We start from the raw sequence: 54,800 nt of genomic DNA, 5'->3' as shown, positions 1-54,800 counted from the left end.
CTGGCGCAGCAGGGTGTGGAACACTTCCTCGGCGCCGGCGGCGGGGAGGTCGTTGAGCAGGTTGTGGATCGGCATCGGCGTGCTCCCGTGAGCGGCCCGGACGGCCAAGGGGCGGGCCGTCCCCTGACTGGATCATAGCCAAGCCGCCAGCGCTTGCCGGCACGGTCGCGGCGGCCGCTTCGGGCACGCGGCCGCGCTCGAGGTTGGCCGAAGCCCGCCGCGGCATCAGACGACGGCCAGCACCACCCGGTTGCGGCCCTGCTGCTTGGCCTGGTAGAGCGCGTCGTCGGCTTCCCGCAGCAGCGCCTCCGGCGCTTCGTCGGCGATGCCGGCGGCCACGCCGATCGACACCGTCAAGGGAGGCAGGCCGGGCACGCGGTACGCTTCCACGCAGGAACACAGGCGTTCGGCCACGCGCTCCGCACCGATGGCGTCGGCCCCCGGCAGCAGCATGACGAATTCCTCGCCCCCCATGCGGCACACCACGTCCCCCTCGCGCGCGCTGTCACGCATCAGCTGCGCCAGCGCGGTGAGCGCCTGGTCGCCAGTGTCGTGGCCGTAGCTGTCGTTGACCGACTTGAAGAAGTCGATGTCGATCATCAGCACCGCGAACGGCTGGCGGCTGTATTTCCAGTCGTCCAGCACGCTGTCCAGTTCGCGCCGGTTGCCAAGCCCGGTGAGGGCATCGGTATTCGATTCCTGGCGGAAACGGTTGAGCTGCTGCTGCATGGCGCGCATCCCCACCAGCAGCGCCTGTTTCAGCTGCTGCGCCTCGAAGTACCACGAGCGCACCGCCTCGATGCGCGGCGTGGCGCCGTGGCTGTCCATGGCGGCGGCCTCGCGCGCCAGTTGCCGCAGCGGCCGCGCGATCTGCAGCGACAGCCACCACACCACCACGACGATGATCAGCAGCAGCGGCGCGGCGTACTGGGCCATGGTCAGCATGAGCTGGTCGAGCTCGGCCAGCGCCTGCGCCCTGGGGCGCTGCGACACCACACCCCAGTGCGCGCTGGGCACGTAGGCATAACCGGCCAGCATCGCGACGCCCCGGGTATTGGTCACCGGCCGGGCACCGCTCTCGCCACGCATGGCCGCTGCCACCACCGGGTTGCTCGAGGCGTCCTGCATGATGCGTGCGGGGTCGTGGTGGAAGATCAGTCGTCCCTTGCCGTCCACCACGTACAGGTAGGAGCCGTCGCGGTAATAGTGCTCGCCCAGCAGGCCGTGCAGGATGTTCTTCTCGCGCAGCCGGATCGAGCCGCCGACGTAGCCCCGGTAGTGGCTGGCACGGTCGAACAGCGGTTGCGAGATCATCATCACCAGCTGCCCAGTGACGGCACGGTAGGGCTCGGAGATAAGCGCCCGCCGCTTGGCCAGGGCCTCGTGCGTGCCGGGACTCTCCAGGCGCCGGCCGATGAGCTGGGGCAGGGCGGTGGCGGCGCGCACCACGCCGCGTTCATCGAACACCACGAGGTTGTTGAAGTTGTCGGAGGAGCGTTGCAGCAGGTCGAGCTCGCGCTGCAGCGCGGCGGCGTCGTCCATGTGCTCGACGAGCCGCTCGGCGTTGACGCGCAGGTTCTGCTGGGTGGCGCGCAGAAAGACCTCGGTGTTGTAGGCCACCTTGGCGGCGTAGACCCGGTGCGCTTCGAGCGTATTGCGGATCAGGATGTCGCGCTGAACCTGATAACCGGAGTAAAAGCCGTTGATCACGGTGAGCAGCACCGCGGTCAGGGCCAATAGCAGGATCAGGCGGCGCAGGTCGAAACGGAGCATGACGGTTTCCCAGCGCGAGAACAGGGGGGTGAACGTGCCGACGCCGCCATGGTAGCGGTATCGTACCGCGAGGCTAGCCATCGCCGTGTCGGGGCATGCTACTAATGCTGAAAGGATAGGAAAAGTCTGCGCGGTTTGGCAGGAAAAAACAGGGGGCAAGGCGGCCGCGGCACGACGCCGGGACGGATGCCCGGCGCCTCCCGCGCAGGGGCCGCCTAGCGCCGCCCCCTGCGGAGAGGCCCGCTCAGCTTCCCTTCAGCAACTGCAGCAGCGCGTCGGCGTCGAGCTTGGCGCTGATCTCACCGCCTTCCAGCAGGCTGTCGGCCAGATCGCGCTTGGCGGCGTGCAGCGCCACGATCTGTTCCTCGATGGTGTGCTCGGCCACCAGCCTGTAGACAGTGACCGGGCGCTGCTGGCCCATGCGGTGGGCGCGGTCCGAGGCCTGGTCTTCCACCGCCGGGTTCCACCACGGGTCGAGGTGGATGACGTAGTCGGCGGCGGTGAGGTTGAGGCCGGTGCCGCCGGCCTTGAGGCTGATCAGGAATAGGTCGCCCTGGCCGGCCTGGAAGGCGTCGACGCGCACCTTGCGTTCCCGCGCCGGGGTGGAACCGTCGAGGTACTGGTAGGCGATGCCGCGCTCGTCGAGCCAGCCGCGCACGATGGCGAGGTGATCGACGAACTGGCTGAACACCAGCGCCTTGTGGCGGTTGTCGAGCAGTTCGCCGGCGATCTCGGCGAACGCCTTGAGCTTGCTGCCGGCGAGCTCGCTGTCCGGCAGCGCCAGGCGCGGGTGACAGCAGAAGCGGCGCAGCCGGGTGATTTCGGCCAGCACCTTGAGCGGCTTGTTGTCGTCCTCGCCCAGCGCGTCGAGCTTGTCCACCGCCTGCTGGCGCAGCGCTTCGTACAGATGCAGCTCGTCGCCGGACAGCGCCACCTTGAAGGTGATCTCGGTGCGCGGCGGCAGCTCGTCCAGCACCTGGCTCTTGGTGCGGCGCAGGATGAAGGGCTGGATCAGCGCCTTGAGCGCCTTGCGCGCGTTCTTGTCGCCGCGCTCGACCGGGACGGCGAAGCGCTGATTGAAGCGTTCCTGGCTGCCCAACAAGCCCGGGTTGAGGAAACGGAACAGGCTCCACAGCTCGCCCAGGTGGTTTTCCACCGGCGTGCCGCTGGCGGCGAGCTTGAAGCCGGCCTGCAAACCGAGCACCGCCTGGGCGCGCTTGGTGCCGGCGTTCTTGATCGCCTGCGCCTCGTCCAGCACCACGCTGGTCCACGGCACCGCGGCGAAGGCGTCGGCGTCCTGCTGCAGCAGGCCGTAGCTCGTCACCACCAGGTCGAACGGCGCCAGCGTGTCGAGCGCGCGCTGCTGCTGGTAGGGACGCACCTTCAGGGTCGGCGCGAAGCGTGCGGCTTCGGCCAGCCAGTTGAGCGCCACCGAGGTCGGCGCCACCACCAGCTGCGGCCCGGCCGGGGCGCGTTCCAGCAGCAGCGCCAGGGTCTGCACCGTCTTGCCGAGCCCCATGTCGTCGGCGAGGCAGGCGCCCACGCCCCAGCGCGCCAGCCGCGACAGCCAGGTATAGCCTTCCAGCTGGTAGTCGCGCAGCTCGGCCTGCAGCGTGGAAGGCGGCGTGGGCTGGTAGTCGCTCAGACTCGCCAGCGCGGCGAGCTGCTCGCGCCAGGCGGCGTCGGCCTCGAACTGGCCGGCTTCCCGTTCCAGTTCGGCCAACAGCGGCGCGGTCAGCGCGGAGAGGCGGATGCCGCCGTCCTTGCCGACGTGGTCGGCCAGCAGCGCCAGCTCGTCGAGGCGGCGGCGCATGGCGTCGGTGAGCGCCAGCCAGTCCTGCTCGCCCAGCTTGAGGAAGCGCCCGGGGTTGGCCTGCAGCAGTTCCAGCAGTTGGCGCAGCTGCAGCACGCGGCCGTCGTCGAGTTCGAGATCGCCGGACAGCACGAACCAGTCGCCCTGCTTTTGCAGGCCGAACGTCATCTGCGCCAGGCCGCGCCGCGCCTTGATGCGCATGCGCTCGCCCTCGGGCCAGACGCATTCCAGCGTGGCCGGGTCGACCGCCTGGAGTTCGGACAGCACTTCCAGCGCCGCCTGCGGCTCGGCGAGCTGCCATTCCTGGCCGTCGCCGTCGGCTTGGGCGAGCGTCGGGCAGGCGTCCAGCAGCGCTTGCATGGCCTGTTTTTCCTGCTCCAGATCGCGGCGCGTCTGTAGTGTCTTGCCGTCCACCTCGCCCACCAGGTTTTCCAGCCCCTGGCCGGGCTTGCACCAGGCGCCGCCCGGCAGCGGGCGCATCAGCAGCTGCAGGCGCAGGCCTTGCTCAAGCGGCAAGAGGTGGGCGTAGAGCCGGGCGTCGGCCGGCACGGTGTCGATGTGCGCTGCCAGCTCGGGCAGGTCGGAGTGGATCGGCACCAGCGGCGCGATGCTGGTGATGGCCTCCATCAGCTGCGCCTTGGCCGCCAGCGGCACGGTCAGTTCCTTGCCGACGATGGCGGCGATCTGGCGGATTTCCTTGCTCACCGGGTAGACCACCAGCCGCGTCGGCGTGTCCTTTTCCCACACCACCTCGCTGTCGGCGCCGACCCGCGCCGGCGTCAGCTTGAGCTGGATGTGGGCACCGCTTTCCTTGAGCTGCAGCGCCACCTGGCCGGCGGCGACGTCGATGCGCACGTCGGGGGCGTCGGCCCAGAACAGCGCCGGGTGGCCGACCAGCGCCGGCAGCGCCTTTTCGCCGTCGAGCTCGTAGCTGGAGCCGCCGTAGTAGCCGTCGTAGCTGCGCTGGATGTGGCGCATGACGTTGCGGTCCTGCTCCAGCAGGTAGTCGGCGCTGTCGGCCTCGTCCAGCAGGCGCTTGAGCGCCACGGCGCGGCCCTTGCTCCACTGTCCCTTGGCGCCGAGCTTCTGCTCGCGCGGTTCGAGCAGCACGCCGTGGCGGCCGGCGCTGACGAACCAGGCGAGCCGAGTCGGATTCGGCGCCGCCTGACGCGCCTCGGCGGCTTTGCCGGGGGCCAGCGAGGAGAGCGCGGAGAGCGCGTGCTGCCAGGCCTCGCGGCGCTGGTAGAGCTCGAGCAGCGGACGCGCGCCGTGCCGGCTGTGCCAAATCGGGTTGGCGCGCGGCTCGCCGAATTGCCGTTCCAGCAGCGCCTCCAGCTCTTCGACCACGCGCTGGTAGCCTTCCTGCTGCATGCGCTCGCAGAAGGCGTGCAGCGTGGCTTGCCACGCCGTGGAGGTTGCCTGCCTGGCGTCGAGCCAGTAGAGCGCCAGCGCCAGCATCAGGCCGTCCAGCCCGGCCAGGTGGATCTGCTCGGGCAGGCCGAGGTAGGCCGGCACCGCCACGCCTTCCTGCAGCGCCACCAGGTGCTGCAACAGGCCGTAGCTCTGGCCGAGGTTGTGCTTGATGCCGTGCTGGATCGCCTGCTTCAGCTCGGCCTGGCGCGCCGGATCGGCGGCACCAAGCAGGGCCAGGCAGTAGAGCGCGTGCAGCTCGGCCGGGAGGTCGAGCTTGCGTTGCCGGGTCTCGGCCTTGCGCTCGTCGCGCCAGGCGTCGAGATGCGCCAGCGCGGCGCCGTAGCTGCCCTGCAGCAACAGCGCGCTGAGGGCGCCGCCGAGGCTGTTGCCGAGGCGGCCGAACAACGCCACGCGCTCGCCGTCGCCGCGCCACAGCGCCTGGCGCAGCAGCCATTCGGCCAGTTCGTCCCACTCGCTGTAGCCGCTGTCCCAGCGCGACAGCGCGTAGTCGTAGCCGTGGCGGAAACCGTCGAAGCGCCAGCAGGCCTCCGGCAGGTAGTCGAGCAGCAGCGTCACCTGCACGTCGTCGGCCAGCCCGTCGAACAAGGCGCGCCCGGCGGCGTCGGCGAACAGCCGCTTGGCCGGCGCCGGCGGCGTCTGCCCGCTGCGTTGCTGCAGCTCGTGCAGCTGCGTCAGCCAGCGCTGCGCCGGCCTGGCCTGACCCGCGAGCACGGCGAGCCACAGCTGCAGCTGGCACTGCGCCGGGTCCGCGGCGCCCCAGTTCGCCTGGCGGCTGCCAAGGTGTTCCGGCAGCAGCTTGCTCCAGCGCGCCAGCTCGCACCGGTCCTGCAGCAAGGGCAGCAAGGCGGCGGTGCGCGCCGCCGGCACCAGGCGATAGGGCAGGCCGGGGTTGCGCACGATCCACTGCCGGTTCTCCAGCTCGGCCAGCAGCGTGCCGAGCCGCACGCTGTCGAGCGCCTTGCCGTGGGTGTCGTGGATGTCGGCACGGTGCAGCAGCGTCAGCAGGTTGGCCTTGGTCTCGCCGCCGGGCAGCAGCGCCAGCACGGCCAGCAGCGCCTGGTGGGCAGGGGTGAGGGCGGGCTCGATGTGGTGGGAAAACGAGTCGGTCATGGTCGGTGGGGCAGAACGGCGAAACGACAGGGTTGGCCGAAGACCCGGTGACGGGGGCGACGGCCAAGCTGTTCTAAAAGGAACGTATTGCAAAACGCATTAGGACCGAGAAAACGAAGCCTGGCAAGGCGCGTGTCTGCGAAGCCAAGGCGCAAGCCAGCCAGCGGGGCCGCAGTCCGTGCACAGAGTAGCAAGCGCTCGCCGAGCGAATCTCTGCGTGCCAATCTATCGCTGAACAAATCAACGATTTGCACGCAGTCATTGGCCGGCGAGAGATCCGCTCGCCGGCCGCGCAACGCCGCTGACAACGTTACCGGTTCTAAGGCGAAGTGGAACTACAGCCGCGCCAGGGCGCGGCGCGCGGCGGCAATGGTGTCGTCGATCAGCGCGTCGCTATGGGCGATCGACACGAAGCCGGCCTCGTAGGCGGACGGCGCCAGGTAGATGCCTTCGTCCAGCATGGCGTGGAAGAAGGCCTTGAAGCGGGCGATGTCGCAGCGCGTGGCCTCGGCGTAGCTGGTCGGCACGGTGTCGCTGAAGTAGAAACCGAACATGCCGCCGACGCTGTCGGTGCTCATCGCCACGCCGGCTTCGCGTGCGGCGTCGGCCAGGCCCGCGGCCAGCTTGGCGCTGCGCGCGGAGAGCGTGTCGTGGAAGCCCGGTTGCTGGATCAGCTTGAGCGTGGTCAGCCCGGCGGCCACCGCCAGCGGGTTGCCGGACAGCGTGCCGGCCTGGTAGACGTTACCCAGCGGCGCGATCTTGGCCATGATGTCGGCGCGGCCGCCGAACACCGCCAGCGGCATGCCGCCGCCCACCACCTTGCCCAGCGTGGTCAGGTCCGGCGTGATGCCGTGCAGGCCCTGGGCGCAGTTCAGCGCCACGCGGAAGCCGGTCATCACCTCGTCGTAGATCAGCAGCGCGCCGTGCTGCTCGGTGAGCGCGCGCAGCGCCTGGACGAACTCGGCCGACGGCTTGATCAGGTTCATGTTGCCGGCGATCGGTTCCAGGATCACGCAGGCGATCTGGTCGCCGACTTCCTTGAAGGTGTCGGCCAGCTGCTGCACGTCGTTGTACTGCAGCACCAGGGTGTGCTTGGTGCAATCGGCCGGCACGCCGCCCGAGGACGGGTTGCCGAAGGTCAACAGGCCGGAGCCGGCCTTCACCAGCAGGCTGTCGGAATGGCCGTGGTAGCAGCCCTCGAACTTGACGATCAGGTCGCGCCCGGTGAAGCCGCGCGCCAGGCGGATGGCGCTCATCGTGGCCTCGGTGCCGGAGCTCACTAGGCGCAGCTGCTCGACGGACGGCAGCAGCTTGCAGATTTCCTCGGCAATCTCGACCTCGCCCTCGGTCGGCGCACCGAACGACAGGCCGCCGACGGCGGCGTCCTGCACCGCCTTCACCACTTCCGGATGGGCGTGGCCGAGGATGGCCGGGCCCCATGAGCCGACGTAGTCGAGGTACTGCTTGTCGTCGGCGTCCCAGAAATAGGCGCCTTCGGCGCGCTTGACGAAACGCGGCGTGCCGCCGACCTGGCCAAAGGCGCGTACCGGCGAGTTGACGCCGCCGGGGATCACTTGCTTGCCACGTTCAAACAGTTCGAGATTGCGGGACATGATGGTTTCCTGATGAGAGCAATGTTCAGAGCTTGGCCGAAACGTCAGAGTCTAGTGCAGCGGACGGGCGAACCCAAGCCGCGCGCGGAAATAGACGCTCACGCCTTCGGCCAACGGGTGTACGGGTTCTTCGACAGGTGCGCGTTGGTATAGCGCCCGTCGTGGGTGACTTCCTCGCCCAGCCACGCCGGTTTGGCGAACGGTGTGTCTTCCGCCGGCAGCTCGATCTCGGCCATCACCAGGCCGGCGTTCTCGCCGAAGAACTCGTCCACTTCCCAGACGAAGCCGCCGTGTTCGATGCGGTAGCGCAGCTTGTCGACCACCATCGGGCACATGCTGTCGAGCATGGTCTGGGCGTCGGCGAGCGGGATGGCGTATTCGAACTCGTGGCGCGATACGTCGGTGACGTGGCCCTTGAGCGTGAGCCAGGCCTGCTCGCCCACCACGCGCACGCGCACCGTGCGTTCCTTCTCCACCGACAGGTAGCCCTGACGATAGCGCACGCCCTCGGCCAGTCCGCGCCAGCCGTCGTTGGCGACGCGAAAGCGCCGCTCGATTTCCATTGCCATCTCGTTTCCTTCGGTTTTTGGTATCCGCTCTGCGGATGCAGTGTTGAGTGCCGCTTCCGCGCGGCGGACGGGCAGGGGCCTGGCGCCAGGCCTCTTGCATCGCCAGCGTTCCCGAGTCTCGCGCAACCCCGCCAAGAAACCGGTTGCCAAGGATTTAAGTCACCGGTTGTTCGAGCGATTCGACACTAGCGAATGGCGAGTTCCGGCGGCGCCTTGGCAACCGGTTTCTTGGCGGCGCGAGCCTGACGGGATTTATCTACTGCCGACTTACCCAAATACAACACTTAGCTTGGACATCGTCTTTTTAAAAAGGCTTGACCACCACCAGTATCACCACCGCCAGCAACACCAGCACCGGCAGTTCGTTGAACACGCGGAACCAGGTGTGGCTGCGCGTGTTGCGGCGCGCCGCGAAAGCCTGGCAGAAGCGGCCGCAGACGCCGTGGTAGAGCACCAGCCCGGCTACCAGCGCCAGCTTGGCATGCAGCCAGCCGCCGCTGATGCCGTAGCCGAACATCAGCCACAGGCCCAGCGCCAGCGCCAGCACGCCGAGCGGGGTCATGAAGCGGTAGAGCTTGTGCATCATCAAGAGCAGCCGGTCGTACTCGGCCGGGTGCTCGGCCATCGCCAGGTTGACGAAGATGCGCGGCAGGTAGAACAGCCCGGCGAACCATGCCACCACGAAGAAGATGTGGAACGCCTTGAGGTAGAGGTAGGTCATTTACAGTCCATAAAAGGCGCGGCGCGCGCGCGGCAGCTTTTGCACCACCAGTTTCCACGATGTGGCCAGCCCTGCCTTGAGGTCGGTCATGGTCAGCGCGGAACAGTCGCTCACCGCGATCCAGCGCGCCCGCGCCAGGTAGGGGGCGGGGCGCACGCCGGGCAGGCCGCTCAGGGCGAGGAAGTCGTCCGGCGCCACCTTGTACGCCACCACCTCGCGGTGGAAGGTGGCGAACATCCTGCCGTCCACGCAGGCCACCCGCACGTCGCCCCATTTGACGTCGAGCGTGGCGCCGGGCAGGGCCAGGGCGCAGCGCTCCAGTTCGGCGAGGTCTGGTTTCACGTGAAACGTCGGCTTAGCGCCGGCGCGCGGCTTCATACAGCGGCATCACGCGCGGGATGCGCGCCGACAACTCCTGCAGGCGGCTGCTGTCCGACGGGTGGGTGGAGAGGAATTCCGGGCCGTTGCCGTTGCCCGTGGCCATCATCTTGCGCCACACGCTGAGCGCGGCATTGGGGTTGTAGCCGGCGCGCGCCATCAGCTCCAGGCCGATGACGTCGGCCTCGCTCTCCATGGTGCGGCTCTTGGGCTTGGTCAGCGCCAGGTCGCCGGCCAGCGAGGCCAGGTCCATCGCGCCCTGTCCCAGCCCGGCCAGAGCACCGACCACCGACAACCCCATCTGCTGGGCGTAGGCCTGGCTCATCTGCTCGCGCGAGTGCTCGCGCAGCGCGTGCGCCATCTCGTGGCCGATCACGGCGGCCAGTTCGTCGTCGGTGAGCGAGAGCTTGGTGATCAGGCCGGAATAGACCATGACCTTGCCGCCCGCCATGGCGTAGGCGTTGAGTTCGGGCGAGTCGGCGACGTTGACCTCCCAGCGCCAGGTACGCGCGTCGGGGCGGAACACCGGGGTCTGCGCGATCAGGCGGTTGGCGACGGTGCGCACGCGCGCGGTTAGCGCGGCGTTGTTATTGAGCTTGCCGGTGCTGCGCACCTTGCTCACTTCCTGCGCGTACGACTTGGCGGAGGCCTGCTCCACCTCCTGCGACGACAGCAGCATGGTCTGCTTGCGCTCGACGCCCACCGCCCCGGACTGGGTGGTGGAGACCTCGGCGCAGCCGGTCACAGCGACCAGCGTCGCCGCCATGAACGACAGTTTCCACGACATCACGATTTTCCTCAGCATTGGCGCGGCCGGGTTCAGAACTCGACCATTTCGAAATCTTCCTTGCGGGCGTCGCAGTCCGGGCAGGTCCAATTCACCGGCACGTCTTCCCAGCGGGTGCCCGGCGCGATGCCGTCTTCGGGACGGCCCGCCTCTTCCTCGTAAATGAAACCACAAATAAGACACATCCAGCTGCGCATCGCCTTTGGCCCCTGCTCGGTTAAAATACCAATTCTAAATCCTGACCGACAAAGAGGCTAAGCTTTGACCACTCCATCCCCTCTGCCCGCCGTATTGACGCTGGCCGGCTCCGACCCCTCCGGGGGCGCCGGCATCCAGGCCGACATTCTGACGCTGGCGAGCCTCGGTTGCCACCCCCTGTCGGTCATCACCGCCATCACCGTGCAGGACACCGCCGGGGTCAGCGACTTCCTGGTCATGGAAGCCGACTGGGTCAACGATCAGGCGCGCTGCCTGTTGGAGGACATCCCGGTGGCCGCGTTCAAGATCGGCATGATCGGCAGTGTCGAAAACGTGGCGGTGATCGCCCAGCTGATGGCCGACTACCCGGACATCCCGCTGGTGTACGACCCGGTGCTGGCCAGCGACGGCGGCGACGACCTCGCCGACGACGACCTGATCGCCGCGCTGCGCGACATGCTGCTGCCGCAGGTCAGCGTGCTCACCCCGAACAGCATCGAGGCGCGCCGGCTCGCCGCCAACGACCCGGACGAGGAAGACAGCCTGACGCTCGACGACTGCGCCAAGCGCCTCTTGGCGCTGGGCTGCGAGCACGTGCTGATCACCGGCACCCACGAGAACACGCGCGAGGTGATCAACGCCCACTACAACCAGGACCTCAAGGTGCGCCAGCACCACTGGGAGCGCCTGCCCGAGCGCTACCACGGCTCCGGCTGCACCCTGGCCTCGGCCATCGCCGGCATGCTGGCGGCCGGCTCGGCGGTGGAAGACGCCATCACCGACGCCCAGGAGTACACCTACCAGACCCTGCTCAACGCCTACCGCCCCGGCATGGGCCAGTACATTCCGGACCGGCTGTTCTGGGCGCGCGAAGTGGCCGAGGACGAAGGCGACGAGACGGAACAGGACGGCGAAGGAGACGACGTTGGCCACGCTTGAGGGACTGTACGCCATCACCCCGGACACCGACGACAGCGAGCGCCTGATCGAGCTGGTGAGCGACGTGCTGCCGCACGGCGTGCGCCTGCTGCAGTACCGCAACAAGAGTCAGGACCCGGTGCGGCGGCTGTGGCAGGCCAACCTGCTGGCGAGCCTGTGCCACAGCCACGGCGTCACCTTCATCGTCAACGACGACGTCGAGTTGGCCTTATCGGTCGGCGCCGACGGCGTGCACCTGGGCCGCGACGACGCCGCCATCGCCGCGGCGCGGGCGCGGCTGGGAGCGGACGCCATCATCGGCGCCTCGTGCTACGACGACCTCCGGCTGGCCGAGGCAGCGGTGGCGGCGGGCGCCAGCTACGTCGCCTTCGGCGCGGTGTTTCCATCCGGCACCAAGCCGAACGCAGTGCGCGCGCCGCTCGAGCTGTTCGGCCAAGCCAAGCGGCTCGGCGTGCCGAGTGCGGCGATCGGCGGCATCACCCCGGCCAATGCCGGAGAGGTGGTCACCGCCGGCGCCGACATGCTGGCGGTGATCGGCGCGCTGTTCGACGCCGCCGACCCGGCCCAAACCGCCGAACAGCTGGCAGCAGCGTTCCGGCGCTGAACCGGATCGCCGTCGCTGGTTTCACGTGAAACCAGAAGACCACAACGCCAAAAGGCGGGAGACCCTCTCCCGCCTTTTTTCATGGCGCGACACCGGGATGGCGATATCCCGATGCGAGCAACGCTAGTCGTGCCGTTGCATTCCCAGAACCGATAGAAATTCAGTTTGGATGTCAGGAAAAGAATAACAAGGAGGGAGGCGGCGCCGCTGCCAAACCCGAGGGAAGGGAAACTCAGCGGCGCTCCAGCCCGTGCGCGATCAGGTCGACGATGCGCTCGCTGGCGCCGCGATGAGCGGCGGTGAAACCCAGCGCCGCCTGGCGCATGGCCTGACGGCGGGCGGGGTCGCTCAGCAGCGCCAGCGCCTGCTGCACCAGCGCGGCGGCGTCGGCCACCTGCAGTGCGGCGCCGGCCGCTAGCGCCTTGGCGCTGGCGTCGGCGAAGTTGAACATCGACGGCCCGAACAGCACCGGCACGCCGACGCTGGCCGGCTCGATCAGGTTCTGCCCGCCCAAGGGGAGCAGGCTGCCACCGACAAAGGCGAGGTCGGCGGCGGCGTAATAGCCGAACAGCTCGCCCATGCTGTCGCCGATCCAGACCTGGGTGGTGTCGCGCAACGCGGCGTCGTCGCTGCGGCGCTGCACCGTGAAGCCCGCGACTTCGGCCAACTGCGCCACGCTGGCGAAGCGTTCCGGATGGCGCGGCACAATCACCAGCAGGGCATCCGCCACGGCGCGGCCGGCGGCGCGCCAGGCGTCCAGGATCAGCGCTTCCTCGCCGTCGCGCGTGCTGGCGCACACCAGCACCGGGCGCGTGCCGATGCGCTGGCGGAACGTCGAGCCCAGCGCCAGCGCCGCCTCGGGCGGGGTGAAATCGTACTTGGTGTTGCCGCATACGGCGACATCAACGGCGCCCAACTGCTGCAAACGGCCGGCATCGTCGGCTGTCTGGACGGCAATGGCGCGGAATCGGCGCAATGCCGGCGCCATCAGCCGGGCCACCTTGCGATAGCCTTTGAGCGATTTTTCTGACAAGCGTGCATTAGCCAGGAACAAGGGCACGTCCTGTTCGTGCGCGGCGTGGATCAGGTTGGGCCACAGCTCGGTTTCCATCAGCACGCCGAAGCGCGGGCGGTAGGCCTGGAAAAAGGCGCGCACGGCGCGCGGATAGTCGTAGGGCAGGTAACGTACTTCGGCGTCCGGGTAGAGCGCCTCGGCGGTGGCGCGGCCGGTCGGCGTCATCTGGGTGACGAGCAGCGGCGCGTCGGGCCAGCGCCGGCGCAAGGCCGCCACCAGCGGCAGCGCGGCACGCGTCTCGCCCACCGACACCGCGTGCACCCAGATCGCCCCGGTCGCAGCGGGGGCGACACGTTGGCCGAAGCGTTCGTCCCAGTGCTCAAGGTAGGCCGGCGCCTTCTTCGCACGCTTTCTCAGGTAACGGCGGATCAGCGGCGTGGCCAGCGTCCACAGCCCGCTGTACAGGGTGCGCCAGATCACGCCGCGCTCCGCACCCGCGCCAGCGCCGCCAGCACCTCGTCCACCGCCGGGCACTGCCCGGCGTTGCCCAGATTCACGGCGCGCGGGCCTTCCACCACGCCGGTCCTGGCCGGATCGGTATCGGTATAGATGGCCACCAGCGGCACGCTCAGCGCGTTGGCCATGTGGGTCAACCCGGTATCGACGCCGACCACTGCCGCGGCATGGCCGAGCAGGCCGGAGGCCTGTTTCAGCGTCAGCTTGGGCGCCACCACCGCGGCGTGCATCTTGCCGGCCAGCCGTTCGGCACGTTCCTTCTCCTTGGCCGAGCCCCACGGCAACACCGCCACCATGCCGTCCTGCCGCGCCAGCGTGTCGGCCAGCTGCACCCAGCGCTCCTCCTGCCATTCCTTGGAAGCCCGGCTGGTGGCGTGCAGCAACACGGCGTAGTCGCCGGGCAGCAGCCAGCCCGCCCGGGGGCCGGCGTGGACGCCGAAATCCGGCACGCCTTCCGGCTCATAGCCGAAGGCCAGGCCGAACAGCCGACGGTTGCGCTCGATCGCGGAAAGCTGGCGGCTGACACGGTGCTTCTTGTCGTAGAACAGACTGGCCAGTGGCTCGCGGATGCTCGACCAGCCGTAGCCGGCGAGCGGCGCGCGCGCCAGCTTGGCGGGCAGCGCGCTCTTGACCAGGCCCTGCGCATCCAGCACCAGATCCCAGTGACGCGCCCGCAACTGTTCGCGAAACACGCGCATTTCGGCCCAGGTGGAAGGGGACAGCAGGGATTTGCGCCAGCGCCGCCAGGCGATCGGAATCACCGCGCGTACCCCGGGGTGCAGCGCGGCGATGTCGGCGAAGTTTTCTTCGGCCAGCCAGGCCAGACGCAGGTTGGGGTAATGCGCGAGCAAGTCGGTCACGGCAGGCCAGGTGTGGATAAGGTCGCCCATCGACGAGGTGCGCACGATCAGCACATTCATCATGGGCGGCATTGTACGAGCGCCCCTGTGGTTAACCAAGTAAAATCCACCGGCACGAGCTGTGGATAACAGGCTGTGGACAAGTCCTGGCGGATTTATCCACAATCTGTCCGTGAGCTACCAGCGGAAACAATCCCATGCTCATCAACAGGGCAAGTAACTGAGTTAACACGTCGTTTTTCGGCTTATCCACAAACGGAAGGCCCCTTCATCTGTTGTTTCATTTTATATAAGGGCGTCAATGAAAAAACCGATGGCGCTCAGAACACGCTGTCCACCACACGGCACACACAAGCTGCCGACAAGCTGTGGGTAAACCGCTCGGGACAGGCCGCGCATTATTTATCCACAACTGATGAAGGCGCTGGCAAGGGGGTTGGCAACAGCCTTTCCGACAAAGCAACACACTGATTTATAAGCGGGAAAGGCACTTGTCCACAGAAGAAGGGCGACTTCTACCAGTTTCTTCGGTTTTTATATAAAAGGGCTAATAAGAAAACATGAGCTCAGCACTGAGCGTCGTATTGATCACCAAGAATGCGGCACGACAGATCGCAACTTGCCTGGAGAGCTGCCGTTTTGCCGACGAGATCGTGGTGGTGGATTCCGGCAGCAGTGACGACACCGTCACCATTGCCAAAAGCTATAACGCCAAAGTTATCCACCAGGATTGGCTGGGATTCGGTCCGCAGAAGCAGTTAGCGGTGCAGCAGGCACGCCACGACTGGGTGCTGTGCCTCGATGCCGACGAATGGCTTTCACCCGGTTTGGCCAGTGAAATCAAGGCATTGCCGGACAATCCACAAGCGTCGGCCTACCGTTTTCCACGTAGCAACAAATTCATGGGCCGTTTCCTGCGTCACGGCGAGGGCTACCCGGACCTGAGCCTGCGGCTGTTCGACCGGCGCCGGGCGCGCTGGTCCGATCACGCAGTGCACGAGTACGTCATCGCCGACGGGCCTGTGGAAAACCTCAAGGGCGACCTGATGCACGAATCGGGCGAGGACATCGCGCTCTACCTGACCAAGCAGAACCGTTACACCGATCTGCAGGCGCAAGCGCTGTTCGCACGCGGCAAGCGCGTGGGTTGGCCGAAGCTGGTGTTCAGCCCGCTGTTGCGCTTCTTCAAGTTCTACCTGCTGCGCCAGGGCTTTCGCGATGGCGTGCCGGGCCTGGTGCACATCAGCATCGGCTGCTTCAACAGCTACATCAAATACGCGAAGCTGATCGAGCTTCATCGTCTGGAGAGCAAGCAATGAAAGTATTGGTCACCGGCGCCGCCGGTTTCATCGGTCGCGCCGTGTGCGAAAAACTGCTGGACAAGGGCGGGGTCGACGTCGTGGCTGTGGATAACCTCAACGACTACTACGCCGTCGAGCTCAAGCACGCCCGGCTCGCCACGCTGCAGAGCCGGCCGGGTTTCGCCTTCCACCGGCTCGACATCGCCGACTGGGAGGCGCTGGAGGCGCTGTTCGCCGCCGAACGCGTCGACTACGTGATCCACCTCGCCGCCCAGGCCGGCGTGCGCTACAGCATCCAGAACCCGCACGCCTACGCCCAGAGCAACCTCACCGGCTTCACCAACATGCTGGAAGCCTGCCGCCGCCACCCGGTCAAGCACCTGGTGTATGCCAGCTCCAGCAGCGTCTACGGCCAGAACGCCAAGGTGCCGTTCTCGGAAGACGACCGCGTCGACGCCCCGGTGAGCTTCTACGCCGCCACCAAGAAGGCCAACGAGGTGATGGCGCACAGCTACGCCCACCTCTACGCCTTACCCGTCACCGGGCTGCGCTTCTTCACCGTGTACGGCCCGTGGGGTCGCCCCGACATGGCGCCGTGGCTGTTCACCGAGGCCATCCTCAAGGGCGAGACCATCAAGGTGTTCAACCACGGCAAGATGCAGCGCGACTTCACCTACATCGACGACATCGTCGAAGGCGTGCTGCGCGTGATGGAGCACGTGCCGCAGGGGGGGGACGGCCAGCCGCCGTACCAGCTGTTCAACATCGGCAACCACAACCCGGTCGAATTGATGGAGTTCATCCGCGCCACCGAAGCCGCCTGCGGGCGCGAGGCGGTGAAGGACTACTACCCGATGCAGGACGGCGACGTGCCGGTGACCTACGCCGACACCGCCAGGCTGCGCGCCGCGGTCGGCTTCTCGCCCGACACGCCGCTGGCCGACGGCATGCAGCGCTTCGTCGCCTGGTACCGCGGCTACCACGGCGTGTGAGCCAGACCACCGTGGCGGCGCCGTAGAGGCCCGCCACGGCGTTTTTGTCCTGTCGAGCTGCTCCGGCGTCCAAAAGCGGAAAAACCGCGCAGCGGCCGTTTATGGGCCGGAAATTCCCCTGTTTTTAAAGCTGTTCTTTTTGGATTTGTTAGCCATACTGCATGGTATGGACCGGGTGTTCATGCCGTATCGACCCCGTTGACCAGCTCCGCGATTGCTCCCTCGAACCCATTTGCGTGCGCGCCGCTTGCAGGGTTCCCCGCCCATTGCCGCTGTCTGGCGTCCTGGCTTCGGCCAACGTCGTACTGCCTGGCGACCTTGACCGACCCGCTAGCAATCAGGCAGTGGGAGGACATGTATGGATAACAAGGTGGTGCCCCGGTGGCTGCTGGCGGTTACGCTGGCGGCGCTGGGGCCGGCCGCTGGAGCCGCGCAATACCTGGTGATCGGCTCGGGCGCACCGGACGACGCGACGCCGTCGGAAGCGGTGGAAGCGGTGGAGCAAGAATTGTTGCCGACCTTCGACGCGCTGATGAAGCTGGAGGCCGCCAGGAAGATCGTCGGCGGCATGCCGGTGGGCGACCGAACGTTCGCCTTCATCCTCGATGCCGCATCCAACGACGAGGCCGATCGCCTGCTGCGCGACCTGCCGGCCTGGGGGCAGCTCAAGTGGGAAATCAAGCCGCTGCAGAGCTTCCAGGCGCGGGCCGAGAAGGAACGCAGCATCGCCGACGCGCTGATGAAGAAGGTCACGGACCCGGCTACGGAACCGGCTGCCGCGCCGGCCCAGCCAGCCGCACCCGCCGCCGCACCACCTGTACCACCCGCTCCGGCGGCGGCTCAGCCGTCCGGCACCCCGGCACAGCTGACTCCGGTTGCTCCGCCACCACCGGCCGCCCCGGCCCAGGTCCAGGCCGCCATCGCTCTGTAAGCACATAGCGAGCCGGTGCAGGGCAAGCGGTCTTGTACCGCTTCGCCATCCGCCCCATAGATTCCCTCGTGCGCCGGCCCTCCTTCCTAGATACTGATTCAGGAGTCAGTCATGAAGAACACGCTTTTTGCTTTTTCCCTGCTGATGGCCGGTACGGTCATCGCACCTGCTGTCCCTGCCGCCGAGACAGGCGGTGTCCTTATCGTCACACCGGACGACCTCAAGTGGGCGGATACCAACGCCCTGCCGGCCGGTGCCAAGGTGGCCGTCATCGAAGGAAAGATGGACAAGAAAGGCCCCATTACGGTGCGGATCAAGCTGCCGGCCGACTACAAGGTTCCCGCGCACTGGCACCCCGGGGGGGAACGGGTGACCGTGCTGTCCGGAACGTTCAACTTCGGCCTCGGCGACAAGCTGGATCCGCAGATGACCAAGGCCTTGGGGCCGGGCAGCGTCATCATCATGCCGCCCAAGACCAAGCATTTCGCCTGGACCAAGGAGGAAACGGTCATCCAGTTGAACGACATGGGGCCGTGGGGAATCACCTACGTCAACCCGGCCGATAATCCCGGCAAACCATGACCGGGAGTGGCGCGGGCGGCGCCACTCGCCGCCGGATGCGGGTGACGCCATCCAGTGGGGATGGGGCATGTCGTCTGGATGATTTCTGAGCTGCCTGGTCAAACATGGCATCAAGGCCGGTTCTGTTCACGACAAGGCTCGCCGTAATGACCGCGAGCCGTTACAGTAGCCGCCTGTTTGTCGTTGATTGCTCGTCCATGTTGCCCAAACTCCCCCTGCTCGGCGCCGTACTGGCGTCTTTTGCCCTCAACTGCGCGGCCACCCCGCTGACGCGTTGCCTCGGTTATCCCGACGACGCCAAGCTGGCGATCGTCAACGCCGACGACGTCGGCATGCACCCCGACCTCGACCGCGCGGCGTTCCGCCTGCTCGACGAGGGCAAGATCCAGGATCTGTCGCTGATGGTGCCTGCGCCGCATTTTGCCGCGGCCGCGGCGGAGGTGCGCCAGCGCCACAAGGCGGTCGGGCTGCACCTGACGCTGACCGACGAATGGCAGGAGGATTACGGCTGGGGCGCGGTGCTGCCGCGCGAGCAGGTGCCCTCGCTGTACAACCCGGAAGGCCGGCTGTGGGGCAGCATCGAAGAACTGGCGGCGCACGCCGATATCGACGACGTGCGGCGCGAACTGCTGGCGCAGATCCAGAAGGCGCGCGATGCCGGCCTCACCATCACCCACCTCGACACCCACATGGTGTTTTGGCGCATCCGCAACGACTTCATCAACCTCTACCTGTCGCTGCCCAAGCTCACCGGCATCCCGGTGGTGCTGCAGCTGCTGTGGCATCCGGTGGCGCAGCAACTGCCGCTGAGCCGTGGCGAGCAGCTGCGCGGCAACGTGGTGGCCGACAGCTACATCATGCAGTACAACCCGGAAATCCGGCCGCAGAACCTCGAAGTGCGTTACGACGGCTACGACTTCGCGGTGCGCGACCTGCCGCCCGGCTTGCACCAGTTCGCCATCCACCCGGCCGAGGACACCCCGGACGCGCGCCAGCGCATCGGCGACATCATGCTGCGCCTGAGCGATTTCCAGGTGTGGGAGGGGCCGGACATCCACCGCCTGATGAAGGAAAAGGGCATCCAGACCACCGATTACCAGCGCCTCCAGGCGCTGCAGGAAGCCATCAACCGGCAACCCCGCAACTGCCTCAACGAGACGCCGGCCGTTAGCCGTTGATAGGCCAACAATGAACGCCGATGGGCGCTGATCGATAGCCAATCGCCGGCGTGGCCGGCTCAGTCACGCCCAGCTGGCGCGCCGGCTACCATGAGCTGCAGCCAGCCCTTGGCACAGGCGGTGTCGACAAACGCCCGGGTGCCGCTCTCGATCTGTTCCGCGCTGTCGGGAAAGGCCGCCTGCAGCTCGGCGACGATATCGTCCACGCTGCGCTGGCCGTCGCAGCGTTTCAGGATTTCCCCGGCGGAGGCGTTGAGTTTGATCAGGCCTTCGGGGTAGAGCAGGATGTAGGCCTGCTGGCTCGCCTCCCAGCGAAACATGAAGTGCGGTGCCAGTCGGGGGTGCGCGTGGTCGAGCGGGCGGGATGGATTCATGGCGGTAGCTCCTGATCGGCGCAAGGGGGCGGCAGCGGCAGCGCTGCTGCCGCTGCCGCCCCGTGGCTCAGCGCACGTAGACGTAGGCGGTCACTTCGAAGCCAAGGCGGATTTCGCAGTAGGCGGGGGTTTCCCAGGTCATGACGGTCTCCTTCGGTTGCGGAACGGCCCCATGCCGCTCCAGTAACGATTATTCGACCCGGCCCCGGCGCCAGCCAGCGGCAGCGGGCCAAAAACGGCTCGTGAAAATCATGAGACGTCGTCGCACAGCATGGCGAGGCAAGCCGGGCCGTGCTCGGCGAACAGGCGATGCACCTGCACCCCGTGCGCCCCCGTCGCCAGCGCGGCACGCACGTCGGCGGCGTGGCGGATGCCGCCCACCGCGATCAGCGCCGGGCCGCCGTGCAGCTGGTGTGCCAGGCCGCGCAGCGTCATGCCGCCCGGCGGGGCGTCCGGCCGGACCAGGATCAGGGCGTCGAACCCCGCCGTGGCGGCGGCGACGGCGAGGCGAAGCGACGCCAGCGGCAGCTTGAGCGCGAGCGCCAGGCGGCGCCCGGAGGCCGCGGCGAGCCGATCGCGTTCCCGTACCATGGCCGTCAGCGCCTGCCGCAGCAGCGCGTCGTGCTCCGCTGCCAGCAGCGGACGGTAGGCCCGGGCGCTGAGATTGCAGCTCAGGTAATCCGCCACCGGCGCCGCCTGCTGCAGGCCGTATAGCCAGTCGTCGTGCAGCGCTGTTGGCGCGGCGCCGGGTGTCATGCCCAGGCCGATGCCGATGGTGCTGTCGCCACGCGCCCCGAGGCGCGCCAGCGTCGCGGCCAGCGCCGCCACGCCGGGTTGCTGCCCCGGCACCGGCTGCGGGGTGACGGTGCCGAACTCCACCGCGGCAAAGCCGGCCGCGAGCAGAGCCGCCGCCTGCGCGCCGCTCTTGTCGATGCCGCCCGCCAATCCCGGCCGGCGGCCCCAGTGAAACGGCGCCGTGTTCACCCCTGTCTCCGGGAAAAATCCGCCATGAACGCCACCAGGGCGTCCACGCCCGCCTGCGGCATGGCGTTGTAGAGGCTGGCGCGCAGCCCGCCGACGTGGCAGTGGCCGCGCAGATGCGTCAGCCCGGCTGCCTCGGCTTGCTGCAGGAAGGGCTCGGTGAGGCGCTCGTCCGCCAGCTGGAAACGCACGTTGCTCGGCGAGCGGTGGCCGTGCGCCACCGGCGCCTGGTAGAAGCCGCCGCTGGTGTCGATGGCGTGGTACAGCCGCTCGGCCTTGCGGCGGTTGGCCAGCGCCATCGCCGCCAGCCCGCCCGATTCCGCGATCCAGTCGAACACCAGCGCCGCCAGCTCGATGGCCCAGCCCACCGGGGTGTTCACGGTGTTGTTCTCGGCCAGCTGCTGGCGGTAGCAATAAGGAGCGGGGGCGTAGCGCGCTTCCCGTTCCAGCAGATCCTCGCGCACGATCACCACGGTCAGCCCGGCCGGGCCGATGTTCTTCTGGGCGCCGGCGTAGATCAGCCCGAAGCGCGACACGTCGAGCGGGCCGGCGAGGAAGCAGGAGGTGGCGTCGGCCACCAGCGGCACGGCGCCGGTGTCGGGCAGGGCGGGGTAGGCGATGCCTTCGCCGGTTTCGTTGGGGGTGATGTGGCAATAGGCGCAGTCGTCCGGCAGCGGCCAGTTCGCCAGCGGCGGCGCGGCGAGCGGTGTCGCGCCCTGGTAGCGCGCCACCACCGCCACCTCGGCGTAGCGGCGCGCCTCGCGGATGGCACGGCCGGCCCAGTAGCCGGAGTCGGCGTAGGCGGCGCAACGCGCGCGGCCGAGCAGGTTGAGCGGCACCATGGAAAACTGCTGCATCGCGCCGCCGGCGAGGAACAGCACGCGGTAGCCCGCGGGCAGGCCGAGCAGCGCCGCCAGGCGTTGCCGGGCGCGCTCCAGTGTGGCGCGGAACGCCGGACTGCTGAACGGGCGCTCCAGCGCGCAGGCGCCGTCGGCACCGCGTAGCAACAGGGTGTCGCGCGCCCGCTCCAGAACGGCGTCCGGCAGGCGCGCCGGACCGGAGGCGAAGTTGTAGACCGGGCTCATGACTTCAGCCGAACAGGAAGCCGCCGTGCGTGCCTGCCGCCATGAAGAACAGCAGCGGCAGCGACAGCATGGTGTTGGTGCGCGAGGAGAGATGGGTGATACGCGAGCAGCGCAGCCGCTCTTCCACGCTGGCCGGCACCAGTCCCAGCACCTTCTTCTGGTGCGGCCACAGCACAAACCAGACGTTGAGCATCATCAGCGTGCCGAGATACAGGCCGATGCCGATCGGCGCCTGCGCCCGGTGCAGGGACAGTGCCGAGGCCAGGATGCCGCGCTGCCACAGCATGAACAGGCCGGCACTCCAGGTCAGCACCGCCGCCCAGCGGAACGTGCCGTGCTCGCGGTTGAGCAGCGCCTGGAAGCGCGGGCTCTGGTCGTCGATCAGGTCTGCGGCGCTGAGCGGGCGCCAGTTTGGCCGCTGCACCACGCTGGAGTAGTTGTGGCCGACCCAGACGATGCCGGCGAGAAAATGCACCCAGCGCACCAGCAGATCGAGCGTCATTCCGTCCATGGTGTCTCCTCAGCCGGCCAGCAGGCGTGCCAGCAGGAACAGCAGCAGCGTGAGCAGGGCGCCCAGCAGCAGGGTGCCGCCGGCGCTGTCGTAGGGATGGCGCATTCACTCCTCCATGAAGGTGGTGCAGACGCCGCTGGCGGAACGCTTGATGAGCGGTTTGCGGAAGCGCTGCGGCGACACCGCCTGCGTCACCGCCGCCTGCACCAGGACGTGCTGTGGCGAGCGGCTGCAGGCCGGGTCGGTGTTGCCGGCGTCGCCAGTGAGCAGGAAGGCCTGACAGCGGCAGCCGCCGAAGTCCTTTTCCTTCTCGGCACAGGAGCGGCACGGCTCCGGCAGCCAGTCGAGCCCGCGGTATTTGCGGAACAGCGGCGAGTCGTGCCAGATCCAGGCCAAGGGGCGCTCGCGCACCGAATGGAATTCCAGCCCGGGAATCACCCGCGCCTCCTGGCACGGCATTGCCACGCCGTCGGGGGCGATGGTGAGGTGGATGGCGCCCCAGCCGTTCATGCACGCCTTGGGGCGGTCTTCGAAATAGTCGGGGATGACGAAATAGATCGTCATGGCGCCGTCGAGCCGTTCGCGCCAGCGCTGGATCACCGCTTCGGCGCGGCGGATCTGCTCGCGCGTCGGCATTAGCTCGTCGCGGTTGAGCAGCGCCCAGTTGTAGTACTGGATGTTGGCGAATTCGATGTACTCGACGCCGAGCTCGGCGGCCCACGCCACCATCTCGTCGATCAGGTCGATGTTGTGGCGGAACACCGGCATGTTGAGCACCATCGGGAAGCCGTGCGCCTTGATCAGCCGCGCCGCCTCCAGCTTGCGGGCGTGGGCGCGGGTGCCCACCAGCTGGTCGGTGAGTGCGGCGCGGGTCGCTTGCAGCGACAGCTGCACCTGCTTCAGGCCGGCCTGCTTGAGCGCCGCCATGCGCGCCTCGTTGAGCCCGACCCCCGAGGTGATCAGGTTGGTGTAGAAGCCCAGCTCGTCGGCGTAGGCCACCAGCTCTTCCAGGTCGGGACGCTGCAACGGTTCGCCGCCGGTGAAGCCCAGCTGCAGCGCGCCCAGCTCGCGTGCTTCGGCGAGCACGCGTTTCCATTCTTCGGTGCTGAGTTCGTGCTCGGTGTACTTGTCGAAATCCAGCGGGTTGTTGCACCACGAGCATTTCAGCGGGCAGCGGTAGGTCAGTTCCAGCGACAGCCACAGCGGTTTGCCCTGGCCATCCAGGCTGAGCCCGGTCGATTCTTTCGGCATGGTGCGCTCCTCTTTCCTCGCCAGGCCGGTGCGGGGCGCCCGGCTCCTGGAGACCGGCGGACGGCCGTACAGCGCCGCCCTGGTCTGGGCGTGCGACGGCTTGTGCACCGGTGTCTGGAATCATTGTCGGCACGGCCAGGCGCGCGCGCGTCGGCGATGCCGGGAGCGCGGCCTCACGGCATCCCGGCGCGGGGCCTCATGATTTTCGCTAGGGCGGAGGGGGCGGCTGGCGGCGGCAACGCCGCAACCGGGCGGGATCAGACGTCGATCAGGCCGCAACGCACCGCGATCAGCGCCAGTTCGGCGGCGTTCTGCGCGTTGAGCTTCTGCTTGATGTGGTAGAGGTGGGTGCCGACGGTGCTGGGGCTCAGGTGCAGCTCCTCCGCCACTTCGTTGACCGAGTGCCCTTGGGCGAGCTGCAGGAAGATAGCGAATTCCTTGTCGGTGAGCGCCTCGGAGGGGTCGGCGGCACCGCCCAGCTGGGCCAGCGCCACCTGCTGCGCCAGTTGCGGATCGAGATAGCGCTGGTTGTTGCCGATCTGGCGTACCGCCTTGACGAACTCCTGCGGGGCGCTGCGCTTGCACAGGTAGCCCAGGGCGCCGATGCGCAGCGCGCGTACCGGCATCGCTACCTCATGGTGCGCCGAGAGGATCAGCACGCGCGCCGCGGGATGGCGTGCGCGCAGCCGTTCCAGGGTGGCGAAGCCGCCCATGCCGGGCATGTAGAGGTCGAGGATCAGCACGTCGGGCCGGGTTTCATCGTACAGGCGCAGGGCCTCCTCGCCGTTGTCGGCTTCGCCCAGCACCTGGGCGCCGGCGCTTTCCAGCAGCGCGCGCAGGCCCATGCGTACCAGCGCGTGATCGTCGACGAGCAGGATGCTCAAGCCGGCCAGCGATTGCTTCATCGTGGACTCTCCCATAGGCGCTTGCCGAGGCGGGCGCGGCCTCGGCAACGTACCGTGCCGTGAGCGGGACGGTTTCCGTCACCCTGCATGGTAGGGAGCGGCGCGGCCAGGCACTATTCGCCGGATGGGGTGGCGTGCCGGGCGAGAGGCACTACGCGCCTAGCCTGAAAGGACTAGGCGCGGTCTTCGGCCAACCTTGGAACATGAAGAGGCGAGCTCAGCGGCCGCGGTACATGTAGTCGCGCGACCACGCCAGCGTGGCGGCGTCCTGGCCGGCCTTCTGGCACAGCACCTGGAAGATCGACACCTTGTCGGTGCGGAAGGCGTAGGCGCAGCCGGCGAGGTAGAGGCGCCAGATACGCCAGGTCTTTTCGTCCACTTCCTGGCGGATCGCCTCGCGGGCGGCTTCGAAGCGGCCGGCCCAGGCCGCCAGCGTGACGGCGTAGTGGCGGCGCAGGCTCTCCACGTCGATCGGCTCCAGCCCGCCTTCCTGCAGCGTGCGCAGCACCAGCGAGATGTGCGGCAGCTCGCCGTGCGGGAACACGTACTTCTCGATGAAGTCGCCGCCGCCGCCGGCGGTGCCGTCGCTGGCCGCCGAGGAGGTGGTGATGCCGTGGTTGAGCGCGAGGCCGCCGTCGGCGAGCAGGCGGTTCAGGGTGCCGAAGTACTCCACCAGGTTGGCGAGGCCGACGTGCTCGAACATGCCGACGCTGGTGAGGCGGTCGAAGCGGCCGTCGACGTCGCGGTAGTCCTGCAGGCGGATTTCCACCTGCCGCTGCAGCCCTTCCTGGCGCACGCGTTCCATGGCGTATTCGTACTGCGCCTCAGACAGCGTGATGCCGACGCAGCGCGCGCCGAATTCGCGCGCCGCCAGCCGTACCAGCGCGCCCCAGCCGCAGCCGATGTCGAGCAGGGTGTGGCCGGGCTGCAGCCGGATCTTGGTGAGAATGTGGCGGATCTTGGCGTGCTGGGCCTCCTCCAGCGTCTCGTTGCCGTGCGCGAAGTAGGCGCAGGAGTAGACCATGTCGCGGTCCAGCCAGTGCGCGTAGAAGCGGTTGGAGACGTTGTAGTGGAAACGGATTGCCTCGCGGTCGAGCTCGCGCGTGTGGCGCACGTGGCCGGGCTGGAAGCTGGCGCCGGGCACGGGGTTCTCGGCTAGGGCGAAGGCGTAGCCCTGCTCGATGATGTCGTCCAGGGTGCCGTCCAGATCCAGTTCGCCCTCGACGTAGGCGGCGGCGAGGTGGTCCACCGACGGCGACAGCAACAGCGGCAGCGACTTCCAGGAGTGCACGCGGATGGCCAGCCGGGGCTGTTCGAAGTCGCCCAGCGGCAGGCTCTGGCCGGAGGGCAGCACGATGGCGACGGACAGGTTGAGATGGTGGCGCAACGACTTGACCCACGCTTCGACGGGGGCGGCCAGGGTGTGTTCGAGCATGCTGCGGTCCTCATATTGCTGAAGCCCGGTGCCTGCGGGCAACCAGGCCGGTCAATTTCAGCGTAGTGCGCTTTTGCCGGGCATGCCACGACGGGCGACGACCAGACAGCAAAACGCCGCCCAAGGGCGGCGTTGCAGGAAGATGCGGCACGATGCCGGCGGCTCAGGGTGCCGGCGGCTCTTCCTCCGGCGCCGACGGCTCCTGCAGGCGGCTGATCATGACCTTGTCGACGCGGGTCTTGTCCATGTCCACCACCTCGAAGGCGAAGCCGTTCCACTCGAAGCGGTCGGCCGCCACCGGCACCCGGCCCAGCTGGAACATCACCACGCCGCCCAGGGTATGGATGTTGCCGGTGTCCTCTCCGGGCAGCAGGCTGTCGATGGCGAAGTGCTCGCGCAGTTCGTCCGGCGCCACCATGCCGTCCACCAGCCAGCTGTGCTCGTCGCGCTGGATGATCAGCTGTTCGTCTTCCTGCGGACCGGCAGGCAGGCCGCCGACGATCGACTCCAGCACGTCGTGCAGCGTCACCAGGCCTTCCAGCTCGCCGTACTCGTCCACCACCAGCGCCATGTGGATGCGCGCGCGCTTGAACTGCTCCAGCAGCTGCATCAGCGACACCGTGGCCGGCACGTAGAGCGGCGGGTGCATGCCGGCGGTGAAGTCGACGTTGCCGCCGGAGAGCAGGCGGTCGAGCAGGTGTTTGGCGTCGACGATGCCGATCAACTGGTCCATGCCGCCCTTGCACACCGGGTAGCGCGAGTAGGGGTGCGATTGCATCAGCTGGCAATTGCTGGCGTGGTCGTCCTCGATGTCGAGCGAGATGATGTCCTTGCGCGGCGTCATGATCGACGCCACCTTGCGGTCGTCGAGGCGGAAGATGTTTTCCACCAGTTCCTGCTCGGCGCGGTCGAACACGCCTTCGTCGGCGCCCTGTTCCATCAGCACCTTGATCTCTTCCTCGGTGATCGACGGCTCCTTGCTCTTCTTGGCGCCCATCAGGCGCAGGATGGCGTCGGTGAACACGCTCAGCACGCGCACCAGCGGTGCGGTGGCGCGCGACAGCAGCTTCATCGGCCGCGCCAGCACGGCGGCGAAGAGTTCCGGGTTGTGCATGGCGAGCCGCTTGGGCACCAGCTCGCCGAACAGCAGCGACAGGGTGGTGATGGTCACCACCATCACGCCGAACGCCAGCGGTTCGCTATACGGTGCGATCAGCGGGTACTGCTTGAGCCAGGCGGCCAGGTGCTGGGCGATGGCTTCTTCGCCGAACACGCCGGACATGATGCCGATCGAGGTGATGCCGATCTGGATGGTGGAGAGAAAGCGGGTGGGCTCTTCGACCAGCTTGAGCGCGGCCTGCGCGCCCTTGTCGCCGTCGTCGGCCCATTGCTGAAGACGGACCTTGCGCGACGACACCAGCGCCAGTTCGGACATGGCGAACACGCCGTTGAGCAGGATCAGCAACAGTAATATGAATATGTCCACGGTGGGGAAAAAGAGTTGCGGGACTCCAAGCTTAGGGCAATGGCCCCTCCGTGGAAAGAGGTCTTCGATGCCGCGCCGGTGACCAGTCATGGCGGGTTTGCTTACTCAAACATGAATATTCATAATGAATAAAAACAAAATGGAGTGTTCGCATGGAATTACCACCGGCCTTATCCCCGTGCAACCAGGGGCAGCCTGGCAAGCAGCATCAGCTTTATCGCATTGCGTTGGCCGTGCTGGCTCTGCTTTATGCCGGTTTCAGCTACCTGCGCGACGATTTTTACATCATGGGTAAGCATAGCCAGGGCAGCCATTATCATGGCGTCGCGGCGAGCCTGCTCGAGGCCATGCTGATCATGGCCGCCGCCGCCTGCCTAGTTCCGGTGATTGGTGTCTACGATACCCGCGCCGTCCGTCCGGACTACGAGCGCTGGCGCCGTCGTGCGGCCATGGCCGCCTATGCCCTGATGGGAATGGGGATGACCCTTACGCTGTTCAATCCGTCCCTGACGGGAGATGGCGAACTGGGACCTAGGTTGTTGCGCTGGTTGGGCTGGCTGGGAGTCGGTGCCCTGATGGCACAGCTGGGGCGCCTACCTCCGGCTTACCTGAAGGCACCGCGGGCTCAACCTGGCGTGGCACAGGACGTGACGCTTCCCGCCATCGTGGCCTATCTGGCTGTGGCCGTGTTGGGATTGATCGCGCTGGCCTTGCTGATGCTGTCGGGATGGCTGCAGTGGCGGGTTCCCACTGGCGCGTGGGGATTCAAGCTGGTGTTCGGTAGCCTAGGCTTAGGTATTGGATTTTGGGCACGGTCTATCCTGCGCCGTGCCCACTCTGTCCAAGAGTAGTTGGACGTATCGCAACGGCAGCTGGTGACGTTAAATGGCCAAGGTCGCCGTGCTGAACAGATCAGTTTGTGTCACCGGTGCCCACTCGATCACGCCGCGCCCGGCGGCGGCGAGCCAGGCGTTGGCCTGCGAGAAGTGGCGGCAGCCGTGAAAGCCGCGGCTGGCCGACAGCGGCGAGGGGTGGGCGGCGCACAGCACCTTGTGGCGGCGCGTGTCGATGCGCTCCGCCTTGCCCTGCGCCCAGTTGCCCCACAGCAGGAACACGCAGCCGGGGTTCTCGGCGTTGACGGCGTCGATCAGCGCGTCGCTGACGTTCTGCCAGCCCAGCTTGCCGTGGCTGCCGGCCTTGTCGGCCTCCACCGTCAGCACGCTGTTGAGCAGCAGCACGCCCTGCTGCGCCCAAGGCGTCAGGTCGCCCGAAGCCGGCAGGCCGGTGCCGAGATCGGCGGCGATTTCCTTGTAGACGTTGCGCAGGCTGGGTGGGATGCGCACCCCGGGCGGTACCGAGAACGAGAGCCCCATTGCTTCGCCGGCGCCGTGGTAGGGGTCCTGGCCGAGGATGACGACGCGGACGTCGGCCGGGGCGGCGTAGCTCAGGGCGTGGAAGATCTGCTCGCGCGGCGGATAGAGGGTCTTGCCGGCGGCGGCTTCACTGGCGAGGGTGCGGTCGATCTGGCTCAGGGCCTTGAAACACGCAGGCGACCTCAGCACGGTCTCCCAGGCGGGATGGACGCGGGCGAGGGTGGGGGCGAGATAGTCGAGTTGCGGCATGGCGTTGTTGTTGTCGCAGAAGAACTGAGGGCTTGGCACGCTTGTAAGCGTGCTCGGCGTCGGCCTGGGGCCGGTTGGCGAGCGCGCTCCGATGCTAAGACCGGTCAGCAAAAAGGCCGTTCCCGCACGGTGTGAGGGAAAGGCCTTGAGGAAGGAAAGGACGCGGTTTCAGTAGTGCGCCATGGTCGGGTCGACGTCGCAGGCCCAGGCCTCGACACCGCCACGCAGGCTGATCACCGGCTCGAAGCCGGCATTGGCCAGGTAGAGCCCCACCTGGAAGCTGCGCACGCCGTGGTGGCAGACGGTGACGATGGGTTTGTCGTCCGGCAGCTCGCTCATGCGCAGCGGGATCAGGTTCATCGGGATGTGCAGCGAACCGGGAATGCGGCACAGCTGTACTTCCCAGTCCTCGCGCACGTCCAGCAGCACCGGCTGCTCGGCGCTGGCGTCGGCCAGCCACTGTGCCAGCTCGCCGGCGCTGATTTCCTTGACCATCAGAAGCTGAACCGTTCCGGCTCGACCGCCTCGGACTGGGCCAGGCGGCTGATGCAGGTTTCGAACAGGTTGGTCTCGCGGAAGACGGTTTCGCTCTCGCGCTCGATCAGCTTGGTGGTCATCACCGGCTCGTCGCCGACCACCAGAATCATGCGGCCGCCGACGGCCAGCTGTTGCTTCAGGCTGTCCGGCACCACCGGCAGCGAGCCGCCGACCAGGATGGCGTCGAATGGCGCCTGGGCGGCGTAGCCGTCGACACCGTTGCCTTCGACCAGGGTGACGTTGCTGACGCCGGCCTTCTTCAGGTTCTTGGCCGCCATCTCCTTCATCACCGGGTCGAGGTCGACGCTGTAGACGTGGCGCGACAGGCTGGCCAGCAGGGCGGTGACGTGACCGCTGCCGGTACCGATTTCCAGCACCTTGTCTTCCGGCTTCAGGCCGAGGTCCTGCACCAGGCGGGCTTCCACCTTCGGCTGCAGCATCTTGTGACCGTTGATGAGCGGCAGTTCGGTGTCGACGAAGGCCAGCGTGCGCTTGTCGTCCGGCACGAAATCCTCACGTTTCACGTGAAACAGCAGATCGAGTACTTTGGGGTCAAGCACATCCCACGGACGAATTTGCTGTTCGACCAGGTTGAAGCGGGCATTCTCAAAATCCATCAGTTCACTCCGGAAGGGCTTTATCGACAATAACTTGCGATTATCCCATATTTACCGTACCTTCACAGCATCGCTAGGGGTCCTGCCCCCGTTTTTTGTGAACCAGTCCGCCTCGAGGGATTGGTTTTTTTACATAAGCACGGGGCGCCGGTGAGAAACACCCTTGGAACCTGACCCGGATAATACCGGCGTAGGGAAGCGTATCGAATACGAAGTCCGGCCTCTGCCGCTCTTCCGCCCATGGCCTAGTCGCCCGGCGTTCCGCTCCCTGCGCTGTTTCATCGAAGCAACCACGGAGACCGACCGATGAACGCGCCGACCAACCTGAACACCGAAATGGTGGTGGACCAAGCCGCCATCCAGCCGCTGCCCAATTCCCGCAAGATCTACGTCGAAGGCTCCCGCCCCGACATCCGCGTGCCGATGCGCGAGATCAGCCAGGCCGACACCCCGACCCAGTTCGGCGGCGAACAGAACCCGCCGATCTACGTCTACGACTGTTCCGGCCCCTACACCGACCCGGCCGTGAAGATCGACGTGCGCAATGGCCTGGCCGCGCTGCGCGCCGCCTGGATCGAGGAGCGCGGCGACACCGAGCAGCTCGCCGGCCTGTCGTCCGAATACGGCCGCGCGCGCGAGGCCGACGCCAAGCTCGACGAGCTGCGCTTCAACCTGACGCGCCAGCCGCGCAAGGCGAAGCCGGGCTGTAACGTGACCCAGATGCACTACGCGCGGCAGGGCATCGTCACGCCGGAGATGGAATACATCGCCATCCGCGAGAACCAGAACCGCGCCGCCTATGTCGAGAGCCTGAAGGGCGCCGGCGGCAAGAACAACGCGCGCCTGTTGGAGCTGATGACGCGCCAGCACCCGGGCCAGAACTTCGGTGCGCTCACCGTCGAGGAGATCACCCCGGAATTCGTGCGCCAGGAAGTCGCTTCCGGCCGTGCCATCATCCCGAACAACATCAACCACCCGGAATCGGAGCCGATGATCATCGGCCGCAACTTCCTGGTGAAGATCAACGGCAATATCGGCAACTCGGCCGTGACGTCTTCGATCTCGGAAGAAGTCGACAAGATGACCTGGGGCATCCGCTGGGGCGCCGACACCATCATGGATCTGTCGACCGGCAAGAACATCCATGAGACGCGCGAGTGGATTCTGCGCAACAGCCCGGTGCCGATCGGCACCGTGCCGATCTACCAGGCGCTGGAGAAGGTCAACGGCAAGGCCGAGGACCTGACCTGGGAGATCTTCAAGGATACGCTGATCGAGCAGGCCGAACAGGGGGTGGACTACTTCACCATCCACGCCGGCGTACTGCTGCGCTACGTGCCGATGACCGCCAACCGCATGACCGGCATCGTCAGCCGCGGTGGCTCGATCATGGCCAAGTGGTGCCTGGCGCATCACCAGGAGAACTTCCTCTACACCCACTTCGAGGAAATCTGCGACATCATGAAGGCCTACGACGTGGCGTTCTGGCTCGGCGACGGCCTGCGTCCGGGTTGGGTGTGGGACGCCAACGACGCGGCGCAGCTGGGTGAGCTGAAGACGCTGGGCGAACTGACCCAGATCGCCTGGCAGCACGACGTGCAGGTGATGATCGAGGGCCCGGGCCACGTGCCGATGCAGTTGATCAAGGAGAACATGGACAAGGAACTGGAGTGGTGCCACGAGGCGCCGTTCTACACCCTGGGGCCGTTGACCACCGACATCGCGCCGGGTTACGACCACATCACCTCGGCGATCGGCGCCGCGCAGATCGGCTGGTACGGCACCGCGATGCTGTGCTACGTCACGCCGAAGGAGCACCTCGGTCTGCCGAACAAGGACGACGTCAAGGAAGGCATCATCACCTACAAGCTGGCCGCGCACGCCGCCGACCTCGCCAAGGGCCACCCCGGTGCGCAGATCCGCGACAACGCGCTGTCCAAGGCACGCTTCGAGTTCCGCTGGGAAGACCAGTTCAACCTCGGGCTCGATCCGGACCGCGCGCGCTCGTTCCACGACGAGACGCTGCCGAAGGATTCCGCCAAGGTGGCGCACTTCTGCTCGATGTGCGGCCCGCATTTCTGCTCGATGAAGATCACCCAGGACGTGCGCGACTTCGCCGCGCAGCAGGGCTTGGCCGACGAGGAGGCGCTGGCCAAGGGCATGGAAGTGAAGTCGATCGAGTTCATGAAGGGCGGCGCCAAGCTGTACGACAAGATCTGAGCCGAGGCCGGTTAGTGCCGACGTGAACGGACCGCCGAGGCGGTCCGTGAGATGGTAGACAAACCCCTTCTGCGACGCGGAAGGGGTTTGTCGTTTAAACAGGAAGGCGGCGGACTCAACAACTTGTTTGGAGCGGCCCGGCTTCGCCGGGTCCGGCTGAATCCGAACAGGGGACGTTGTCAGCCGCCTGGCGGACCGCCGAGGCAGTCCGTTTTTTTTTTCGCCAGCGGACAGGGGGCGTGGCGGCAGAGGGGAGGGGCGCCTCTTTGCCGCGGTGCAGGCCATCGCAGGGGGCACGCTTGCACGGCGAATGAAATGGCCACTTGTAAATATATCGTAATGCGATATATTAGAGAGGCCATCGCCGTAAACCAAGGAGCATTGTCATGAGTCTGCTTACTCCCGTTCGCATGCTGATATCGTCGGAAGACGGCTGGGACGAACTGGCCAGGAGCCATCCCTCGCTGGCGGCCAGCTTCGGCAAGGTGGTGCTGCCGGCGTCGCTGCTCAGCAGCGCCATGATCGTGTACGCCGCGTACTTTCACGGCGAGGTGTATGCGCCCGCGGTGCCTTTCCGCCAGTGGTGCTACGTCGCGCTGCTGTTCCTGCTGGTGAGCTGGCTGTGCGTGCCCCTGATGGGCTACGTAATCCGGCACTCGGTGCGCAGCACCCGGCCGCTGGCATACCGCGACTGCTACCGCCTGGCGGCGATCGCCCCGCTGCCGATCTGGCTGTCCGCCCTGACGCTGATGGTGCCGAGCCCGCTGTTCAATCTGTTGGCCGGGGTCACCGGGCTGTTCGCCTCGGCCGGGCTGATCCTCCATGGGCTGGACGCCTTGTTCGAGCACGATCACTGGGTGCGGACGCTGTCGGTCACCTACACGGTGTTTTCGGTCGGGGCGCTGCTGTGGGCGCTGGTGATCGGGCTGCTGGTGCTGCCGCTGCTGTAGGGCGCGCGGGCGATTTGTGCTACGGTGCCCCAGAATTCAGCCCGCGATCCAGTCATGACCTTCCATTCTTCCCTGTCGAAACGCGATTTCGAGCACCTGGCCGATTTCCGTTACCGCTTACGCCTGTTTCTGCGTTTCAGCGAGGAGCTGGCGCAACAGCACGGCCTGACCCCGCAGCAATACCAGCTGCTGCTGCAACTGCGCGGCTATCCGGGACGGGACTGGGCCTCCGTGGCCGAGCTGGCCGAACGGCTGCAGTCGCATCATCACAGCGTGGTGGGGCTGGTGTCGCGCTGCGAGGCGCAAGGCTTGGTGCAGCGCCGTCCGGGAAGGGAAGACCGCCGCTGCGTCGAGGTAAGCCTGCTGGCCAAGGGCGAGGAACTGGTGGAAACGCTGGCGCAGGCGCATCGCGACGAGCTGATCCTGCTCAAGCAGGCCGGCGGGCTGGCGTCGCTCGACCTGCTGCTGCAGACGCAGCAGGGGCTGGGCGAGGGCGCCTGAGCGGCGCTCAGGTGATCGGGCAAAGAAAAAGGTTGGCTTCGGCCAACCTTTTTTGTTGCGGCGTCCCCGTTGCCCGGTCAGCGCAGCGGGCCGGTGAGGCGGGTGAGGGTGTTGTCCTTGACGAAGCGGTGGTGCCATACCGCGGCGGCGGCGTGCCCGATCACCAGCCACAACAGCACGTTGCCGAGCGTTTCGTGCACTTCTTTCAGGTCGTGGGCGGTGTCGCGGTCCAGCGTGAACAGCACCGGCAGGGGTTGGCCGAAGAACGCCAGTTCGTGACCGCTGCCCTGCACGATTGCAATCCCCAGCAGCGGCAGGGCCAGCATCAGCGCGTACAGCACCCAGTGGGCAAGCTTCGCCAGCACGGCGCTGTGCTTGTGCGGCGCCGGGGTGATCTCCGGCACGCGGTTGCCGAGACGCCACAGCAGGCGCGGCAGCACCAGCAGCAAGACGATCAGACCGGCCTGGAAGTGGCCGAATTTCATGGCGTCGCGCAGCGGCGTGCCCTTGGGAAAGAAATCCTTGAATTCGATGAAGGCCAGGGCGGCGATGACGGCCAGGGCCGACAGCCAGTGCAGGGCACGGGCCAGCCAGCCATAACTGTGCTGGGAATTCTTCAACATGATGTACTCCTGTTTACTTTCTGCCGTTCAGGGTAAGGGCGCCGTCTTAATGCAGACTTAACCCCGCCGATCGCGGCAGATGATCGAAAAATGGGGCTCATTCGTTGCCTTGGTGCAACGGTACCGTTCCTGAGCCGGGGCACCGGGCGTACCGTGCCAGTGGTTCCCTGGCGGCGGCGGCGAGTGGTTCTGTCGCCGCGGTACGGCCTGCGGCATGCTGTGGCGATCGTCCCCGGCAGGAGTCAACCTTATGAGCACTGAACTGCACATCCGCGCCGCGAGCGCCGCCGACCACGCCGCCTGGCTGCCGCTCTGGCTGGGCTACCAGGCGTTCTACCGCACTACGATCCCCGAGGCCACCAGCGCCGTCACCTGGCAGCGCCTGCTCGATCCGGCCGAACCGATGGCTGCCTATCTGGCCTGGCAGGGCGGCGAGGCCGTCGGGCTGGTGCACACCATCTACCACCGTTCGTGCTGGACCGCGGGCGACTATTGCTACCTGCAGGACCTGTACGTGGCCGAGGGCGTGCGTGGCCGCGGCATCGGGCGTCGCCTGATCGAGCACGTCTACCGCCAGGCGGCAGAAGATGGCTGCTCACGCGTGCACTGGCTGACGCACGAGACCAACCGCGACGCCATGCAGCTGTACGACCGCATCGCCGAGCGTTCCGGCTTCGTGCAGTACCGCCGGTTGCTGGGCTGAGCCCGCACCAGGGGTGGCCGAAGCCGGCGACGTCCTGGCCCTTGACGGATGCGCTGACGGTTCGCTTCACGCCTGCTTCGTTGGGTGCATGGTGACGCCATGCTAGGCGAGGAGTAGGGAGGAAAAATGGAGCAATTCGGAAGTTGTTGGTGAGACCGAGCCCGTCATGGCCACGCCGCCGGTGGGCCATCGGCGTGGCGCCATGAAAAACGGCAGCCTGGAGGCTGCCGTTTTCTCTGGTTGGAGGACTCAGTGTTCCTGCAGTCCCTTGACCGCTTCCTTCACCGCCGAAGCTTGCTGCTTCAGCTTGTCCATCTGGTGTTTCAGTTCGGGTTTGAGGGCCGCCGCGGCGCTCCCGACCTTGTTGGCCGCCGTGCCCAGCGCGGCGCTGGCTTCCTGTTTCAGCTCGCCCACCGGGGCACTCGCTGCCTCGACGGTGCTATGCACCGCGCCAATCGCATCCGAGGCCGACTGTTGCAGCTTGGTCGTCTGTTTGTCGCTGCAGGCGGCAAGCCCCAGCGCCAGCGCGATTACGAGGGGAAGGTAAGACTTCGGCATAGACATTACTCCATGTCATCTGGAATAGATCAGAGGCACGGTGCGGGGCGGAAGTTCCTCGTGTCCGGCCGGGAGGGTTCCGGCCTCGCCCTCCAGGGAGCGGTTGAGGGCAGAGAGCAGGGCGTCGATGGCAGCGGCAGTGATGTTGCGATCGATGCCGGCGCCGTAGCAGGCCGGCTGGCCCGGCAGCTGCAGTTCGACGTAGCACGCGGCGCGCGCGTCGGCGCCGCTGCCGAGGGCGTGTTCGTGGTAGTCGCCGATGCGGGCGTCAAGGTCGAGTGCGTCGAGCAGCGCCTCCAGGGGGCCGCCGCCCTGGCCGTGCACGCTGCGGTTCTTGCCGTGCTGTTCCAGTTGCAGGCTCAGCGTGGTGGTGCCGTCGTCGCGGCGCTGCTGTGCGAAGCTGTGGCAGCGGTACGGGGCGCGGGACTCGAGATAGTGACGGCAGAACAGCGCGTAGAGGTCGTCCGCCGTAGCTTCCCGCCCGCTGGTGTCGGTGTGCTGCTGGATCAGTCGGCTGAACTCGATCTGCATGCGGCGCGGCAGCTGCAGGCCGTATTCCGATTGCAGCAGGTAGCTGATGCCACCCTTGCCCGACTGGCTGTTGACGCGGATCACGGCATCGTAGCTGCGGCCGACGTCGGCCGGGTCGAGCGGCAAATAGGGCACTTGCCACGGCGCGCCCGGCCGGCGCGCATCCAATCCTTTCTTGATGGCATCCTGGTGCGAGCCGGAGAACGCCGTGTATACCAGCTCGCCGGCGTAGGGATGGCGCGGGTGGACCGGCAGGCGGTTGAAGTCTTCCACCTGGCGCTGTACCGCATCGATGTCGGAGAAATCCAGCCCCGGCGCCACGCCCTGCGAGTACAGGTTGAGCGCCAGCGTCACCAGGTCGACGTTGCCGGTGCGCTCGCCGTTGCCGAACAGGCAGCCTTCCACCCGTTCCGCCCCAGCCAGCAGTGCGAGTTCCGCCGCCGCCACCGCCGTGCCGCGGTCGTTGTGCGGGTGCACGCTGAGGACGACGCTGTCGCGCCGGGCCAGGTGGCGGTGCATCCATTCGATCTGGTCGACGTAATGGTTGGGCGTGCTCATCTCCACCGTGGCCGGCAGGTTGACGATCATCTTGCGCTCCGGCGTCGGCTCCCAGGCGGCGATCACCGCGTTGCACACTTCCAGCGCGAACTCTGGCTCGGTGGCGGAGAAGGTCTCCGGCGAGTACTGGAACACCCAGTCGGTGGCTGGGTCGGCGTCGGCGAGTTTGCGGATCAGTCGGGTACCGGCCAGCGCCAGCGCCTTGACCCCGGCACGGTCGCTGGCGAATACCGTCTCGCGCCATTGCGGCGCGGTGGCGTTGTAGAGGTGGACGATGGCGCGGCGCGCCCCGCGCAGCGCGTCGAAGGTGCGGCAGATCAGATCCTCGCGTGCCTGGGTGATGACCTCGATGGTGACGTCGTCGGGAATATGCCCCTCGTCGATCAGCCGGCGCACGAAGTCGAAGTCGGTCTGTGATGCCGCCGGAAACGCCACCTCGATCTCCTTGAAACCGATCGCCACCAGCAGTTGGAAGAAGCGCAACTTGGCTTCGCCATCGAGCGGCTCGATCAGGGCCTGGTTGCCGTCGCGCAGGTCGGTGCTCATCCATTGCGGCGCGCTGCGCAGCACGCGACCAGGCCATTGGCGGTCGGGCAGGGCGATCGGACTAAACGGTGGGTATTTTTGACTGGGGTCGGCGAGCATGCTCATTCCTTTTTAGACAAAATGTATAAATATGGTGGCTGTCGTTTTAGTTAATTAGCCATAATGTCGTATATTTTGTCAAAATAAGGCAGCTGATGGCTAGGTGAAACTGTATCTATCAGACCATTTGTAGAATTATGGGAGCATCAGAAATGGCAAAAGCCCGGGTGAAGCGGGGGCTTCGGCCAGGCTTGGGGAGTGCTGTCGGAGGGGATGTCCACGCCGCGTGGGCAGTGCTTAGAGCCGCGAACAAAACCCAGTGCAACGGTCTTGACTAGGCGCGCGGCCGCAGAAAACGAGGCATAGCCGAAGTTTCAGCGAAGCTATATGCAAGTAGTACGGCAAGTGTTTGCTGGGCGAATCTCTGCGTGCAAATCTTCGATTTGCCCAGCGATGGATTCGCACGCGAGCGCAACAACGCCAGAGGGTTTTGTTAGCGGTTCTTAGTGGCTACCCTTGCGGCCGACGTAGTCGACATGGATGCGGTGTTCGCGTGCGAGCTGTCGCATGCGTCGCGCCAGGTTGTGGTTGACGTAGCCGAGTACGATCACCATGTGCTGCACGTGTGCCGGCAGCGGACGGGTGAGGTCGCCGGTCTTGCGGCCGCTCCAGTGCACGATGTCTTCATAGCCCTGGGCGTGCAAGGCACGCCGGGTGGGTTCGATGTGGTCGCCGCCGATGATGAGGGCTCGCATGAGTTGGCCTCCTTCACACTATGACGAGACCAGTCTAAACGCCGTCAATAACCACAAAAAGTAATAAAAAATGTTTTTTTAATTACTCTATTGAATTTAGAAGGTGGTGGGCGCTGTGTGGCCGTACCTAGCCATGCGGGTAGGCCGTGGCGGCAAACCCTACGCGCCGGCTGGCAGCTCGGGTGAGGAAGAGGCGACGAGCGTGCTGTCTCGGGCCGCGTTTAACGCATCTGCCAGTCCATCCGGAGCCCGCTGGACCTTCACGTGTGGTGTGCCGTGCCAGTCTGCCAGCTTGGTGAGGGCGGCGCGCAGATCGGTTGTCAGCCGCTGCGTCACGCGTATCCCCGGCTCCAGGTACAGCGCCTTGACCTCGAACACCCCCTGCGCACGGTGCGCCTTGGCGTCCAGCCGCCCCACCAGCCGGCCGCGTTGCAGGATGGGCAACACGAAGTAGCCATATTGGCGCTGCGGCGCCGGGGTGTAGCACTCCAGCCGGTAGTCGAAGCCGAACAGCTCGGCGGCACGGCGGCGGTCCCACACCACCGGGTCGAACGGCGACAGCAGCGCCGTGGCGCGGGCGGTGAGCCGCTCGTCCGCCGCCAGAACCAGCTCGTCGGCCAGGCTGGCGTGCACGAAGGCGTCGTGCTTCCAGCCCTCGATGCGTACCGGCAGCAGCTCTCCGGCGTCGGCCAGCGCGTGCAGCGCGGCGTCGTAGCGGCCGCGTTTGAGCCGGTAGTAGTCCGCCACCCAGCCCGCCTTGACCACGCCAAGTGCACGGCAGCTTTGACGGATCAGCTCGTGCTGCGCCGTTGCCAGCGGCGGCAGGTCGCGCGCGTCGTCCCAGCCCGGGCGTACCCGTTCGGCCAGGTCGTAGACGCGCTGGAAGCGCTGGCGCGCCGCCACCATCAGCCGCCCGGCGGTGAACAGCACTTCGAGGTGGCGCTTTTCCGGCTTCCAGTCCCACCAGCCGTTGCCCTTGCCGCCCTGGCGTGCGAAATCCGCCGAGCGCACCGGGCCGTGGGCGCGGATGTGCTGGAGCAGTTGCTCGATCTCGGCGCGGTGCTTGTCCATCCACGCCACCGAATACTTCCAGCCCATGCCTGCCGGGTCGAGCATGCGGTGGCGCAGCAGGCGGTAGTCCTCGGATGGCACGAAGCAGGCCTCGTGCGCCCAGTACTCGAACAGCGCGCCCTCGGCCAGCAATTCGTCCAGCCAGGCCGGGTCGTAGTGGCCGAGCCGGCTGAACAGCACCAGGTAGGGACTGCGCGCCAGCACGTGGATGGTGTCGATCTGCAACAAGGCCATGCGCCGGATCGCCGCCAGCACGTCGCCCTTGCCGGCCCGGCGCCTGGGCGGCGTCAGCAGGCCCTGGGCGGCCAGATGCAGGTGACGGGCGGCGCTGGGCGAGAGGTGAACCGTGGTCATGGCGATGGCATGGGAAGGGGAAAAGGATGACTATAGCAAAAGGGGGAGGGGGAGCTTGGCGCTGTTTGCGCGTTTTGACCTTCCCCCTGCTAAGCTGTCTGTGTGAGTCCTCATTCCACCCCAAGACTTCTAAGGAGAACGACATGGATACTGGCAAGCACGAACTGCCGCAGCTGTTCCAGCAACTCGGCTTGGGCGGCGACGCCGCGGCGATCGACGCGTTTCTGGCCAAGCATCGGCTGGAGCACGGCATGGAGGTGGCGGATGCGCCATTCTGGAGCGCCGCGCAGGCCGATTTTCTGCGCCAGGCGCTGGAAAGCGACGCCGAGTGGGCCGAGGCGGTGGACGAGCTGGCGACCTTGCTGAGCCAATAGCGTTGGGCCGGCGCGATGGCGCTGGCGCGCTGGGCGGCATGGCCTATGCTGGGGGTGAGCCTGGCTCCGGCGAGCTGTTCCGCCGGCGGGGCCAGGCTCCTGACATCCGGGAAGGAGACCCGTCATGATGATCGCCCGCTGGAGTATCGAGGCCAAGTTCGGCCACAAGCCCGAGGTGGTGGCGGAGATGCAGCGCTGGTTGCGCGAGATTGGTTCGCAGGTCGGCTGGACCCCCGAGCGGGTGCGGCTGTTGAACGGCTCGATCGGCGCCAAGGAGTCCACCATCCAGTCCGAAATCGAGATCGCCGATCTGGCCGAACTCGAGGCGGCCTGGCGCACGCTCGCCACCCTCGAGGCGCACGCGGCGTGGAGCCGTGCGCTGGAGCCGCACGTGGTGTCCGGCACGCAGCGCTGGGACATCTTCCGCGTCATCGGGTAGGGCGGAACCCCGGCATTAGCCGGGGGTTCCGCCACAGTGCGCTCCATCTTACCGTCATCGCAGCTGATGGCGGAACACCGCTGCGCGGCTTCCGCCCTACACCGATGCGGGTCGTCCCATGTAGGACGGACCCCCCGGCATAAGCTGGGGTTCCGCCAAGGTGCGCTCCATCTTCCCGTTATCGTGGCTGATGGCGGAACGCCGCTGCGCGGCTTCCGCCCTACACCTAAATCCCTGATTCCGCTATACTTCCGCCCCTGTCGCGTGCCCGCGCGCACCCACCCCCCAGCAAGGAAGCCGTCGCATGAGTCTGATGCCGCATCAAGTCGAACTGTTGTCCCCCGCCAAGAGCGCCGAGATCGGGCGCGAGGCGATCCTGCACGGGGCGGATGCGGTGTACATCGGCGGGCCGAGCTTCGGCGCGCGCCACAACGCCTGCAACAGCGTCGAGGACATCGCCGGGCTGGTCGAGTTCGCTCATCGCTACCACGCGCGCATCTTCGCCACGCTCAACACCATCCTGCACGACGCCGAGCTGGAGCCGGCGCGCAAGCTGATCTGGCAGCTGTACGACGCCGGTGTGGATGCGCTGATCGTCCAGGACATGGGCATCCTGCAGATGGACCTGCCGCCGATCCAGCTGCACGCCTCGACCCAGTGCGACATCCGCGACGCCGACAAGGCGCGCTTCCTGTCCGACGCCGGTTTCAGCCAGATCGTGCTGGCGCGCGAGCTGACCATCCCGCAGATCAAGAAGATCGCCGACCGGGTGGCCGACAGCGCCACCATCGAGTACTTCATCCACGGCGCGCTGTGCGTGGCGTTCTCCGGCCAGTGCTACATCAGCCACGCCGACACCGGGCGCAGCGCCAACCGCGGCGATTGCTCGCAGGCCTGCCGCCTGCCGTACACCCTGACCGACGAAAAGGGCGGCGTGGTGGCGTTCGACAAGCATCTGCTGTCGATGAAGGACAACAACCAGAGCGCCAACCTGGAAGCGCTGCTGGATGCCGGCGTGCGTTCGCTGAAGATCGAGGGGCGCTACAAGGACGTCAGCTACGTCAAGAACATCACCGCGCACTACCGCCTGCTCCTGGACGAGATCATCGAGCGCCGCCCGGAGCTGGCCCCGGCTTCGAGCGGCAGCAGCGAAATCTTCTTCGCGCCGGACCCGGACAAGACCTTCCACCGCGGTGCGACCGACTACTTCGCCACCGGGCGCAAGCAGGACATCGGCGCCTTCGATTCGCCCAAGTTCGTCGGCGTGGCGCTGGGCACGGTGCACCAGGTGGGCGAGACCTGGCTGGAGATCGCCACGTCCGAGACCATGAGCAACGGCGACGGCATCAACTTCATGAAGAAGCGCGAGGTGGTGGGCATGCAGCTCAACACCGTGAAGCAGGTCGGCAAGGTGCCCGGCGGGCTGCTGCTGTGGCGCGGCGAGCCGAACGACCCGAGCGTGCTGGCCGGCCTGAAACCCGGCACCGACCTCAGCCGCAACCGCGACCACGCCTGGGAGCTGGCGCTGCTGAAGAAATCGGCCGAGCGCCGCGTCGGGGTATGGCTGACGCTCTCCGAGAGCGCTGACGGCCTGGTGCTGACCGTCACCGACGAGGACGGCTGCAGCGCCACGGCCAGCGCGGCCATCGCGCTGGAGCCCGCCAAGGACGCCGCCCGCGCCGAGGCCGGGCTGCGCGACAACCTGGCCAAGCTCGGCAACACCATGTTCCAGGCGCACGACGTGGCACTGCAGCTCAGCCAGCCCTGGTTCGTACCGGCTTCGGTGATCAACGGCCTGCGCCGCGACGCCATCGAGCAGCTGGAAGCGGCGCGCCTGGCCGCCTGGCCGCGCCAGCCGCGCAAGGTGCCGGTGGAGCCGCCGGTGCCCTACCCGGAAAAGAACCTGAGCTACCTGGCCAACGTGTACAACGCGCTGGCGTGGGATTTCTACCAGCAGCACGGCGTCGAGGTGATCGAACCGGCCTACGAGGCGCACCAGGAAGAGGGCGAGGTGTCGCTGATGATCACCAAGCACTGCCTGCGCTTCTCCTACAACCTGTGCCCGAAGCAGGCCAAGGGCGTGAAGGGGGTGATGGGGCAGGTCCGCGCCGACCCGATGGTGCTCAAGTCCGGCAACGAGACCTACACCCTGAAGTTCGAATGCCGTCCGTGCGAGATGCACGTCATGGGCAAGATGAAGAAGCACATCCTCAAGTCGCCGCCGCCGTCGGAAATCCCCTCCAGCGCGCCGATCACCTTCTTCAAGCAGCGCCCGTGACCGTAGGGCGGAAGCCCGTGACTGAGCGAGGCAAGCGAAGCGTCGCGAAGGAATGACGGCGTTCCGCCATCCTGACAGCGCCACGGCGTCCTTGTGCTGGTGTCGCGGCGGAACCCCCGGGGTAGGCCGGGGTGTCCGCCCTACGCGAGATTGTCCCGGTCGGCGAAGCTTGGACGCGTTTCACCATTCGTCACACCGTCATGACGGGGAGCCACATCACGGCGGAACCCCCGTCTTGTGCCGGGGTGTCCGCCCTACCGTCAAGCTTTCGTCATGGCGCGCCGCCGCCTACAACGAAACCAGATTCCCTGTACGCAAGGACTGGTCATGCGTTATCCCATCGTTTTCCTGCTGCTGTCTCTCACCGCTTGTGAACCGCCGCCGCCGGCCAAAATCGCCGCGCCGCAGCGCGAGATGCTGGACAAGGCCAAGGGGGTGCAGCAGACCGTCGATGCCCAGCAACAGCAGCTGCGGCAGCAAGTCGACGCCGCCGAGGGCAAGTAATTCCAATTCGCCTTAGACACGATAACTTTGTCGGCGACGTTGCGCAGGGCCTTGCCGTACTGGCTGTACTGTCTGCGGCCCCGCTCACTTGCCTTCGCGTTCTCGTGTCTAATGCTTTTTGGAATAAGTGCCGCGTTGCCGTCCGCCGTCTCATTCGCCCCGCGTCCGCTTGCTTGGCGAGCCATACTGAAAGTAGGGCATGGCACAAGGAGACGACGATGATCGATACGTTGACGAGTCCCTCGTCCAGGGTGGTGGCCATCAAGCTGCGCGGCACGCTGCACGACGCCGATTACCGCACGCTGGAGCCGCTGGTGGAAGCGGCGCTGCGCGGTGGCGGAAGGGCGCGGTTCTACGCCCAGTTCGACGACTTCCACGGCTGGGACCTGCACGCGGCATGGGACGATATGGTATTCGGCACACGCCACTATACCGATTTTGAGCGCATCGCCGTGGTCGGCGACGAGAAGTGGCAGGAATGGATGGTGAAGCTGGTGCGTCCGTTCACGCTGGCGTCGGTGCGTTACTTTCCGCGTGAGGAAACCCCGGCTGCCTGGGCCTGGATTCATGAGGAACTGTGACGGCGCAGTACTGTAAGACCGCTGTAACACGCTGGAGATTGTTGCAAGCAACACTTTGGGCCAAGCTGCCGGTGCTGTCCCGTCACCATTAGTGGAGGATGCACCATGAAGCTCTATCTTGCTCCCGGCGCCTGCTCGCTGGCGCCACATATCGCGTTGTGCGAAGCCGGTTTGCCGTTCGATACCGAGAGCGTCAACCTGCGTGAGACGCCGCACCATACCGAAAGCGGTGCCGACTACACCATGATCAACCCCAAGGGCTACGTACCGGCGCTCGAGTTCGACCACGGCGACGTGCTGACAGAATGCGCTGCCATTCTGCAGTTTATCGCCGACCAGGCACCTGAAATGCAGCTGGCTCCGCCCAACGGCACGCTGGAGCGCTACCGGCTGCAGGAGTGGCTGAACTTCATTTCCGCCGAAATCCACAAGGGTTTCAGCCCGATGTGGAACCCGGATGCGAGGGCGGACGAGCGCGAGGCCGCCTGGGCGCGCATCAGCCGGCGCCTGGCCTGGATCGCCCCGCAGTTGGCCGAGCGGAGCTACCTGATGGGTGAATTCAGCGTGGCGGACGCCTACCTGTATACCATCCTCAACTGGACGCACTACCATAAGCTGCCGCTCGACAAGTGGCCGGCGTTGCAGGACTTCATGGCCCGCATGGCGGCGCGCCCGGGGGTGCAGCAGGCGCTGCGCGAGGAGGGTTTGCTGCAGTAAGCTGTATTGCAGACGTCAGTGACTCTGCCCCGTCACGACGGGGCAGAGTGTTGTTGGAACCTGTTCGCGATCTTGCTGCGCCTCCCTGATCGGGACTCATGTGCTACCCTCGAAATCCTCATGTACTCCAGTACATTCCGGTTTCTGCGCTGCTCTTCGCCCCGCTGAGGGCTGCTCGCGACAGATCGTAAAACAGGTTTTTGGCGTTTCACGTGAAACATTCTATCCATCCCGAACCCCGCAACGAGAAAGCCATCGCATGACCGCCTCCGTTTCCCTGATCGACAGTAGCGGCCTCGCCGCCGCCCTGGAGCAGTTCGCCCTCGAACGCGACTGGCCGCGCTACCACACCGCGCGCAACCTGGTGCTGGCGCTGACCGGCGAGGTGGGGGAACTGGCGGAAATCTTCCAGTGGCTCTCCGACGAGGAGGCGGCCAGGTTGGCCGAAGACCCGGCGCGCTTCACCCATCTGCAGGAGGAACTGGCCGACGTGCTGATGTACCTGGTGCGGCTGGCCAGCGTCACCGGCGTCGACCTCGACGCGGCAGTGCGCGACAAGCTGGTGAAGAATGCGCGGAAGTACCCGGCGCCCTGAAAACCCTCACGATCTTGCTGCGCGATCCCTGATCGGGGCTCATGCGCACTGCGTGCCAATCTTCGATTGGCTCAGCGATAGATTGGCACGCAGAGATTCGCTCAGCGATCAGAAATCCTCATGTACTACGTGTACATTCCGGTTTCTGCGCTGCTCTCTCACCCCGCTGAGGGCCGCTCGCGACAGATCGTGAACAGGTCCTGAGCGCGCCGGCATCCCTCCTTACAGAAAGCGCAGCGGGTCGACCCCCCACTGCTCCGGCGCTTCGTGGCGCACGATGCGGTCGCCGCCGCCCTGGCCCAGGCCGCGCGCCAGGTCGATTAGCTGCGGCGTGACGTAGCTGTTGCTCTTGGTGCTGAAGAAGGCCTTGACCTTGGGGGTGAGCATATTGCTCTCGCTCTGCTCCACCACCACCGCCAGCTTGCCGCTTTCCAGCCGCACCAGCGTGCCCACCGGGTAGATGCCGGTGCTGCGCATGAACGCCTGTACCAGCTTCGGGTTGAAGTGGAACTTCGACCACTCGTAGATCTTGCGCAGGGCGTCGGTCGGGGTCATGCCGCGGTGGTAGCAGCGGTCCGAGGTGAGCGCGTCGTAGACGTCGACGATCGCCGCCATCTGCCCCAGCTCGGCAATCTCGTCGCCCTTGAGGCCGCGCGGGTAGCCGCTGCCGTCGTGGCGTTCGTGGTGCTGCGCCGCCACCGCGATCGCGATGGCGGAGATGCCCGGGATCTGGCGCAGGATCTTTTCGCTGGCCACCACGTGGCACTTCATCACGGCGAACTCGCTCTCGTTCAGCTTGCCCGGTTTGTTGAGGATGGCGTCGGGCACCGTCATCTTGCCGATGTCGTGCAGCATGCCGCCCACGCCGGCGTGGTGCAGTGTCTCCCGTTCCAGCTCCATGGCGCGCGAAAAGCTGACCATCAGCGCACCCACGCTGACCGAATGCAGGAAGGTGTAGTCGTCCTTGTTCTTGATGCGGCACAGCGCCAGCAGGGCGTCATTGTTGCGCAGGATCGAGGTGGTCATCTTCTCCACCGTCGGCTCCACCCGCTCCAGCTGCACCTGCCGCCCCAGCCGCACGTCCTGCATGATGTCGCGCACGATCTGGTGCGCCTCGGCGTGGATGCGCCGCGCCTGGCCGAACTCCTCGGCCGCATCCACCCGGCGCGGCAACTGGCTCCTGCCCTCGGCAAAGGTGCGGATTTCCTGTTCCAGCTGCTGTTTCACCTCGGCCACGGTGGGCGCGTGCGCCACGTCCAGCCCCTTGCTGGTATCGATGTAGAGCTGATGGATGCCGGCATGGCGGATCTTGTCGATCTCGCCTTCGCTGCTGATGACGAAGCGGTTGCGCAGAAAGGGGTGGCTCATCCAGTCGCAGTTGAGGTCGTGGATGAACATGCCCGGTTTCAAGTCGGTGATATCGATGCACTTGATCATGGCAAAAAACCGCAGCGGTATGTCGTTTTCATTCTATTGGCACAGCGGCTAAGGGACTAGGATCGCGGCGCCGGGGGAATGGCGTCGTGATCATTAATCTGCCACGACGGGTTTGATAAGAAATTCTTGAAAATAAAGTGCATTTCTTGCCTGCATTCTGCGGCAATCGCCGAGCCGGGGGCAAGCCTGTGATCACAGGGCCGGCAACAGGCCCACCACACAAACAGGGGAAACGTCAGCCATGAGAACGAAAGAGAAATGGGGAAAACTCAGCCGCAAGATCACCCTGATCGGCGGCTTGTCGGTGGCGCTGGGCTTTGCCGTGATGGTGGGGCTGATCGCCAAGATCAGCTACGACAGCGCGCTGGAGCAGGGTTATCAGCTGGCGTCGGAACAGGCGCAAGGCTACGCGCGTCAGGTCGAGGCCGAACTGGGGCAGAACATGGCCCTGCCGCATCACCTGGCCGAGGCGGTGCTGGGGCTGAAGAAGACGGCGCCGCCCGAGCGCAAGGTGGTCGACGCGATGATCGTCAACATGCTCGATCACTCGCCGCAGAACATCGGGCTGTGGATGCTGTGGGAGCCCAACGCCATGGACGGCCGCGACGACGCCTACCGCCTCGACTGGCCGAAGCAGGACCCGACCGGCCGTTACACCCCCTACGTGACGCGCGACGCCGACGGCCACGCCAAGATGGACGTGATGCTGGACGCCGAGCGGGTCAAGGCGTTTCCGCAGTACAAGGACAACCCCCGGAGCTACCAGCCCGACTACGAGAAGCCGGGCTGGGGCGATTACTACTACGTGCCCAAGCAGCGCGGCCGCGACACCATCACCGAACCGTTCTTCTACGAGGTGCAGGGCAAGAAGGTGCTGGAGAGCTCGCTGGTGACGATGGTCAAGGACCAGGACGACACGTTTATCGGCGTTTCCGCCACCGACCTGGCGCTCGACGCGTTGCAGCAGCGTTATGGCTTCATCCGCCTGAACCAGACCGGTTACGTGCGGCTGGTGTCCGAAGGTGGCATGTACGTGGCCAACCCCGATCAGGCCAAGGTGGGCAAGCCGGTCGGCAAGGACGAGGCGCTGGGCGAGAAGCTGCTGCAGATCCGCCAGGGTGAGAACTTCGTGTTCGAGGCGGACGGTTTCACCCATTTCTTCTTCCCGGTGAAGATCGGCGACACCGGCCAGTTCTGGTCGCTCGGCGTCAGTATTCCCAGTGCCGCCATCACCGAGCCGGCGCTCAAGCTGCGCAACAGCGCCATCCTGATCGGCCTAGTGGCGCTGATTGCCATCATCGTCATCCTGGCGCTGGTGGTCGGCGTGCTGACCCGCCCGCTCAACCAGCTGGCCGAGACCATGGAACAACTGGCGTCCGGCCAGGGCGACCTGACCGTGCGCATCGCCATCGCCAATCGCGATGAGATCGGCCGCACCGCCACCGCCTTCAACCGCTTCATCGACAGCCTGCACGGGATGTTCGTCGGGGTGCGCGAGCAGAGCCACGCGGTGGCCGAGGCTGCGGCGCGATTGACCGCATCGGCTGGCCAGGTCGAGCAGGCCTCGGCGGCGCAGTCGGACACCGCCAGCGCCACCGCCGCCGGGGTGGAACAGGTCAGCACCAGCGTGCAGCACATCGCCGATTCGGCCGGGCGCGCCGAGGCGCTGGCGCGCGAGACCGGCGCCATCACCGACCAGAGCGTGGCCACGGTCAAGCGCGTGGCGGCCGAGATCCATGCCATGACCGGCGACATGCACGCGCTGGCCGAGCGCATGGAAGCGCTGGGCAGCCGCTCGGAAGAGGTCAGCAGCATCGTGCGCGTGATCCGCGATATCGCCGACCAGACCAACCTGCTGGCGCTCAACGCCGCGATCGAGGCGGCGCGCGCCGGCGAGCAGGGGCGCGGCTTCGCCGTGGTGGCCGACGAGGTGCGCAACCTCGCCGGGCGCACCGCCGAGGCGACGCTGGAGATCGGCCGCATCGTCGAGGCCATCGGCAGCGAGACGCGCGACGCGGTGCACGCGGTGGACGGCAGCCGCGAACGCGCGGTGAGCAGCGTCGGTGTCGCCCAGGCCGCCGACGGCAGCATGCAGCAGGTCTCCCTCTGCAGCCAGCAACTGGTCGGCAACATCGTCGACATCGCCGCCGCCACGCGCGAGCAGTCCTCGGCCAGCGCCGAGATCGCGCGCCACGTCGAGCAGATCAGCGCCATGGCGCAGTCCAACCGCCAGGTGGTGCAGGAGGTCTCGACCGCGGTGGAGCAGCTGCACGCGCTTTCGGCCAACCTCGAGCAACTGGTGGGCAATTTCCGCCTCTGAGCGGGCCGGGTGCGGTGGCGAAGCGCCGTCGCCGCACCAAACGGGTGCTTATCAGCCGGCCAGTTTCGGCTTATAATTCGACGGTTTTATTCGGATGAACCCCATGTGCCGCGTACGCTTTCTGTTCTACGATGCCGCCACCGCCCGCCAGGGCGGGAAAGACGCGTTGGCGCGAGCCGGGGAACCCGAACGAAATGTGTTGTCAAAAACAGCTCCTGAGCCGTCAGGAGCTTTTTTTTATCTGTGAGAGACCCGTTATCGCGTTTCCAGAGCAAAACTGCCCGCCCAGGCAAGCGGCAGGTTTGCTCTGTAAATGGAATCACACCGCGAGGAACCCGCACCATGGCCAATCCCCTGTACCGGAAGCACATCATTTCCATCCCCGATTTCACCCGCGAGGAGCTCGAGCTGGTGGTGGAAACCGCCGGTCGCCTCAAGGCGGCGCCGCGACATGACCTGCTCGCCGGCAAGGTGGTGGCCAGCTGCTTCTTCGAACCGTCCACCCGTACCCGGCTGTCGTTCGAGACCTCGATCCAGCGCCTGGGCGGCACCGTGATCGGCTTCGCCGACGGCGCCAACACCTCGGCCAAGAAAGGCGAGACGCTGGCCGACACCATCCGCATCATCAGCTCCTACACCGACGCGGTGGTGATGCGCCATCCCCAGGAGGGCGCGGCGCGCCTGGCCAGCGAATTCTCGGCGGTGCCGGTGATCAACGGCGGCGACGGCGCCAACCAGCACCCGTCGCAGACCCTGCTCGACCTGTTCACCATCAAGGAATCGCAGGGCCGGCTGGAGAATCTGGCGCTGGCCTTCGTCGGCGACCTCAAGTACGGCCGCACCGTGCACTCGCTGACGCAGGCGCTGTCGCTGTTCAACTGCCACTTCTACTTCGTGGCGCCGGAAGTGCTGGCGATGCCGGATTACATCTGCGAGGAACTGGACGAGCGTGGCATCTCCTATACCCTGGCCTCTTCGCTGGAAGAGGTGATCCCGCAGGTCGACATCCTGTACATGACGCGCATCCAGCGCGAACGCTTCGACGAGGCCGAATTCAAGCAGATCCAGGGCCAGTACATTCTCAAGGCCGAGATGCTGAACCACGCCCGCCCCAACATGAAGGTGATGCACCCGCTGCCGCGCGTCGACGAGATCGAGGTGGCGGTGGACGACACCCCGCACGCCTACTACTTCGAACAGGCCCGTAACGGCGTGTTCGCGCGCCAGGCGCTGCTGGCGCTGGTGCTGAACGAAACGGTGTGAGTCGATTCAAGAACCGGCGCCGGATCGGGCGGCGGTTTCCAGGAAAGGATAGCCAGATGCAATACACCCGCAACGTAGAAGCCCTGAAAGAGGGCACCGTGATCGACCACATCCCGGCCGGTCAGGGCCTGAAGATCCTGCGCCTGTTCCAGCTGGTGGAAACCGGCGAGCGCGTCACCGTCGGCCTCAACCTGCAAAGCCGCCATATGGGCAGCAAGGATGTGGTCAAGGTCGAGAACATCGCGCTCACCGAGGAGCAGGCCAACGAACTGGCCCTGTTCGCGCCCAAGGCCACGGTGAACGTGATCTCCAACTTCGAGGTGGTGAAAAAGCACAAGCTGGAGCTGCCGGAAGAGATCGAAGGCGTGTTCGCCTGCCCCAACTCCAATTGCATTTCGCATAAAGAGCCGGTTATGAGCTTTTTTTACGTCAGAACCGTGAAGAACGACACCAAAATGAAATGTAAGTATTGCGAAAAAGTCTTTAGTAAGGATATCGTAGCCGAAGTGCGCTAAGTCGTACTCAGGAGTGGAGAAACTACAAGTAAGCGCTGCAAAACGACAGTGCAACAAAACCAAACAGGAAAGCGCCGCGGATGACCGCGGCGCTTTTTTTATGGCCCGCCCCGGTGGCGTGCGTCGATCTCGTGGCCGCGCCACGTCGGGTGGCGCTCATCGGCCGCCGTGTGCGCCAAGCGCATCACGCTCGCGGGACAGGGCATCGCGACGGCGCGGGCGGCTATCCCGTGGCGCCATGCCGGCCTATAACGGGCAGGGAAGGCGCTGCGAAGCGGGGCGGGGGCCACGTGCAGCAGAATAAAGGGGAACGCGGACGATGCTGTCGGAACTGGCCGGCCTGGGCCTGATGCTGCTGGTGATCCTGTTGGCGGCGGAGGTGTTCACCAACGCGCTGGAGCATCTGGGCGAGAAGCTGAAGATTTCCGAGGGGGTGACCGGGTCGCTGTTCGCCGCGGTGGGCACCGCCATGCCGGAGACGCTGGTGCCGCTGCTGGCGATTTTCGGCGGAACCGCCAGCGGCGACGTCATGGTCAGCGAGGAGATCGGCGTCGGCGCCATTCTCGGCGCGCCGCTGATGCTGTCGACGCTGTCGACCTGCCTGATGGCGCTGTTCGCCTGGCAGAAACGGGGCGTGCAGGGCGCGCTGAAGCCGGAAAAGAGCGGTCTCAAGCGCGACCTCGATACCTTTCTCGGCGCCTTTGCCCTGGCGGCGCTGGCGATGTTCGTGCCGCATGAACAGCCCTTCGTGCGCGCCGCCATCAGCGCCGTGCTGGTGCTGCTGTATTTTCTCTACATCCTGCGCACGCTGAAGGCCTCGGCGGCGCTGGTCGGCGAGGGGCACGCCACCCAGGCGGGCGATGCGATGTTCCTGGCGCGTGCCGGTCTGCCGACCAACTGGCTGACCATCCTGCTGCAACTGGGGCTGGGGCTGGGCTTGCTGGTGTACGGTGCCGACGGCTTCATCCAGCATGTCGACCGCGCCTCGCACCGGCTGGGCATCTCGGCGCTGCTGCTGGCGCTGATGGTGGTGCCGATCGCCACCGAGCTGCCGGAAAAGATCAATTCCATCCTGTGGATCCGCAAGCGCAAGGACACCCTGGCGTTCGGCAACATCACCGGCGCCATGGTGTTCCAGGGCACGCTGCTGCCGGCCATCGGCATCGCGCTGACGCCGTGGGCGCCGCAGAAGGAAGTCTTCGCCGGCATCGCCATCACCCTGCTGGCGGCGGGCTGGCTGCGCTACCTGGCCGGCCGCATCCGGGTGTGGCACCTGCTGTTGAACGGCGTGCTGTACGCGGTCTACCTCGCCATCGGGCTGAGCTGAAAGACGGCGAGGCCGACGGAAAACCGGCCGGTCGTCCGGTTTTCCGTCGCAAGCGGGGAGGGATTCAGTCGCGCGGGCTGTCCGGGGCGTCGAGGTAGCGCTGCAGGAGCACCAGGTCGAGCCAGTGGCCGAACTTGTAGCCGACCTGCGTCATGTGGCCGACCTGGGTGAAGCCGAGCCGTTCGTGAAACCGGATGGAACCGGCGTTGACGGCGTCCACGGCACCCACCATGACGTGCTTGCCCAGGGCCAGGGCGCGCGGAAACAGTGCCAAGAGCAGGTGCTCGCCGATGCCGCGGCCGCGGTGGTCGCGGTGGATGTGCACGCTGTGTTCCACGGTGTAGCGGAAACCGGGAAAGGCGCGAAAGTCGCCGAAGCTGGCGAAACCGACCACTTCTTCGCCGTATTCCGCCACCAGCACCGGGTAGCCCTGCACACGCCGTCCCTCGAACCAGGCCTGGCGCTCTTCCAGCGTGCTGGGGAGGTCGCAGTACACCGCGGTCGAGGTGGCGATGACGTCGTTGTAGATGGCGAGAATCTGCGGCAGATCAGCAAGGCGTGCGTCACGGATGTGCATGCTGGGGGTCCCCTCTGGGCGGGCGGCAGTGCTCTCTCGAGCCGTGTCGTTCTGGTGCGGATTCGATGCTTGAGGATTCATGCTAGGTGTTGGCTCCACGACTGTCAAAAGATGCCCGATCTGGCACGAGGATTGCATTGTCTCCAGCCAGATCGAGATTCCGGGAGCCAACATGTTCAAGTTCGAGTCGAAAGCCAAGCCGGAGGCCGTGACCGGTACCACCAGCGAGCTGGTGATGTTCAACTATTGCCGTCCGGCGCGGGCGCGCCGGGTGGCGCTAGGCAGCGGCGGCCGCGTCTGGCTGGTGGAGACGCTGGACCGGGTGCACGGGATCTGGGTGTGGGAGGACGAGTGCAGCCAGGGCGACCAAGCGCTGGAGCAGGCGCGCCGGCTGAGCCTGATGCTGTCCTGAGGTGCCGCGCTGGTGCGGGTGTGCCTGCGGCGGGACGAAAAAAAGGCGTGGAATGAATCCGCGCCTAATACTCCTCGAAGCACTCTTTTGAGCCTTCCCCTGCACCTGTCCCAGTGGGCGCGCGAGCCAAAACAGGTTGAATGCCGCTGGCACACAGGAACTGGGATGGACACGGTGGAGCGCTGTGTTTCGCGGTAGTCGTGACCAGCGGTTTCATGGACGTCCCGGACCCGCGGCATCATCCCGCCTCAAAACCCATTGGGCCGTGGTCGCAAGGTGTCGGTGATGGCTTCCCATAAGGCAATCGCCTGCGCCTCGCTCGACGAGGCCTTGCTGATGGCCGGCCCGGGGGTGTCGGCGATCTCTATCGGGAAGCGTTATACAGAGCTGCCTTTGCCCAGGGGATGGCGCGGCTACTTTGCCCTGCGTGTGCATATAGCCGCATGTTATGGCCTTGCACATGCTTGCTTCCCCGTCGTTCGGTGGTTTCTTCAGTGGGAAGCGCTTCCAGGATTACTTCGGCGGTTTCAAAGAGCAAGCACGTAAGTAATCATCAGGGACTGGATGGCTCATGCGGCAAGCCTACCGAAGTTCGCAGAACCCTGCAGGTCTGGCGACTTCTGCAACAACGCCGTTTACAGGGAAGGATGGGACTTGTTCAGATCATCCTTGGCTTTGAAGTGGACCAACGGCCACTTGGGCCGAGCTTTGCCACTGCTATTGCTTTTCGCATCTACTGTAATTTTCTCTCTTTAACAGGTCTGTATCCGCATTAGTGCGATCAAGAATGGATTTCCTTATGGCAGAAAAATCCACCATCTCCCCTTCATCAGTCTTCCATGACTCTATTCCATCCCACTGCCCCACACATAAAATATCGCTTGCTCTATAAAGTATACAGCCGGTTTTTCTGTCGATAAACATGCAGCTTGCTACATCGTGATAGGTTTTTCCTATAGGCGTTTCAGCAATGCCATAACTTGCCACTTGCAAATTTAGAATCTTATTCTTTTGATTTGCAATATCTTCTATCGAGTCCTCAACGTTGTATGCTTCATTTAGGAAATCTAGAAGGTTCTTGCTCTTTCCACTATCCTTTATAAATATCTGCCTATTAAATTTTCTATGAGCCAGTTTCGAAATCTGTTTATTGGCGATTTTAGTTTTTTCTATGAATATGCTGCTATCCGGTATGGTTTCAGCGCCCACTACTACAGAAAATCCAGTCAACAACGCAACACAAAGGATAAGTTTTTTCATCTCATTTTGCCTTTAGCTTTTTGAATCTCAATGGCATATCTGTTCCTCTGCGAGCATTGCCATAAATCTCTAAAATCTCCGCCTCAATTTTTGCATGATTTACGTCCCAAGTGGCGGGGTCAGGCTTTACATCCGGATGCTTCCCTGTATAAGCATGAACTGCTTTTTTTATATCTTCGGGAACATATGCAGGTCTATTTACATGCTGATCAAGTGCAGCGGCTCGACCAAGCTCAGATTTAAAGTAATCAGACACCTTTCTGACTACTCCCTCATCAGTCACACTGAGGTTTATAACTTTTCTAAGCCGCTTGACAAAGTCTAAGTAATCACGCATAACTAAATTTGAGTTCTGTGCCAACCCTATCCAGCAAGTCGGTCACCTTGCTTTTCAATTCGGTGGCACCCCATGTCTTACATCGTCGCCAGTGGTATTTGGCTTGTTTCCAGAGCTGCTCGATCAGGTTCAGCTCTGGGCTATAAGCTGGCAGAAAGCAGAGATGAAACCCATGATCCAGCAACCAGACATCACGTTTATCTTCTCTGATGGCGGCGTGCATCCGCGCGTTATCCAGGATCAGCAAGGTCGGCCGCTCACGACTGGATCGCTCAGCCAAACTCTGCAAAAAGACCTCAACCTCTTGCTTGCGCACGGTCTGTTCATGGGCCACGTA

At 65.8% G+C, this 54,800-nt stretch carries 59 protein-coding genes (1 of these 59 running past the window's edge); 25 read left to right on the top strand and 34 right to left on the bottom strand.

The window, feature by feature from the left end:
* The 9 genes from B9N72_RS11945 to B9N72_RS11905 all read right to left on the bottom strand — a co-directional run.
* Positions 1–75 carry the 5' end (the start) of a cupin domain-containing protein gene (locus tag B9N72_RS11945; protein WP_085276626.1) on the bottom strand. 258 nt of this gene lie to the left of the window's left edge, so 75 of the gene's 333 nt are visible here — the first part of the coding sequence; it begins with the start codon at positions 73–75; its stop codon lies off the left edge, out of view.
* Between the two features lie 150 nt (positions 76–225).
* A complete protein-coding gene (locus B9N72_RS11940; RefSeq protein ID WP_234985964.1) occupies positions 226–1,854 on the bottom strand; it encodes a GGDEF domain-containing protein in 1,629 nt (542 codons plus the stop codon).
* A 163-nt stretch (positions 1,855–2,017) separates the two neighbouring features.
* Positions 2,018–6,130, bottom strand: a complete 4,113-nt coding sequence (locus B9N72_RS11935; protein ID WP_085276625.1) for a DEAD/DEAH box helicase — start codon at positions 6,128–6,130, stop codon at positions 2,018–2,020.
* 335 nt (positions 6,131–6,465) lie between these two features.
* Positions 6,466–7,743 carry a glutamate-1-semialdehyde 2,1-aminomutase gene (hemL, locus tag B9N72_RS11930; protein WP_085276624.1) on the bottom strand — a complete coding sequence of 426 codons (1,278 nt, stop codon included), beginning with the start codon at positions 7,741–7,743 and terminating at the stop codon, positions 6,466–6,468.
* Between the two features lie 98 nt (positions 7,744–7,841).
* Positions 7,842–8,312, bottom strand: coding sequence for a CYTH domain-containing protein (locus tag B9N72_RS11925; protein ID WP_085276623.1), 471 nt, complete (start codon positions 8,310–8,312; stop codon positions 7,842–7,844).
* A gap of 304 nt (positions 8,313–8,616) precedes the next feature.
* The gene (locus B9N72_RS11920; protein ID WP_085276622.1) at positions 8,617–9,033 is read right to left on the bottom strand and encodes a CopD family protein; all 417 of its coding nucleotides are present in this window, start codon (positions 9,031–9,033) and stop codon (positions 8,617–8,619) included.
* Complete coding sequence (locus B9N72_RS11915; RefSeq protein ID WP_234985963.1) at positions 9,034–9,375, bottom strand: MmcQ/YjbR family DNA-binding protein; 342 nt, start codon at positions 9,373–9,375, stop codon at positions 9,034–9,036.
* Between the two features lie 13 nt (positions 9,376–9,388).
* Positions 9,389–10,198 (bottom strand): M48 family metallopeptidase, encoded by an 810-nt coding sequence (locus B9N72_RS11910; protein ID WP_085276620.1) that lies wholly within the window; start codon positions 10,196–10,198, stop codon positions 9,389–9,391.
* Positions 10,199–10,230: 32 nt separating this feature from the next.
* Positions 10,231–10,395: a rubredoxin gene (locus B9N72_RS11905; protein WP_008955394.1), complete on the bottom strand. Its 165-nt coding sequence runs from the start codon at positions 10,393–10,395 to the stop codon at positions 10,231–10,233.
* A gap of 64 nt (positions 10,396–10,459) precedes the next feature.
* Between B9N72_RS11905 and thiD the strand changes: the two genes are divergently transcribed.
* Positions 10,460–11,335, top strand: a complete 876-nt coding sequence (gene thiD, locus B9N72_RS11900; protein WP_085276619.1) for a bifunctional hydroxymethylpyrimidine kinase/phosphomethylpyrimidine kinase — start codon at positions 10,460–10,462, stop codon at positions 11,333–11,335.
* Positions 11,322–11,939, top strand: coding sequence for a thiamine phosphate synthase (gene thiE / locus B9N72_RS11895; RefSeq protein WP_085276618.1), 618 nt, complete (start codon positions 11,322–11,324; stop codon positions 11,937–11,939). Before thiD ends, thiE begins: the two co-directional genes overlap by 14 nt.
* A 232-nt stretch (positions 11,940–12,171) precedes the next feature.
* On the opposite strand, the gene waaA is transcribed toward thiE, so the two are convergent.
* Together waaA and waaC are read right to left on the bottom strand one after the other, a co-directional pair.
* Positions 12,172–13,434, bottom strand: a complete 1,263-nt coding sequence (waaA, locus tag B9N72_RS11890; protein WP_085276617.1) for a lipid IV(A) 3-deoxy-D-manno-octulosonic acid transferase — start codon at positions 13,432–13,434, stop codon at positions 12,172–12,174.
* A complete protein-coding gene (gene waaC / locus B9N72_RS11885; protein ID WP_200810970.1) occupies positions 13,431–14,393 on the bottom strand; it encodes a lipopolysaccharide heptosyltransferase I in 963 nt (320 codons plus the stop codon). The genes waaA and waaC overlap by 4 nt, the downstream gene beginning before the upstream one ends.
* A gap of 72 nt (positions 14,394–14,465) precedes the next feature.
* On the opposite strand from waaC, the gene B9N72_RS20815 reads away from it, so the two are divergent.
* The 6 genes from B9N72_RS20815 to B9N72_RS11860 all read left to right on the top strand — a co-directional run bounded on the left by B9N72_RS20815 (position 14,466) and on the right by B9N72_RS11860 (position 19,314).
* Positions 14,466–14,801 (top strand): hypothetical protein, encoded by a 336-nt coding sequence (locus tag B9N72_RS20815; protein WP_143477822.1) that lies wholly within the window; start codon positions 14,466–14,468, stop codon positions 14,799–14,801.
* Positions 14,802–14,890: 89 nt separating this feature from the next.
* On the top strand, positions 14,891–15,649 hold the full coding sequence (locus B9N72_RS11880) for a glycosyltransferase family 2 protein (RefSeq protein ID WP_085276615.1): 759 nt from the start codon (positions 14,891–14,893) through the stop codon (positions 15,647–15,649).
* Positions 15,646–16,623, top strand: a complete 978-nt coding sequence (locus tag B9N72_RS11875) for an NAD-dependent epimerase (RefSeq protein ID WP_085276614.1) — start codon at positions 15,646–15,648, stop codon at positions 16,621–16,623. The genes B9N72_RS11880 and B9N72_RS11875 overlap by 4 nt, the downstream gene beginning before the upstream one ends.
* A gap of 358 nt (positions 16,624–16,981) precedes the next feature.
* On the top strand, positions 16,982–17,554 hold the full coding sequence (locus B9N72_RS11870; RefSeq protein ID WP_085276613.1) for a hypothetical protein: 573 nt from the start codon (positions 16,982–16,984) through the stop codon (positions 17,552–17,554).
* Positions 17,555–17,665: 111 nt separating this feature from the next.
* Positions 17,666–18,136 (top strand): cupin domain-containing protein, encoded by a 471-nt coding sequence (locus tag B9N72_RS11865; RefSeq protein ID WP_085276612.1) that lies wholly within the window; start codon positions 17,666–17,668, stop codon positions 18,134–18,136.
* Positions 18,137–18,333: 197 nt separating this feature from the next.
* Entirely contained in the window at positions 18,334–19,314 is a 981-nt protein-coding gene (locus B9N72_RS11860; RefSeq protein WP_085276611.1) for a polysaccharide deacetylase family protein, read from the top strand.
* A 59-nt stretch (positions 19,315–19,373) separates the two neighbouring features.
* Here the strand turns inward: B9N72_RS11860 and pqqD are convergent, their stop codons facing one another.
* The 9 genes from pqqD to B9N72_RS11815 form a co-directional block, all read right to left on the bottom strand.
* The gene (gene pqqD, locus B9N72_RS11855) at positions 19,374–19,688 is read right to left on the bottom strand and encodes a pyrroloquinoline quinone biosynthesis peptide chaperone PqqD (RefSeq protein WP_085276610.1); all 315 of its coding nucleotides are present in this window, start codon (positions 19,686–19,688) and stop codon (positions 19,374–19,376) included.
* A 67-nt stretch (positions 19,689–19,755) separates the two neighbouring features.
* Positions 19,756–19,830: a pyrroloquinoline quinone precursor peptide PqqA gene (pqqA, locus tag B9N72_RS21745; RefSeq protein ID WP_081455968.1), complete on the bottom strand. Its 75-nt coding sequence runs from the start codon at positions 19,828–19,830 to the stop codon at positions 19,756–19,758.
* A gap of 107 nt (positions 19,831–19,937) precedes the next feature.
* Complete coding sequence (locus B9N72_RS11845; RefSeq protein WP_085276609.1) at positions 19,938–20,672, bottom strand: dihydroorotate dehydrogenase; 735 nt, start codon at positions 20,670–20,672, stop codon at positions 19,938–19,940.
* On the bottom strand, positions 20,669–21,754 hold the full coding sequence (serC, locus tag B9N72_RS11840; RefSeq protein ID WP_085276608.1) for a 3-phosphoserine/phosphohydroxythreonine transaminase: 1,086 nt from the start codon (positions 21,752–21,754) through the stop codon (positions 20,669–20,671). The genes B9N72_RS11845 and serC overlap by 4 nt, the downstream gene beginning before the upstream one ends.
* 4 nt (positions 21,755–21,758) lie before the next feature.
* Positions 21,759–22,265, bottom strand: a complete 507-nt coding sequence (locus B9N72_RS11835) for a urate hydroxylase PuuD (protein WP_085276607.1) — start codon at positions 22,263–22,265, stop codon at positions 21,759–21,761.
* A gap of 105 nt (positions 22,266–22,370) precedes the next feature.
* Positions 22,371–23,516 (bottom strand): pyrroloquinoline quinone biosynthesis protein PqqE, encoded by a 1,146-nt coding sequence (gene pqqE, locus B9N72_RS11830; protein WP_085276606.1) that lies wholly within the window; start codon positions 23,514–23,516, stop codon positions 22,371–22,373.
* A gap of 257 nt (positions 23,517–23,773) precedes the next feature.
* The gene (locus B9N72_RS11825; protein ID WP_085276605.1) at positions 23,774–24,421 is read right to left on the bottom strand and encodes a response regulator; all 648 of its coding nucleotides are present in this window, start codon (positions 24,419–24,421) and stop codon (positions 23,774–23,776) included.
* Between the two features lie 217 nt (positions 24,422–24,638).
* The gene (locus B9N72_RS11820; protein WP_085276604.1) at positions 24,639–25,856 is read right to left on the bottom strand and encodes an SAM-dependent methyltransferase; all 1,218 of its coding nucleotides are present in this window, start codon (positions 25,854–25,856) and stop codon (positions 24,639–24,641) included.
* Between the two features lie 163 nt (positions 25,857–26,019).
* Positions 26,020–27,321 (bottom strand): hemolysin family protein, encoded by a 1,302-nt coding sequence (locus B9N72_RS11815; protein WP_234985962.1) that lies wholly within the window; start codon positions 27,319–27,321, stop codon positions 26,020–26,022.
* A 173-nt stretch (positions 27,322–27,494) separates the two neighbouring features.
* Here B9N72_RS11815 and B9N72_RS11810 point away from each other — a divergent pair, with 173 nt between their 5' ends.
* Complete coding sequence (locus tag B9N72_RS11810) at positions 27,495–28,193, top strand: hypothetical protein (RefSeq protein ID WP_085276602.1); 699 nt, start codon at positions 27,495–27,497, stop codon at positions 28,191–28,193.
* Between the two features lie 30 nt (positions 28,194–28,223).
* Here the strand turns inward: B9N72_RS11810 and B9N72_RS11805 are convergent, their stop codons facing one another.
* From B9N72_RS11805 to B9N72_RS11795, 3 genes are all read right to left on the bottom strand, one after another.
* Positions 28,224–28,964, bottom strand: coding sequence for a uracil-DNA glycosylase (locus tag B9N72_RS11805; protein ID WP_085276601.1), 741 nt, complete (start codon positions 28,962–28,964; stop codon positions 28,224–28,226).
* A 168-nt stretch (positions 28,965–29,132) separates the two neighbouring features.
* Positions 29,133–29,462 (bottom strand): rhodanese-like domain-containing protein, encoded by a 330-nt coding sequence (locus B9N72_RS11800; protein WP_407681302.1) that lies wholly within the window; start codon positions 29,460–29,462, stop codon positions 29,133–29,135.
* Entirely contained in the window at positions 29,459–30,118 is a 660-nt protein-coding gene (locus tag B9N72_RS11795; protein WP_085276599.1) for a protein-L-isoaspartate O-methyltransferase family protein, read from the bottom strand. Before B9N72_RS11795 ends, B9N72_RS11800 begins: the two co-directional genes overlap by 4 nt.
* A gap of 306 nt (positions 30,119–30,424) precedes the next feature.
* On the opposite strand from B9N72_RS11795, the gene thiC reads away from it, so the two are divergent.
* From thiC to B9N72_RS11780, 3 genes are all read left to right on the top strand, one after another.
* Positions 30,425–32,338, top strand: coding sequence for a phosphomethylpyrimidine synthase ThiC (gene thiC / locus B9N72_RS11790; RefSeq protein ID WP_085276598.1), 1,914 nt, complete (start codon positions 30,425–30,427; stop codon positions 32,336–32,338).
* Positions 32,339–32,724: 386 nt separating this feature from the next.
* On the top strand, positions 32,725–33,288 hold the full coding sequence (locus tag B9N72_RS11785) for a YIP1 family protein (protein WP_085276597.1): 564 nt from the start codon (positions 32,725–32,727) through the stop codon (positions 33,286–33,288).
* 54 nt (positions 33,289–33,342) lie between these two features.
* Entirely contained in the window at positions 33,343–33,789 is a 447-nt protein-coding gene (locus tag B9N72_RS11780) for a MarR family winged helix-turn-helix transcriptional regulator (protein ID WP_085276596.1), read from the top strand.
* A 77-nt stretch (positions 33,790–33,866) separates the two neighbouring features.
* Here the strand turns inward: B9N72_RS11780 and B9N72_RS11775 are convergent, their stop codons facing one another.
* Complete coding sequence (locus tag B9N72_RS11775) at positions 33,867–34,412, bottom strand: cytochrome b (protein ID WP_085276595.1); 546 nt, start codon at positions 34,410–34,412, stop codon at positions 33,867–33,869.
* Between the two features lie 250 nt (positions 34,413–34,662).
* Between B9N72_RS11775 and B9N72_RS11770 the strand changes: the two genes are divergently transcribed.
* Positions 34,663–35,115, top strand: coding sequence for a GNAT family N-acetyltransferase (locus B9N72_RS11770; protein ID WP_085276594.1), 453 nt, complete (start codon positions 34,663–34,665; stop codon positions 35,113–35,115).
* A 249-nt stretch (positions 35,116–35,364) separates the two neighbouring features.
* Here B9N72_RS11770 and B9N72_RS11765 read toward each other — a convergent pair whose 3' ends face one another.
* The 4 genes from B9N72_RS11765 to B9N72_RS11750 all read right to left on the bottom strand — a co-directional run bounded on the left by B9N72_RS11765 (position 35,365) and on the right by B9N72_RS11750 (position 39,527).
* Entirely contained in the window at positions 35,365–35,673 is a 309-nt protein-coding gene (locus tag B9N72_RS11765; protein ID WP_085276593.1) for a hypothetical protein, read from the bottom strand.
* Between the two features lie 15 nt (positions 35,674–35,688).
* Complete coding sequence (leuA, locus tag B9N72_RS11760) at positions 35,689–37,407, bottom strand: 2-isopropylmalate synthase (RefSeq protein ID WP_200810968.1); 1,719 nt, start codon at positions 37,405–37,407, stop codon at positions 35,689–35,691.
* 443 nt (positions 37,408–37,850) lie between these two features.
* Positions 37,851–38,102, bottom strand: a complete 252-nt coding sequence (locus B9N72_RS11755; RefSeq protein WP_085276591.1) for a DUF2325 domain-containing protein — start codon at positions 38,100–38,102, stop codon at positions 37,851–37,853.
* A gap of 159 nt (positions 38,103–38,261) precedes the next feature.
* A complete protein-coding gene (locus tag B9N72_RS11750) occupies positions 38,262–39,527 on the bottom strand; it encodes a winged helix-turn-helix domain-containing protein (RefSeq protein ID WP_085276590.1) in 1,266 nt (421 codons plus the stop codon).
* Positions 39,528–39,670: 143 nt separating this feature from the next.
* On the opposite strand from B9N72_RS11750, the gene B9N72_RS11745 reads away from it, so the two are divergent.
* The 7 genes from B9N72_RS11745 to B9N72_RS11720 all read left to right on the top strand — a co-directional run bounded on the left by B9N72_RS11745 (position 39,671) and on the right by B9N72_RS11720 (position 45,015).
* Positions 39,671–39,901, top strand: coding sequence for a DUF2789 domain-containing protein (locus B9N72_RS11745; protein WP_085276589.1), 231 nt, complete (start codon positions 39,671–39,673; stop codon positions 39,899–39,901).
* A 124-nt stretch (positions 39,902–40,025) separates the two neighbouring features.
* On the top strand, positions 40,026–40,340 hold the full coding sequence (locus B9N72_RS11740; protein ID WP_085276588.1) for a hypothetical protein: 315 nt from the start codon (positions 40,026–40,028) through the stop codon (positions 40,338–40,340).
* 304 nt (positions 40,341–40,644) lie between these two features.
* Entirely contained in the window at positions 40,645–42,618 is a 1,974-nt protein-coding gene (locus B9N72_RS11735; protein ID WP_085276587.1) for a peptidase U32 family protein, read from the top strand.
* Positions 42,619–42,945: 327 nt separating this feature from the next.
* Positions 42,946–43,122: a hypothetical protein gene (locus B9N72_RS21240; protein WP_200810966.1), complete on the top strand. Its 177-nt coding sequence runs from the start codon at positions 42,946–42,948 to the stop codon at positions 43,120–43,122.
* Positions 43,123–43,340: 218 nt separating this feature from the next.
* A complete protein-coding gene (locus B9N72_RS11730) occupies positions 43,341–43,703 on the top strand; it encodes a SpoIIAA family protein (RefSeq protein ID WP_085276586.1) in 363 nt (120 codons plus the stop codon).
* 105 nt (positions 43,704–43,808) lie between these two features.
* Positions 43,809–44,420: a glutathione transferase GstA gene (gstA, locus tag B9N72_RS11725; protein WP_085276585.1), complete on the top strand. Its 612-nt coding sequence runs from the start codon at positions 43,809–43,811 to the stop codon at positions 44,418–44,420.
* Positions 44,421–44,679: 259 nt separating this feature from the next.
* Complete coding sequence (locus B9N72_RS11720; protein WP_085276584.1) at positions 44,680–45,015, top strand: nucleotide pyrophosphohydrolase; 336 nt, start codon at positions 44,680–44,682, stop codon at positions 45,013–45,015.
* Positions 45,016–45,237: 222 nt separating this feature from the next.
* Here B9N72_RS11720 and B9N72_RS11715 read toward each other — a convergent pair whose 3' ends face one another.
* Positions 45,238–46,452 (bottom strand): HD-GYP domain-containing protein, encoded by a 1,215-nt coding sequence (locus B9N72_RS11715; RefSeq protein WP_085276583.1) that lies wholly within the window; start codon positions 46,450–46,452, stop codon positions 45,238–45,240.
* Between the two features lie 241 nt (positions 46,453–46,693).
* Here B9N72_RS11715 and B9N72_RS11710 point away from each other — a divergent pair, with 241 nt between their 5' ends.
* The 4 genes from B9N72_RS11710 (at position 46,694) to B9N72_RS11695 (ending at position 51,877) form a co-directional block, all read left to right on the top strand.
* A complete protein-coding gene (locus B9N72_RS11710) occupies positions 46,694–48,772 on the top strand; it encodes a methyl-accepting chemotaxis protein (protein ID WP_085276582.1) in 2,079 nt (692 codons plus the stop codon).
* A 342-nt stretch (positions 48,773–49,114) separates the two neighbouring features.
* Positions 49,115–50,035 (top strand): aspartate carbamoyltransferase, encoded by a 921-nt coding sequence (gene pyrB / locus B9N72_RS11705; protein WP_085276581.1) that lies wholly within the window; start codon positions 49,115–49,117, stop codon positions 50,033–50,035.
* A 56-nt stretch (positions 50,036–50,091) separates the two neighbouring features.
* Positions 50,092–50,550 carry an aspartate carbamoyltransferase regulatory subunit gene (gene pyrI, locus B9N72_RS11700; RefSeq protein WP_085276580.1) on the top strand — a complete coding sequence of 153 codons (459 nt, stop codon included), beginning with the start codon at positions 50,092–50,094 and terminating at the stop codon, positions 50,548–50,550.
* A gap of 319 nt (positions 50,551–50,869) precedes the next feature.
* Entirely contained in the window at positions 50,870–51,877 is a 1,008-nt protein-coding gene (locus B9N72_RS11695; RefSeq protein ID WP_085276579.1) for a sodium:calcium antiporter, read from the top strand.
* Positions 51,878–51,941: 64 nt separating this feature from the next.
* Here the strand turns inward: B9N72_RS11695 and B9N72_RS11690 are convergent, their stop codons facing one another.
* Entirely contained in the window at positions 51,942–52,454 is a 513-nt protein-coding gene (locus B9N72_RS11690) for a GNAT family N-acetyltransferase (RefSeq protein ID WP_085276578.1), read from the bottom strand.
* A gap of 172 nt (positions 52,455–52,626) precedes the next feature.
* On the opposite strand from B9N72_RS11690, the gene B9N72_RS11685 reads away from it, so the two are divergent.
* A complete protein-coding gene (locus tag B9N72_RS11685) occupies positions 52,627–52,866 on the top strand; it encodes a hypothetical protein (RefSeq protein ID WP_085276577.1) in 240 nt (79 codons plus the stop codon).
* A 248-nt stretch (positions 52,867–53,114) separates the two neighbouring features.
* On the opposite strand, the gene B9N72_RS21740 is transcribed toward B9N72_RS11685, so the two are convergent.
* The 4 genes from B9N72_RS21740 to B9N72_RS11675 all read right to left on the bottom strand — a co-directional run.
* Positions 53,115–53,204, bottom strand: coding sequence for a T6SS immunity protein Tli4 family protein (locus B9N72_RS21740; protein WP_407681301.1), 90 nt, complete (start codon positions 53,202–53,204; stop codon positions 53,115–53,117).
* 379 nt (positions 53,205–53,583) lie between these two features.
* Positions 53,584–54,126 (bottom strand): hypothetical protein, encoded by a 543-nt coding sequence (locus B9N72_RS20810; protein ID WP_143477821.1) that lies wholly within the window; start codon positions 54,124–54,126, stop codon positions 53,584–53,586.
* Position 54,127: 1 nt separating this feature from the next.
* On the bottom strand, positions 54,128–54,382 hold the full coding sequence (locus B9N72_RS20805; protein WP_143477820.1) for a hypothetical protein: 255 nt from the start codon (positions 54,380–54,382) through the stop codon (positions 54,128–54,130).
* A 73-nt stretch (positions 54,383–54,455) separates the two neighbouring features.
* The coding region (locus tag B9N72_RS11675; RefSeq protein WP_085276575.1) for a transposase at positions 54,456–54,800 on the bottom strand (345 nt) is incomplete at its 5' end.

Origin of the sequence: Pseudogulbenkiania subflava DSM 22618, assembly GCF_900177275.1 — a bacterium.
In the GTDB taxonomy this organism is placed as follows: Bacteria; Pseudomonadota; Gammaproteobacteria; order Burkholderiales; family Chromobacteriaceae; genus Pseudogulbenkiania; species Pseudogulbenkiania subflava.
Note: the sequence above shows the minus strand (reverse complement) of the source record. Positions and strands in the feature narration are given on the sequence as shown.

Excerpts from the sequence above, each read along its gene's own strand:
- B9N72_RS11940 (WP_234985964.1), bottom strand. The coding sequence starts at position 1,854 with ATGGCTAGCCTCGCGGTACGATACCGCTACCATGGCGGCGTCGGCACG.
- B9N72_RS11935 (WP_085276625.1), bottom strand. The coding sequence starts at position 6,130 with ATGACCGACTCGTTTTCCCACCACATCGAGCCCGCCCTCACCCCTGCC.
- hemL (WP_085276624.1), bottom strand. The coding sequence starts at position 7,743 with ATGTCCCGCAATCTCGAACTGTTTGAACGTGGCAAGCAAGTGATCCCC.
- B9N72_RS11925 (WP_085276623.1), bottom strand. The coding sequence starts at position 8,312 with ATGGCAATGGAAATCGAGCGGCGCTTTCGCGTCGCCAACGACGGCTGG.
- B9N72_RS11920 (WP_085276622.1), bottom strand. The coding sequence starts at position 9,033 with ATGACCTACCTCTACCTCAAGGCGTTCCACATCTTCTTCGTGGTGGCA.
- B9N72_RS11910 (WP_085276620.1), bottom strand. The coding sequence starts at position 10,198 with ATGTCGTGGAAACTGTCGTTCATGGCGGCGACGCTGGTCGCTGTGACC.
- B9N72_RS11905 (WP_008955394.1), bottom strand. The coding sequence starts at position 10,395 with ATGCGCAGCTGGATGTGTCTTATTTGTGGTTTCATTTACGAGGAAGAG.
- waaC (WP_200810970.1), bottom strand. The coding sequence starts at position 14,393 with ATGATGAATGTGCTGATCGTGCGCACCTCGTCGATGGGCGACCTTATC.
- B9N72_RS11880 (WP_085276615.1), top strand. The coding sequence starts at position 14,891 with ATGAGCTCAGCACTGAGCGTCGTATTGATCACCAAGAATGCGGCACGA.
- B9N72_RS11875 (WP_085276614.1), top strand. The coding sequence starts at position 15,646 with ATGAAAGTATTGGTCACCGGCGCCGCCGGTTTCATCGGTCGCGCCGTG.
- B9N72_RS11870 (WP_085276613.1), top strand. The coding sequence starts at position 16,982 with ATGGATAACAAGGTGGTGCCCCGGTGGCTGCTGGCGGTTACGCTGGCG.
- B9N72_RS11865 (WP_085276612.1), top strand. The coding sequence starts at position 17,666 with ATGAAGAACACGCTTTTTGCTTTTTCCCTGCTGATGGCCGGTACGGTC.
- B9N72_RS11860 (WP_085276611.1), top strand. The coding sequence starts at position 18,334 with ATGTTGCCCAAACTCCCCCTGCTCGGCGCCGTACTGGCGTCTTTTGCC.
- pqqD (WP_085276610.1), bottom strand. The coding sequence starts at position 19,688 with ATGAATCCATCCCGCCCGCTCGACCACGCGCACCCCCGACTGGCACCG.
- serC (WP_085276608.1), bottom strand. The coding sequence starts at position 21,754 with ATGAGCCCGGTCTACAACTTCGCCTCCGGTCCGGCGCGCCTGCCGGAC.
- B9N72_RS11835 (WP_085276607.1), bottom strand. The coding sequence starts at position 22,265 with ATGGACGGAATGACGCTCGATCTGCTGGTGCGCTGGGTGCATTTTCTC.
- pqqE (WP_085276606.1), bottom strand. The coding sequence starts at position 23,516 with ATGCCGAAAGAATCGACCGGGCTCAGCCTGGATGGCCAGGGCAAACCG.
- B9N72_RS11825 (WP_085276605.1), bottom strand. The coding sequence starts at position 24,421 with ATGAAGCAATCGCTGGCCGGCTTGAGCATCCTGCTCGTCGACGATCAC.
- B9N72_RS11820 (WP_085276604.1), bottom strand. The coding sequence starts at position 25,856 with ATGCTCGAACACACCCTGGCCGCCCCCGTCGAAGCGTGGGTCAAGTCG.
- B9N72_RS11810 (WP_085276602.1), top strand. The coding sequence starts at position 27,495 with ATGGAATTACCACCGGCCTTATCCCCGTGCAACCAGGGGCAGCCTGGC.
- B9N72_RS11805 (WP_085276601.1), bottom strand. The coding sequence starts at position 28,964 with ATGCCGCAACTCGACTATCTCGCCCCCACCCTCGCCCGCGTCCATCCC.
- B9N72_RS11795 (WP_085276599.1), bottom strand. The coding sequence starts at position 30,118 with ATGGATTTTGAGAATGCCCGCTTCAACCTGGTCGAACAGCAAATTCGT.
- thiC (WP_085276598.1), top strand. The coding sequence starts at position 30,425 with ATGAACGCGCCGACCAACCTGAACACCGAAATGGTGGTGGACCAAGCC.
- B9N72_RS11785 (WP_085276597.1), top strand. The coding sequence starts at position 32,725 with ATGAGTCTGCTTACTCCCGTTCGCATGCTGATATCGTCGGAAGACGGC.
- B9N72_RS11780 (WP_085276596.1), top strand. The coding sequence starts at position 33,343 with ATGACCTTCCATTCTTCCCTGTCGAAACGCGATTTCGAGCACCTGGCC.
- B9N72_RS11775 (WP_085276595.1), bottom strand. The coding sequence starts at position 34,412 with ATGTTGAAGAATTCCCAGCACAGTTATGGCTGGCTGGCCCGTGCCCTG.
- B9N72_RS11770 (WP_085276594.1), top strand. The coding sequence starts at position 34,663 with ATGAGCACTGAACTGCACATCCGCGCCGCGAGCGCCGCCGACCACGCC.
- B9N72_RS11765 (WP_085276593.1), bottom strand. The coding sequence starts at position 35,673 with ATGCCGAAGTCTTACCTTCCCCTCGTAATCGCGCTGGCGCTGGGGCTT.
- leuA (WP_200810968.1), bottom strand. The coding sequence starts at position 37,407 with ATGCTCGCCGACCCCAGTCAAAAATACCCACCGTTTAGTCCGATCGCC.
- B9N72_RS11755 (WP_085276591.1), bottom strand. The coding sequence starts at position 38,102 with ATGCGAGCCCTCATCATCGGCGGCGACCACATCGAACCCACCCGGCGT.
- B9N72_RS11750 (WP_085276590.1), bottom strand. The coding sequence starts at position 39,527 with ATGACCACGGTTCACCTCTCGCCCAGCGCCGCCCGTCACCTGCATCTG.
- B9N72_RS11745 (WP_085276589.1), top strand. The coding sequence starts at position 39,671 with ATGGATACTGGCAAGCACGAACTGCCGCAGCTGTTCCAGCAACTCGGC.
- B9N72_RS11740 (WP_085276588.1), top strand. The coding sequence starts at position 40,026 with ATGATGATCGCCCGCTGGAGTATCGAGGCCAAGTTCGGCCACAAGCCC.
- B9N72_RS11735 (WP_085276587.1), top strand. The coding sequence starts at position 40,645 with ATGAGTCTGATGCCGCATCAAGTCGAACTGTTGTCCCCCGCCAAGAGC.
- B9N72_RS21240 (WP_200810966.1), top strand. The coding sequence starts at position 42,946 with ATGCGTTATCCCATCGTTTTCCTGCTGCTGTCTCTCACCGCTTGTGAA.
- B9N72_RS11730 (WP_085276586.1), top strand. The coding sequence starts at position 43,341 with ATGATCGATACGTTGACGAGTCCCTCGTCCAGGGTGGTGGCCATCAAG.
- gstA (WP_085276585.1), top strand. The coding sequence starts at position 43,809 with ATGAAGCTCTATCTTGCTCCCGGCGCCTGCTCGCTGGCGCCACATATC.
- B9N72_RS11720 (WP_085276584.1), top strand. The coding sequence starts at position 44,680 with ATGACCGCCTCCGTTTCCCTGATCGACAGTAGCGGCCTCGCCGCCGCC.
- B9N72_RS11715 (WP_085276583.1), bottom strand. The coding sequence starts at position 46,452 with ATGATCAAGTGCATCGATATCACCGACTTGAAACCGGGCATGTTCATC.
- B9N72_RS11710 (WP_085276582.1), top strand. The coding sequence starts at position 46,694 with ATGAGAACGAAAGAGAAATGGGGAAAACTCAGCCGCAAGATCACCCTG.
- pyrB (WP_085276581.1), top strand. The coding sequence starts at position 49,115 with ATGGCCAATCCCCTGTACCGGAAGCACATCATTTCCATCCCCGATTTC.
- pyrI (WP_085276580.1), top strand. The coding sequence starts at position 50,092 with ATGCAATACACCCGCAACGTAGAAGCCCTGAAAGAGGGCACCGTGATC.
- B9N72_RS11695 (WP_085276579.1), top strand. The coding sequence starts at position 50,870 with ATGCTGTCGGAACTGGCCGGCCTGGGCCTGATGCTGCTGGTGATCCTG.
- B9N72_RS11690 (WP_085276578.1), bottom strand. The coding sequence starts at position 52,454 with ATGCACATCCGTGACGCACGCCTTGCTGATCTGCCGCAGATTCTCGCC.
- B9N72_RS11685 (WP_085276577.1), top strand. The coding sequence starts at position 52,627 with ATGTTCAAGTTCGAGTCGAAAGCCAAGCCGGAGGCCGTGACCGGTACC.
- B9N72_RS20810 (WP_143477821.1), bottom strand. The coding sequence starts at position 54,126 with ATGAAAAAACTTATCCTTTGTGTTGCGTTGTTGACTGGATTTTCTGTA.